At 65.7% G+C, this 54508-nt stretch carries 58 protein-coding genes and 1 tRNA gene (2 of these 59 cut by a window edge); 41 read left to right on the top strand and 18 right to left on the bottom strand.

Annotated features, from left to right (window positions below; genetic code table 11):
- Positions 1–193 carry the 3' portion of a squalene/phytoene synthase family protein gene (locus C0V75_RS07825; protein ID WP_254216403.1) on the top strand. Its footprint begins 599 nt before the window's first position, so 193 of the gene's 792 nt are visible here — the last part of the coding sequence; its start codon lies beyond the left edge, outside the window; it ends in the stop codon at positions 191–193.
- A gap of 184 nt (positions 194–377) precedes the next feature.
- The gene (locus C0V75_RS07820; RefSeq protein WP_101920335.1) at positions 378–914 is read left to right on the top strand and encodes a Hint domain-containing protein; all 537 of its coding nucleotides are present in this window, start codon (positions 378–380) and stop codon (positions 912–914) included.
- Between the two features lie 3 nt (positions 915–917).
- Here the strand turns inward: C0V75_RS07820 and C0V75_RS07815 are convergent, their stop codons facing one another.
- Positions 918–2135, bottom strand: a complete 1218-nt coding sequence (locus C0V75_RS07815) for an MFS transporter (protein ID WP_101920334.1) — start codon at positions 2133–2135, stop codon at positions 918–920.
- Between the two features lie 158 nt (positions 2136–2293).
- Here C0V75_RS07815 and C0V75_RS07810 point away from each other — a divergent pair, with 158 nt between their 5' ends.
- Positions 2294–2926, top strand: a complete 633-nt coding sequence (locus tag C0V75_RS07810) for a DNA-3-methyladenine glycosylase (protein WP_101920759.1) — start codon at positions 2294–2296, stop codon at positions 2924–2926.
- Entirely contained in the window at positions 2923–3582 is a 660-nt protein-coding gene (locus C0V75_RS07805; protein ID WP_254216402.1) for an alpha/beta hydrolase, read from the top strand. The genes C0V75_RS07810 and C0V75_RS07805 overlap by 4 nt, the downstream gene beginning before the upstream one ends.
- 129 nt (positions 3583–3711) lie before the next feature.
- Here the strand turns inward: C0V75_RS07805 and C0V75_RS07800 are convergent, their stop codons facing one another.
- Genes C0V75_RS07800 through C0V75_RS07790 form a run of 3 tightly spaced genes read right to left on the bottom strand, consistent with a single transcriptional unit; the run spans position 3712 to position 7053 of the window.
- Entirely contained in the window at positions 3712–4686 is a 975-nt protein-coding gene (locus tag C0V75_RS07800; RefSeq protein WP_101920333.1) for an ROK family protein, read from the bottom strand.
- 11 nt (positions 4687–4697) lie between these two features.
- Positions 4698–6017 (bottom strand): GH1 family beta-glucosidase, encoded by a 1320-nt coding sequence (locus C0V75_RS07795; RefSeq protein ID WP_101920332.1) that lies wholly within the window; start codon positions 6015–6017, stop codon positions 4698–4700.
- A gap of 4 nt (positions 6018–6021) precedes the next feature.
- Positions 6022–7053, bottom strand: coding sequence for a substrate-binding domain-containing protein (locus tag C0V75_RS07790; RefSeq protein WP_101920757.1), 1032 nt, complete (start codon positions 7051–7053; stop codon positions 6022–6024).
- A gap of 268 nt (positions 7054–7321) precedes the next feature.
- Between C0V75_RS07790 and C0V75_RS07785 the strand changes: the two genes are divergently transcribed.
- The 6 genes from C0V75_RS07785 (at position 7322) to C0V75_RS23935 (ending at position 13952) form a co-directional block, all read left to right on the top strand.
- Complete coding sequence (locus C0V75_RS07785; RefSeq protein WP_101920756.1) at positions 7322–8674, top strand: ABC transporter substrate-binding protein; 1353 nt, start codon at positions 7322–7324, stop codon at positions 8672–8674.
- A gap of 132 nt (positions 8675–8806) precedes the next feature.
- Positions 8807–9799: a carbohydrate ABC transporter permease gene (locus tag C0V75_RS07780; protein WP_101920331.1), complete on the top strand. Its 993-nt coding sequence runs from the start codon at positions 8807–8809 to the stop codon at positions 9797–9799.
- Complete coding sequence (locus tag C0V75_RS07775; RefSeq protein ID WP_101920330.1) at positions 9799–10932, top strand: carbohydrate ABC transporter permease; 1134 nt, start codon at positions 9799–9801, stop codon at positions 10930–10932. Before C0V75_RS07780 ends, C0V75_RS07775 begins: the two co-directional genes overlap by 1 nt.
- Before the next feature lie 13 nt (positions 10933–10945).
- Positions 10946–12571 (top strand): alpha-amylase family glycosyl hydrolase, encoded by a 1626-nt coding sequence (locus C0V75_RS07770; RefSeq protein WP_101920329.1) that lies wholly within the window; start codon positions 10946–10948, stop codon positions 12569–12571.
- A gap of 15 nt (positions 12572–12586) precedes the next feature.
- Positions 12587–13672 (top strand): ABC transporter ATP-binding protein, encoded by a 1086-nt coding sequence (locus C0V75_RS07765; protein WP_101920328.1) that lies wholly within the window; start codon positions 12587–12589, stop codon positions 13670–13672.
- Between the two features lie 148 nt (positions 13673–13820).
- Positions 13821–13952, top strand: a complete 132-nt coding sequence (locus tag C0V75_RS23935; RefSeq protein ID WP_256377156.1) for a hypothetical protein — start codon at positions 13821–13823, stop codon at positions 13950–13952.
- Between the two features lie 51 nt (positions 13953–14003).
- Here the strand turns inward: C0V75_RS23935 and speB are convergent, their stop codons facing one another.
- On the bottom strand, positions 14004–14966 hold the full coding sequence (speB, locus tag C0V75_RS07760) for an agmatinase (RefSeq protein WP_101920327.1): 963 nt from the start codon (positions 14964–14966) through the stop codon (positions 14004–14006).
- A 4-nt stretch (positions 14967–14970) separates the two neighbouring features.
- A complete protein-coding gene (locus C0V75_RS07755) occupies positions 14971–15888 on the bottom strand; it encodes a LysR family transcriptional regulator (protein ID WP_101920326.1) in 918 nt (305 codons plus the stop codon).
- A gap of 95 nt (positions 15889–15983) precedes the next feature.
- On the opposite strand from C0V75_RS07755, the gene C0V75_RS07750 reads away from it, so the two are divergent.
- Positions 15984–16781 (top strand): phytanoyl-CoA dioxygenase family protein, encoded by a 798-nt coding sequence (locus tag C0V75_RS07750; RefSeq protein ID WP_101920325.1) that lies wholly within the window; start codon positions 15984–15986, stop codon positions 16779–16781.
- Positions 16782–16923: 142 nt separating this feature from the next.
- Positions 16924–17916 (top strand): tellurium resistance protein, encoded by a 993-nt coding sequence (locus C0V75_RS07745; protein WP_101920324.1) that lies wholly within the window; start codon positions 16924–16926, stop codon positions 17914–17916.
- 114 nt (positions 17917–18030) lie between these two features.
- On the opposite strand, the gene C0V75_RS07740 is transcribed toward C0V75_RS07745, so the two are convergent.
- Positions 18031–18741, bottom strand: coding sequence for a type 1 glutamine amidotransferase (locus C0V75_RS07740; protein ID WP_101920323.1), 711 nt, complete (start codon positions 18739–18741; stop codon positions 18031–18033).
- A gap of 140 nt (positions 18742–18881) precedes the next feature.
- On the opposite strand from C0V75_RS07740, the gene guaB reads away from it, so the two are divergent.
- The 7 genes from guaB to C0V75_RS07705 all read left to right on the top strand — a co-directional run bounded on the left by guaB (position 18882) and on the right by C0V75_RS07705 (position 25251).
- Positions 18882–20330 (top strand): IMP dehydrogenase, encoded by a 1449-nt coding sequence (gene guaB / locus C0V75_RS07735; protein WP_101920755.1) that lies wholly within the window; start codon positions 18882–18884, stop codon positions 20328–20330.
- Between the two features lie 189 nt (positions 20331–20519).
- Positions 20520–20678, top strand: a complete 159-nt coding sequence (hemP, locus tag C0V75_RS07730) for a hemin uptake protein HemP (RefSeq protein ID WP_101920754.1) — start codon at positions 20520–20522, stop codon at positions 20676–20678.
- 7 nt (positions 20679–20685) lie between these two features.
- Complete coding sequence (locus C0V75_RS07725) at positions 20686–20982, top strand: bacterioferritin-associated ferredoxin (protein ID WP_101920322.1); 297 nt, start codon at positions 20686–20688, stop codon at positions 20980–20982.
- Positions 20957–21442: a bacterioferritin gene (bfr, locus tag C0V75_RS07720; RefSeq protein ID WP_101920321.1), complete on the top strand. Its 486-nt coding sequence runs from the start codon at positions 20957–20959 to the stop codon at positions 21440–21442. Before C0V75_RS07725 ends, bfr begins: the two co-directional genes overlap by 26 nt.
- Before the next feature lie 120 nt (positions 21443–21562).
- Positions 21563–22327, top strand: a complete 765-nt coding sequence (locus C0V75_RS07715) for an SDR family NAD(P)-dependent oxidoreductase (RefSeq protein WP_101920320.1) — start codon at positions 21563–21565, stop codon at positions 22325–22327.
- A complete protein-coding gene (locus tag C0V75_RS07710) occupies positions 22324–23472 on the top strand; it encodes an RsmB/NOP family class I SAM-dependent RNA methyltransferase (protein WP_101920319.1) in 1149 nt (382 codons plus the stop codon). Before C0V75_RS07715 ends, C0V75_RS07710 begins: the two co-directional genes overlap by 4 nt.
- A gap of 72 nt (positions 23473–23544) precedes the next feature.
- Positions 23545–25251, top strand: coding sequence for an ATP-binding protein (locus C0V75_RS07705; RefSeq protein WP_101920318.1), 1707 nt, complete (start codon positions 23545–23547; stop codon positions 25249–25251).
- A 13-nt stretch (positions 25252–25264) separates the two neighbouring features.
- Here C0V75_RS07705 and C0V75_RS07700 read toward each other — a convergent pair whose 3' ends face one another.
- Positions 25265–25867: a hypothetical protein gene (locus C0V75_RS07700; protein ID WP_101920317.1), complete on the bottom strand. Its 603-nt coding sequence runs from the start codon at positions 25865–25867 to the stop codon at positions 25265–25267.
- 208 nt (positions 25868–26075) lie between these two features.
- On the opposite strand from C0V75_RS07700, the gene recA reads away from it, so the two are divergent.
- From recA to C0V75_RS07675, 5 genes are all read left to right on the top strand, one after another.
- Entirely contained in the window at positions 26076–27149 is a 1074-nt protein-coding gene (gene recA, locus C0V75_RS07695; protein ID WP_101920316.1) for a recombinase RecA, read from the top strand.
- Positions 27150–27300: 151 nt separating this feature from the next.
- Positions 27301–29958, top strand: a complete 2658-nt coding sequence (gene alaS, locus C0V75_RS07690) for an alanine--tRNA ligase (protein WP_101920315.1) — start codon at positions 27301–27303, stop codon at positions 29956–29958.
- Position 29959: 1 nt separating this feature from the next.
- A complete protein-coding gene (locus tag C0V75_RS07685; RefSeq protein WP_101920314.1) occupies positions 29960–30250 on the top strand; it encodes a DUF1330 domain-containing protein in 291 nt (96 codons plus the stop codon).
- A gap of 130 nt (positions 30251–30380) precedes the next feature.
- Positions 30381–31175 carry a class II glutamine amidotransferase gene (locus C0V75_RS07680; RefSeq protein ID WP_101920753.1) on the top strand — a complete coding sequence of 265 codons (795 nt, stop codon included), beginning with the start codon at positions 30381–30383 and terminating at the stop codon, positions 31173–31175.
- 142 nt (positions 31176–31317) lie between these two features.
- The gene (locus C0V75_RS07675) at positions 31318–32199 is read left to right on the top strand and encodes a LysR family transcriptional regulator (protein ID WP_158241802.1); all 882 of its coding nucleotides are present in this window, start codon (positions 31318–31320) and stop codon (positions 32197–32199) included.
- Here the strand turns inward: C0V75_RS07675 and typA are convergent.
- The 3 genes from typA to C0V75_RS07660 all read right to left on the bottom strand — a co-directional run bounded on the left by typA (position 32196) and on the right by C0V75_RS07660 (position 35339).
- Positions 32196–34013, bottom strand: a complete 1818-nt coding sequence (gene typA, locus C0V75_RS07670; protein WP_101920312.1) for a translational GTPase TypA — start codon at positions 34011–34013, stop codon at positions 32196–32198. The genes C0V75_RS07675 and typA overlap by 4 nt on opposite strands.
- A gap of 79 nt (positions 34014–34092) precedes the next feature.
- A complete protein-coding gene (locus C0V75_RS07665; protein WP_101920311.1) occupies positions 34093–34695 on the bottom strand; it encodes a YitT family protein in 603 nt (200 codons plus the stop codon).
- A gap of 41 nt (positions 34696–34736) precedes the next feature.
- The gene (locus C0V75_RS07660; RefSeq protein WP_158241801.1) at positions 34737–35339 is read right to left on the bottom strand and encodes a YitT family protein; all 603 of its coding nucleotides are present in this window, start codon (positions 35337–35339) and stop codon (positions 34737–34739) included.
- Between the two features lie 436 nt (positions 35340–35775).
- Here C0V75_RS07660 and C0V75_RS07655 point away from each other — a divergent pair, with 436 nt between their 5' ends.
- Entirely contained in the window at positions 35776–36012 is a 237-nt protein-coding gene (locus C0V75_RS07655; RefSeq protein ID WP_101920309.1) for a hypothetical protein, read from the top strand.
- A gap of 101 nt (positions 36013–36113) precedes the next feature.
- Here C0V75_RS07655 and C0V75_RS07650 read toward each other — a convergent pair whose 3' ends face one another.
- Positions 36114–37328 carry an NADP-dependent isocitrate dehydrogenase gene (locus C0V75_RS07650; RefSeq protein WP_101920308.1) on the bottom strand — a complete coding sequence of 405 codons (1215 nt, stop codon included), beginning with the start codon at positions 37326–37328 and terminating at the stop codon, positions 36114–36116.
- Between the two features lie 103 nt (positions 37329–37431).
- Here C0V75_RS07650 and C0V75_RS07645 point away from each other — a divergent pair, with 103 nt between their 5' ends.
- On the top strand, positions 37432–38637 hold the full coding sequence (locus C0V75_RS07645; protein WP_158241800.1) for a DUF2235 domain-containing protein: 1206 nt from the start codon (positions 37432–37434) through the stop codon (positions 38635–38637).
- A gap of 7 nt (positions 38638–38644) precedes the next feature.
- Here the strand turns inward: C0V75_RS07645 and C0V75_RS07640 are convergent, their stop codons facing one another.
- Genes C0V75_RS07640 through C0V75_RS07630 form a run of 3 tightly spaced genes read right to left on the bottom strand, consistent with a single transcriptional unit; the run spans position 38645 to position 40167 of the window.
- The gene (locus C0V75_RS07640; protein WP_101920307.1) at positions 38645–39235 is read right to left on the bottom strand and encodes an HD family hydrolase; all 591 of its coding nucleotides are present in this window, start codon (positions 39233–39235) and stop codon (positions 38645–38647) included.
- 9 nt (positions 39236–39244) lie between these two features.
- On the bottom strand, positions 39245–39508 hold the full coding sequence (locus tag C0V75_RS07635; RefSeq protein WP_216821426.1) for a hypothetical protein: 264 nt from the start codon (positions 39506–39508) through the stop codon (positions 39245–39247).
- Complete coding sequence (locus C0V75_RS07630) at positions 39508–40167, bottom strand: alpha/beta hydrolase (protein WP_101920306.1); 660 nt, start codon at positions 40165–40167, stop codon at positions 39508–39510. Before C0V75_RS07630 ends, C0V75_RS07635 begins: the two co-directional genes overlap by 1 nt.
- Before the next feature lie 155 nt (positions 40168–40322).
- Between C0V75_RS07630 and C0V75_RS07625 the strand changes: the two genes are divergently transcribed.
- The 13 genes from C0V75_RS07625 (at position 40323) to rpe (ending at position 49798) form a co-directional block, all read left to right on the top strand.
- On the top strand, positions 40323–40787 hold the full coding sequence (locus C0V75_RS07625) for an Rrf2 family transcriptional regulator (protein WP_101920305.1): 465 nt from the start codon (positions 40323–40325) through the stop codon (positions 40785–40787).
- Positions 40788–40799: 12 nt separating this feature from the next.
- Positions 40800–41831: a cysteine desulfurase family protein gene (locus tag C0V75_RS07620; protein WP_101920304.1), complete on the top strand. Its 1032-nt coding sequence runs from the start codon at positions 40800–40802 to the stop codon at positions 41829–41831.
- Positions 41832–41877: 46 nt separating this feature from the next.
- Positions 41878–43395, top strand: a complete 1518-nt coding sequence (sufB, locus tag C0V75_RS07615) for a Fe-S cluster assembly protein SufB (protein ID WP_101920751.1) — start codon at positions 41878–41880, stop codon at positions 43393–43395.
- Positions 43396–43414: 19 nt separating this feature from the next.
- Positions 43415–43726 carry a YbjQ family protein gene (locus C0V75_RS07610; protein ID WP_101920750.1) on the top strand — a complete coding sequence of 104 codons (312 nt, stop codon included), beginning with the start codon at positions 43415–43417 and terminating at the stop codon, positions 43724–43726.
- 98 nt (positions 43727–43824) lie between these two features.
- A complete protein-coding gene (locus C0V75_RS07605) occupies positions 43825–44079 on the top strand; it encodes a hypothetical protein (protein ID WP_143710397.1) in 255 nt (84 codons plus the stop codon).
- Positions 44080–44184: 105 nt separating this feature from the next.
- Positions 44185–44940 (top strand): Fe-S cluster assembly ATPase SufC, encoded by a 756-nt coding sequence (gene sufC / locus C0V75_RS07600; RefSeq protein WP_101920302.1) that lies wholly within the window; start codon positions 44185–44187, stop codon positions 44938–44940.
- Positions 44940–46226 (top strand): Fe-S cluster assembly protein SufD, encoded by a 1287-nt coding sequence (gene sufD, locus C0V75_RS07595; RefSeq protein ID WP_101920301.1) that lies wholly within the window; start codon positions 44940–44942, stop codon positions 46224–46226. Before sufC ends, sufD begins: the two co-directional genes overlap by 1 nt.
- Positions 46226–46708 (top strand): YIP1 family protein, encoded by a 483-nt coding sequence (locus C0V75_RS07590; protein ID WP_101920300.1) that lies wholly within the window; start codon positions 46226–46228, stop codon positions 46706–46708. The genes sufD and C0V75_RS07590 overlap by 1 nt, the downstream gene beginning before the upstream one ends.
- Positions 46705–47289: a Yip1 family protein gene (locus C0V75_RS07585; protein WP_101920299.1), complete on the top strand. Its 585-nt coding sequence runs from the start codon at positions 46705–46707 to the stop codon at positions 47287–47289. Before C0V75_RS07590 ends, C0V75_RS07585 begins: the two co-directional genes overlap by 4 nt.
- Positions 47286–48509, top strand: a complete 1224-nt coding sequence (locus C0V75_RS07580) for a cysteine desulfurase (RefSeq protein WP_101920298.1) — start codon at positions 47286–47288, stop codon at positions 48507–48509. Before C0V75_RS07585 ends, C0V75_RS07580 begins: the two co-directional genes overlap by 4 nt.
- 58 nt (positions 48510–48567) lie before the next feature.
- A tRNA-Arg gene (locus C0V75_RS07575) sits at positions 48568–48644 on the top strand.
- Positions 48645–48717: 73 nt separating this feature from the next.
- On the top strand, positions 48718–48942 hold the full coding sequence (locus C0V75_RS07570; RefSeq protein ID WP_101920297.1) for a hypothetical protein: 225 nt from the start codon (positions 48718–48720) through the stop codon (positions 48940–48942).
- A gap of 166 nt (positions 48943–49108) precedes the next feature.
- Positions 49109–49798 carry a ribulose-phosphate 3-epimerase gene (gene rpe / locus C0V75_RS07565; protein WP_101920296.1) on the top strand — a complete coding sequence of 230 codons (690 nt, stop codon included), beginning with the start codon at positions 49109–49111 and terminating at the stop codon, positions 49796–49798.
- 10 nt (positions 49799–49808) lie between these two features.
- Here rpe and C0V75_RS07560 read toward each other — a convergent pair whose 3' ends face one another.
- On the bottom strand, positions 49809–50981 hold the full coding sequence (locus tag C0V75_RS07560; protein ID WP_101920295.1) for an FAD-binding oxidoreductase: 1173 nt from the start codon (positions 50979–50981) through the stop codon (positions 49809–49811).
- A gap of 129 nt (positions 50982–51110) precedes the next feature.
- Between C0V75_RS07560 and C0V75_RS07555 the strand changes: the two genes are divergently transcribed.
- Positions 51111–51905 carry a LuxR family transcriptional regulator gene (locus tag C0V75_RS07555; protein WP_158241798.1) on the top strand — a complete coding sequence of 265 codons (795 nt, stop codon included), beginning with the start codon at positions 51111–51113 and terminating at the stop codon, positions 51903–51905.
- 379 nt (positions 51906–52284) lie between these two features.
- Here the strand turns inward: C0V75_RS07555 and tsf are convergent, their stop codons facing one another.
- Together tsf and rpsB are read right to left on the bottom strand one after the other, a co-directional pair.
- A complete protein-coding gene (gene tsf / locus C0V75_RS07550) occupies positions 52285–53193 on the bottom strand; it encodes a translation elongation factor Ts (RefSeq protein WP_101920293.1) in 909 nt (302 codons plus the stop codon).
- Between the two features lie 69 nt (positions 53194–53262).
- Entirely contained in the window at positions 53263–54021 is a 759-nt protein-coding gene (gene rpsB / locus C0V75_RS07545; protein WP_101920292.1) for a 30S ribosomal protein S2, read from the bottom strand.
- 308 nt (positions 54022–54329) lie between these two features.
- On the opposite strand from rpsB, the gene C0V75_RS07540 reads away from it, so the two are divergent.
- Positions 54330–54508 carry the beginning of a PfkB family carbohydrate kinase gene (locus tag C0V75_RS07540; RefSeq protein ID WP_101920291.1) on the top strand. The gene runs 718 nt beyond the window's last position, so 179 of the gene's 897 nt are visible here — the first part of the coding sequence; the start codon lies at positions 54330–54332; its stop codon lies beyond the right edge, outside the window.

The following is a 54508-nucleotide window of genomic DNA, read 5'->3' as shown; positions in this document are numbered from 1 at the left end:
GCTGGAGGCGGCGCGGCAGGGGGTGCGGCGGATGGGGCCTGCGCGGGCGGCCACGATCGCCGCATGGCAGGCGGAAGCGATCCTGCGGCAGGCGGCGCGGGAGCCGGGGCGGGTGGCGGCGGGCGGTCTGGGCCAGTCGGAATTCGCGCGGCGCTGGGGGTTGCTGCGCGCGGGGCTGCGCGGGGGTCTGTGATGGCGGCTTCCCGCCGCTCTGCGCCATTCCGGGGGGATTCGTACAGATATCCTCAAATTGATGGGTGATGCCCTAGAAAATCCTGAATTGCGTCCGTTTGAGACCACGGATGGTTGTCACGGTAGGAGGAAGTTGCAGGTCATCCCGACCTGCCGCCGTGTGAACCGGAGCGGTCTGGACTGTAATGAGCATCGTATCGCCCATTGTTCCGGTAAATGTCGAAGTGGCGGCGTCGCCGCGCGGTTTTCTGCGCGGCTCCAGGTTGATGACGCCCGCGGGATGGCGCGCGGTGGAGACGCTGCGGGTTGGTGAGATCCTGTCCTGTTGCCGGGAAAGGCCGGTGGAGATTTCGGCCCTTCGCGCCGTGATGGTGGCGCGGGCCGGGGCCAAGGCTGTGTTCGTGTCCGGCGAGGCGCGGGGCGCGGGCCGGGGGTCGGAGCCGCTCTATCTCGCGCCCGAGCAGATGATCGTGGTGGCGGGCGACCGGCTGGCCGCCTATTTCGGCGTCGAGGAGGCGCTGGCGCCGGTGGGGGCCCTGGTCGATGGGCAGAACCTGCGTCTGGTCGAGGCCCCGGCGAGCGAGGTCTGGTTCGAGATCGAGACGGTGACGCCCTGCGCGCTGGTCGTCGAGGGGTTGCAGGTTGCGGTGGGAGATGCGGCCCGCGACAACCGCCCGGCCCTGAGCGCCGCCGAGGCGCGGCTTCTGGCGCTGGCGGGCTGATCTTCAGCGCGCCTCGCGCGGGCGGAGGGCGAGCCAGATCAGCGCCCCTCCGGCGAGAACGAGGAAGGGCAGCATGGCGAAATTGACCGCCTGCCAGCCCGACTGGACCGATCCGCCCGAGCAGTTCATCAAACCGCCCGAGGAGAAGGAGGCGAGCGTCACGCCGCCGAAGACCACGAGGTCGTTCAGGCCCTGGAGGCGGCCCTTCTCTTCCTGTGCCTGGGCGGCGGTGAGCATGGTGGTGGCGCCGATGAAGCCGAAATTCCAGCCGAGGCCGAGCAGGATGAGGGCGATGAAGAAATTCTCCAGCGCGACCCCGGCGATGGCGACGGCCCCGGCGCCGGCGAGGATGACAAGGCCGGTGGCGACGATCTTCTCGGCCCCGAAACGGGCGATGAGATGGCCGGTGAAGAAGCTGGGCGCATACATGGCAAGGACATGGGCCGTGACGACATCCGCCGCGTTGCCCTTGGTGAAGCCGCAGCCCACCACGGCAAGGGGGGAGGAGGTCATCACGAGGTTCATCAGCGCATAGGAGACGGTGGCGCAGATCATCGCCACGGCGATGACGGGGGTGCGGATCATCTCGGCCCGGCTGCGGCCGGTGGCGGCGCCAGCGACGGGGGGGCGGGGTTTCGGGATATCGAGCAGGGTGAAGAGGAAGACGCCGACCGCATTGAGCGCGATGATGGCGAGATAGGTGCCGAGGAAGGGGATGACCATCGCCTCGGCGGTGAGCTTGACCAGTTGCGGGCCAAGGACGGCGGAGAGCAGGCCGCCCGCCATGACGAGCGAGATGGCCTTGGGGCGGTAGGAGTCGGAGGCGGTGTCGGCGGCGGCGAAACGGTAGAAGCCCTGGGCGGACATATAGATGCCGGTGAAGAGGGCGGCGATCACGAAGAGGGCGAAGTTGGAGGTCGAGAGCGCATAGGCGCCGAGCGCGCCGCCGATCCCGCCGCCCAGCGCGCCGATGGCGAAGCCTGCGCGGCGGCCGTATTTCTGCATGAAGGCCGAGATCGGCGTGGCGGTCAGCATGGAGCCGATGACGGCTGCGGTGATGGGCAGCGTGGCCCAGCAGACATTCGGGGCGAGCGATTGCCCGGCCAGCCCCGCCACGGTGAAGATCATCGGCATCTGGGCGCCAAGGATCGCCTGGGCGGCGACGAGGACGAGGACATTGCGTTTCGCGGTGGAGTCGGTGGGCGCGGTGCTGTCGGTCATGGATGCAGGGTTATCCTCTGGCGCGTCGGGGGCAAGGGACAAATGCGCGCGGGTGAATGTCTGGAGGGGGTGGGTCTTTCACTTTGGGCGGCTGCGCGGGGTGGCTGGTGTCGGCATGAGTATTTGGGCCAAGATGAAGCGGCATGGCGGGGGATGGCATCTTGGTCGGGCGGATCATTCGGACGGAGGCCTGCGTGGCCGAGGGGGCGGCCTGGCTGGCGGAGCGCGAGCCGCGCTTTGCGGCGGCGCTGGAGATGACGGGGCCCTTGCCGCTGCGGCGGCGGGAGGACGGGTTTCGGGCGCTGTTGTCGGCGATCGTGAGCCAGCAGGTTTCGGTTGCTTCGGCCAATGCGATCTGGGCGCGGCTGGAGGCGGCGGGGTTGTGTGATCCGGGGGTGATGGCGGCGGCGTCGGACGAGGCGCTGCGGGCGGCGGGCCTGTCGCGGCAGAAGGCGCGCTATGGGCAGGCGCTGGCGCAGGCGGGGATCGACTTCGCCGCGCTGCGGGACATGCCCGACGAGGAGGTGGTGGCGGGTCTGGTGGCGGTGCCGGGGATCGGGCGCTGGACGGCGGAGATCTATGCGATGTTCGCACTGGGGCGGGCGGATGTCTTTGCGCCGGCGGACCTGGCCTTGCAGGAGGCGGCGCGAATGCTGTTCGGGCTGGAGGCGCGGCCCGGGGAAAAGGCGCTGCGGGCCATGGCTGAGGCCTGGTCGCCCTGGCGGGCGGTTGCGGCGCGGCTGCTCTGGGCCTACTACCGGGTGGCAAAGGAACGGGAGGGCATCCGGTGAGCGGTTTGACATTCGGGCGCAAGGCGGCGCGGAGCGGGCGGGCGCGGTCTTTGGTGGTGTTCGTGCATGGCTATGGGGCGGATGGGGCGGACCTTCTGGGTCTGGGGGATGCGCTGGCGCCGCATCTGCCGGATACGGTCTTTGTCGCGCCGGATGCGCCGCAGCGCTGTGTGGGAAGCCCCTTCGGTTTCCAGTGGTTTCCGATCCCCTGGCTGGACGGGTCTTCGGAAGAGGCGGCGCGGGAGGGGATGGCGGCGTCGGTCGATCTGCTGAACGCCTTTCTGGATGCGCGGCTGGCGGAAGAGGGGCTGGGGCCGGAGGCGCTGGCGCTGGTCGGGTTTTCGCAAGGGGCGATGATGTCGTTGCATGTGGCGCCGCGGCGGGCGGCGGCGGTGGCCGGGGTGGTGGCGATTTCCGGGCGGTTGCTGGTGCCGGAGCTGCTGGCGGCGGAGGCGGTGGTGAAGCCGCCGGTGCTGCTTGTCCATGGGGATCAGGATCCGGTCGTGCCCTTTGCGGATATGGGCAAGGCAGGGGAGGCGCTGGTGGCGGCGGGGTTCGAGACCTTTGGCCATGTGATGGAGGGGACCGGGCACGGGATCGCGCCGGACGGGTTGGGGGTTGCCTTGCAGTTCCTGCGGGAGCGGCTGCCGGGGTGAGGGATGGCGGGCGTTGCAGGGGGGCTGTCTGCCCCCCTCGGCGCGTGCCGCGCCTCACCCCCCGAGGATATTTTTCGACAGAAAGTGAGGGCGGGGGGGCGCGTTAACCTTAATGCGGGGTGAACCGGGTCAGGTGGTGGCGTCCAGATAGGCGGCGCAGCCGGTGAGGGCGGCGAAATCATCCTCGACCACGGTGACGGAGAAATCCTTTTGCAGCAGGTCCACGCGGCGGGCTTCGCGGAAGCTGTCGGTCAGGCCGAAGCGGGCGAAATGCGGGGTCATGGCGCGGGACATGCCGCCGATCAGGTAGATGCCGCCATAGGGCAGGTGGATCAGGGCGAGATCGGCGAGGACCTGCGCCAGGATGCGGGTATAGAGCCGCGCGGCATGGGTGGCGGTGGCATCGCCCGCGGCGAGGGCGGTGAGCACTTCGGCAGAGGTCTTTTCGGCGGGATGGCCGACTTCGGCGGCGGCGAAGGCGTGGAGATTGGCAAGGCCGCGGCCTGCAAGCACTTCCTCGACGCCGCAATGGGCGACCTCGCCCTGTGCGGCGAGGCGGGTTTCGATGAAGCGCATCAGGCGGAGGTCTTCTTCGGACCGGACGGGCATGTTGACATGGCCGCATTCGGAGGGCGGCACGACGCGGGCCGCGCCCTGGCCATGGACCGGGGCGGCGTTGACGCCGGTGCCGAGGCCGACGACGAGCAGGGAGGCGCCGGGATGGGCCGGGCCGGGGATGAGTGCGCGCAGATGGGCGGGCGCGATATGGCCGAGCGCATGGCCCTGTGCCTGAAGGTCGTTGAGGAGGGCGACTCGGCGCGCGCCGGTGGCGGTGGCGAGCTTGGCGGCGTCCATGACCCAGTCGAGATTGGTCATGCTGGCCACGCCATCCTGCACCGGGCCTGCGGCGGCGACGCAGACACCATCGGGGCGGGCGCCGGTGGTGGCGAGGTAGTCGCGCAGGATATGGGCGATGTCCTGGCCGCGCGCCTTGTATTCGGCATTGGAAAAGCGGGCGACGCTGCCGTCGCGGATGGCGGTGCCATCGGCAAGGGCGACCCTTGTATTCGTGCCGCCGATATCGGCGAGGATGGCGAGGGTCATGGAACGCTCCGTCAGTCGTTCCGCGCCAATGCGCGGGCGAGGGCGTGATAGGAGGTTTTGGGGGTCCGCTTCAAGCTGTCGAAATCGACATGGACGAGGCCGAAGCGGCGTTCATATCCGAAGGCCCATTCGTAATTGTCCAGAAGCGACCAGTAGAAGAAGCCCCGGACATTGGCGCCATCGGCGATGGCCTGTTTCGTGGCGGCGAGATGGGCGAAGAGGAAATCTTCGCGCATCGTGTCGGGGAGGTCTGGCTGATCGGCATTGGCCATGCCGTTTTCGGTGACATAGATCGGCAGGTCGCCCACGTAATCGCGCGCCATGCGGGTGAGGAAACCGTGCAGGCCATCGGGATAGATCTCCCAGCCCATCTGGGTTTTCGCCAGGGGGCCCGGCACTTCGCGCAGATGCGGCCAGGGCGCGGCGGGATCATGGGCCTGAAGGTGGCGGGTGTAGTAGTTGACGCCGAGCCAGTCGAGCGGCTGGCCGATGGTGGCCATGTCCTCCTGCCAGCGGTCGGGCATATGGGGGGCGAGGCCTTCCAGCACGATCTCGGGATAGGTCTGGCGGGTGATGGCCTCGATGAACCAGCGGTTGAATATGCCATCGGCGCGGGCGGCGGCGGTCTGATCCTCGGCGCTGGCGGAGGCGGGGGTGGCATGGTCGAAGTTCAGCACGATGCCGAGATCGGGCTGGCCCATGCCGCGCAGCCGTTCCACGGCGAGGCCATGGGCGAGCAGGATGTGGTGCATGGCGCGGGCGGCGGCGCGGATGTCGCGCACGCCGGGCGCGTGATGGCCGAGGAAGTGGGAGAGCCAGGCCACGCACCAGGGTTCGTTGATCGTGGCGATGGAGGCGACGCGGTCGCCCAGGCTGCGGGTGATGGTTTCGGCGAAATCGGCGAAGCGGAGGCAGGTGTCGCGATTGGCCCAGCCGCCCTTGTCGGCCAGAGCCGAGGGCAGTTCCCAGTGATAGAGGGTCTGGAAGGGGCGCAGGCCGCGTTCGAGCATCCCGTCCACCAGACGGTCGTAGAAGGCGAGACCTTCGGGATTGACGGTGACGCCATCCGGCATGACGCGCGCCCAGGAGGTGGAGAAGCGGTAGGCATCCATATTGGCCTGACGCAGCAGGTCGAGATCGGCGGGCCAGTTGTGGTAATGGTCGCAGGCGGTGGCGCCGTCCTCGGCGCGCAGGACATTGCCGGGGGTGGCGGCGAAGCTGTCCCAGTGGCAGGGGCCGCAGCCGCCGAAGCGTGATCCTTCGATCTGGTAGGCGGCGGTGGCGGCCCCGAAGAGGAAACCTTCGGGAAAGTCGAAACGGGAAAGCGTCATGGGGTCAGGCCCGGCGGGGGGCCGGTCCGGTGGACTGGCCGATGATGAGTTCGGCTTCGAGAAGCCGGTTCTGCGGTTCGCTGCCGTGCTGGGTGATGATGGCAAGCAGCATTTCGGCGGCGATGCGCCCCGCCTCGCGCACGGAGGAGCGGGTGGCGGTGAAGATCGGCACGTCATCGCCATTCTTCAGATAGGAGAGGTCATCGTCATGGATGATGACCGAGATGTCGCGCCCCATGGTCAGGCCGCGCCCCTCGATCGCGCGGCGGACGCCCATGCCCGAGATCATGGAGGCGACGAGGAAGGCCGTCGGCGGATCGGGCAGGTCAAGCATGGCGGAGGCGGCGCGGAAGCCGGAGATTTCGGTCATCTCGTCGGAGGACATCAGCGCGGGGTCGAGGGGCAGGCCGCGGGCGGCATGGGCATCGGCATAGCCGGTGCGGCGGCGGATGGCGAAATCCATGAATTCGAGGCCGTTCACCAGGCCGATGCGGGCATGGCCCAGATCGAGAAGGAATTCGGTGGCGCGCTGGAAGGCGCGGCGGTTGTTCACATCCACCCAGGAATAGGGGAGGGCGGTGTCGGTGGCGCGGCCATGGACGACGAAGGGAATGCCGATTTCATGCATCAGGGGGATGCGGGGATCGTTCATCCGGGGGGCGTGCAGGATCACGCCATCGGCGCTGCCGCGCGACTTGAGGTCGCGATAGGCCTGTTCCTCTTCCTCGTCGGGGACGACGGAGAGGAGCATGTCATAGCCGTTGCGGGAATAGGTTTCGCCCGCGCCGGCGATGAAATCGGCGAAGATGGGGTTCATGATCTCGTGCCGCGTGGCGAGGGGGATCACATGGCCGATGGCCAGCGCGCGGCCGGTGGCAAGGCGGATGGCGCGGGTGTTGGGGCGGTAATTGTGCCGCTTGGCCGCGGCCATGACGCGTTCGCGCGTGGCTTCGTTCACCTCGGGATAGCCATTCAGCGCGCGGCTGACGGTCGTGGGCGAGAGGCCCAGCTTGGTGGCCAGTTCCTTGAGGTTCATGGTGGGTTGCGGTTCCAAACCGATTTCAATTTCGGGGGGAGGTTAGAGATTCGATCTGTCAAGGTCAAAGGTTAAGCGCGGCGGTCGGGAAACGTTTTCGCGGCGCAGTCGCCAATATCGCAGGCGTCTGGCGGCTTTGCCGCCGCGCTTTTGATTGACTTGGCGGGAGGGATCGGCAAGGGTGCGGCATCCAAAGCGGTTTGAGTATGATTCTGGCCGGAGTTGGGATGTGCCCCGTCAAGAGGGCGGGGGAATCGGGAGGATGACCATGAAAGCGAAGTTTCTCGCAGGCGCGGCGGCGCTTGCGTTGCTGTCCGGTACCGCGTCCGCGCAGGACCTGAAGTTTCCCATCGGCGAGGGTGCCTTCAACTGGGACAGCTACAAGGCTTTTGACGAGAAGTACAATCTGGACGGCCAGAAGATCACCGTGCTGGGGCCGTGGCTGAGCGTGGACCAGGCGCTGTTCGAAAGCGTGATCGCCTATTTCGAGGCGGCCACGGGTGCGGATGTGGAGTATATCGGGGCGGAAGGCTTTGAGCAGCAGGTGGTGATCGACGCCGAGGCAGGGTCGCCGCCGGATGTGGCGGTGTTTCCGCAGCCGGGCCTGATGCGCGGCATGGCGGCGAAGGGGCAGGTCCTGCCGATGGCGCCGGAAATCGTGCAATGGACGAAGGACAATTACGCGGCGGGCCAGTCCTGGGTGGATCTGGTGACCTTCCCCGGCACCGATGGGGCGGCGAATACCTTCGGCTTTTTCTACAAGGTCGATGTGAAGTCGCTGGTCTGGTATGTGCCGGAGAATTTCGAGGATGCAGGCTATGAAGTTCCGACCACGATGGAGGAACTCAAGGCGCTGACGGATCAGATCGTGGCCGATGGCGGCACGCCCTGGTGCATCGGCCTGGGGTCGGGCGGTGCGACGGGCTGGCCCGCGACCGACTGGGTCGAGGACATGATGCTGCGCACGACCACCCCTGAGAACTATGACAAGTGGGTGTCGAACGAGCTGAAGTTCAATGACCCGATCGTCGTGAACGCCATCGACCAGTTCGGCGCCTTTGCCAAGAACGATGCCTATGTGTCGGGTGGCGCGGGTTCGGTCGCATCGACCGATTTCCGGGACAGCCCCAAGGGGCTCTTTGCCTCGCCGCCGCAGTGCTACATGCACCGTCAGGCGTCGTTCATCCCGTCCTTCTTCCCGGAAGGCACGGTGATCGGCGAGGATGCGGATTTCTTCTACTTCCCGGCCTTTGCCGAGCAGGATCTGGGTCAGCCGGTGCTGGGCGCGGGCACGACCATGGGTCTGATGAAGGAATCGGAAGCGGGCCGGGCCTTCATCGACTTCCTGACCACGCCCATCGCGCATGAGGTGTGGATGAACCAGACCGGGTTCCTGACGCCGCATAAGGGCGTGAATACCGATCTCTACGGCGACCCGACGCTGAAGAAGATGGGCGACATCCTGCTGAATGCGACGACCTTCCGCTTTGACGGGTCGGACCTGATGCCGGGCGGCGTGGGCGCGGGCGTGTTCTGGACCGGGATGGTGGACTATGTCGGCGGCAAGTCGGCACAGGAAGTGGCCGACTCGATCCAGGCGACCTGGGATTCGTTGCAGTAAACGGCGCGAGACATGGCCCGTCGCCTGAGGGCGGCGGGCCATCCTTTTTCCCCCAACCGGAGGGCGCGGGCCAGATGCGGGCCGGCGGGCGGTGCGGGAAAGACATCAGACGTTTGGGAGGGGGTCTGAGCGGTGGAACAGTTCTTCGGTGCGGCGACGACCATCGTGATCGGGGTGGGGGGCTGCCTTCTCTACTTCTTTCTGACCAACCTTCTCCTGGACCGGATTTTCCCGGCCTCGGGTCCGGATATCAGCCGCAATATCAACCGGGCGAATGCGATCCGGCCCTGGCTGTTCCTGTTTCCGGCGCTGGTTCTGCTGGCGCTCTATCTGGTCTATCCGCTGTTCTGGTCGGTCTATCTTTCGGTGATGGATGCGAACGGGCGGGAATTCGTGGGGCTTTACAACTATCAGTGGATGGTGAGCGACCCGAAATTCCTTGAATCCATGCGCAACAACATCCTTTGGCTGATTGTTGTGCCGGCCTTTTCCACCTTTTTCGGGCTGGTGGCGGCTGCGCTGACGGACCGCATCCGCTGGGGCAATTTCGCCAAGGCGATGATCTTCATGCCGATGGCGATTTCCTTCGTCGGCGCGTCGGTGATCTGGAAATTCGTCTATGACTTCCGCCCCGAGGGGCAGAACCAGATCGGCCTGCTGAATGCCATCGTGGAGGCCTTTGGCGGCACGCCCGAGACATGGCTGACGCATGAGATCGTGAACAGCTTTCTTCTGATGGTGGTGCTGATCTGGATCCAGACCGGATTCGCCATGGTGATCCTGTCGGCGGCGCTGCGCGGGATTCCGGAGGAGACGGTGGAGGCGGCGATCCTGGATGGCGCTTCGCCCTTGCAACTGTTCTTCAAGATCAAGGTGCCGCAGATCTGGGGGACGATCCTTGTCGTCTGGACGACGATCACCATCACCGTGCTGAAGGTGTTCGACATCGTGCTGGCGATGACCAACGGGCAATGGGGGACGCAGGTCCTTGGGAATTACATGTATGACTGGCTGGTGCGAGGGCAGGATAGCGGCCGCGCCTCGGCCATTGCCATCGTGATCATGCTCTTGGTGCTGCCGATCATGATCTGGAACATCCGGAACGCCCGCAGGGAGATGCGCTGATGGACAATATCGTCGGTCAGAAATCCAGCCTGACCTGGCTGGTCAATCTTGCGGCGGCGGCGCTGGTTCTGCTGTGGACGATCCCGACCTTCGGTTTGCTTGTGTCGTCCTTCCGGGACCGCGACCAGATCCTGACAAGCGGGTGGTGGCAGTCGCTGTTTCCGCAGGAGGCTTCGGTCCAGTATCGCGCCGGGGCGCCGGATACGGCGGTGCAGGAGGGCGGGCTTTACGTCATTTCCGGCAATGTCTTTGACGGGGTGGCGGCGGGCGAGGTGAGCGCCTTCGGCATCAATTCGCGCGATCCGGCCGCCTATCCGGTGGGCGAGACGGTGACGACGAATGACGGCTATGAGCTTACGGTGAACGGGGATGGCAGCTATCGCCTGACCTCGGCCACGCCTTTCGAGGGGACGCGGGGCGAGCGCATCTTCGTGACCTCGACGCAGGCGCCGAGTTTCACGACGGAGAATTTCGTCAGGGTGCTGAATGCCGAAGGATTGGGGCGCGGGTTCCTGAACACGCTGACCGTGTCGATCCCGGCGACGGTGATCCCGATCCTGATCGCGGCCTTTGCGGCCTATGCGCTTGCCTGGATGGATTTTCCGGGGCGGGCGCTTTTGGTGGCGGCGGTGGTGGGGCTGCTGGTGGTGCCGCTGCAACTGGCGCTGATCCCGCTGTTGCAACTGCATCTGAAGGCGGGGATCGGGAAGAGCTATCTGGGCATCTGGCTGGCGCATACGGCCTTTGGCCTGCCCTTGGCGATCTATCTGCTGCGGAATTACATGGCCGGGTTGCCGCGTGACATCATCGAGAGCGCGCGGGTGGACGGGGCGACGGATTTCCAGATCTTTCTGCGGATCATCCTGCCCCTGAGTTTTCCTGCGCTGGCGTCATTCGCCATCTTCCAGTTCCTGTGGACCTGGAATGATCTGCTGGTGGCGCTGGTCTTCCTGGGATCGACGCAGGATCAGCTTGTGATGACCGGGCAGTTGAAGGAGCTGATGGGGTCGCGCGGCGGGGATTGGGAAATTCTGGCGGCTTCGGCCTTCATCAGTATCGCGGTGCCGCTGGCGGTGTTCTTCGCCATGCAGAAATACCTGGTCCGGGGCCTGCTGGCCGGATCGGTGAAGTGAGAAAGACGGACGGATGACGGAAGTGATCGGCCAGGATGCCGACTGGTGGCGCGGGGCGGTGATCTATCAGATCTATCCCCGCAGCTTTCAGGACAGCAATGGCGACGGGGTGGGCGATCTGGGCGGCATCGTGGAGCGGCTGCCGCATATCGCGGGGCTGGGGGCGGATGCGATCTGGATCAGCCCCTTCTTCACCAGCCCGATGAAGGATTTCGGCTATGACGTGAGCGATTACTGCGACGTCGATCCGATGTTCGGAAGCCTTGCCGATTTCGACCGGGTGGTGGCGCGGGCGCATGAGCTGGGCCTGAAGGTGATGATCGACCTGGTGCTGTCGCATACATCCGACCAGCATCCGTGGTTCAAGGAAAGCCGGAAGGACCGGAGCAATGCCAAGGCCGACTGGTATGTCTGGGCGGAGCCGAAGCCGGACGGGACGGCGCCCAACAACTGGCTGTCGGTCTTTGGCGGGAGCGCCTGGCAATGGGACGGGCGGCGGCAGCAATACTATCTGCACAACTTCCTGACCAGCCAGCCGGACCTGAACCTGCATCATGCGCCGGTGCAGGAGGCGCTTTTGGATGTGGCGCGGTTCTGGCTGGAGCGGGGGGTGAACGGGTTCCGGCTGGACACGATCAACTTCTATTTCGCGGACCGCTATCTGCGCGACAACCCGTCGCTGCCGCCTGAACTGCGCAATGACAGCATCGCGCCTTCGGTCAACCCTTATAACCATCAGTTGCACCTGTTTTCGAAGAACCAGCCCGAAAATCTTGAATTCCTGCGGAAATTCCGCGCGGTGCTGACCCCCTATGGCGCGGCGGCGGTGGGCGAGGTGGGCGATGCCCAGCGGGGGCTGGAGATCATGGCCGAATACACCTCGGGCGGGGATAAGGTGCAGATGTGCTATCCGTTCGAGATGCTGCAACCGGCGCGGTTGACGGCGCGGTCGGCGGCGGCGGTGTTCGATCGGCTGGCGGCGGCGGCCCCGGATGCCTGGCCCTGCTGGGCCTATTCCAACCATGACACCGTGCGGCATGTGACGCGCTGGGGGCTTTCCGACGCGGGTGCAAGGGTTTACGCGACGATGCTGATGTGTCTGCGCGGGTCGGTCTGCCTCTATCAGGGCGAGGAACTGGCGTTGCCGGAAGCCGAGATCGCGTTCGAGGAGTTGCAGGACCCTTACGGGATCGAATTCTGGCCGGAGTTCAAGGGGCGGGACGGATGCCGGACCCCGATGCCCTGGGTCACGGATAACGGGCTCTGCGGCTTTTCCAGTGCCGAACGCGCCTGGTTGCCGGTGACGGCGCCGCATCGCCCGCTGGCCGTGGCGGCGCAGGAGGCGGAGCAGGGGTCGATGCTGCATCATTATCGCAGCGTGCTGGCCTTCCGGAAGGGTCATCCGACCTTTGCGCAGGGCCGCATGTCGGGATGGAAGGCGGAGGGGGACGTGTTCTCCTTCACGCGCAGCGGGGGGATCGAGATCTTCTGCGCCTTCAATCTGGGCGAGGCGGCGGCGGAGGTTGCGCTTCCGACGGGGCATTGGGAACGGATCGGCGAAAGCGTGGGCAGCGTCGCGCCCGCGGGTGGCAAGGTGCAACTGCCCGGCTGGGGCTGCTGCATCGCGCGCAGGGTTTAAGGGGAGGGTGGACGGATGGCGGACCTGAAACTGGTCAATGTCGAGAAGGCCTATGGCGAGGTGAAGGTTCTGCGGAACATCAACCTTGACATCAAGACGGGGGAATTGATCGTCTTCGTCGGTCCTTCGGGCTGCGGGAAATCCACCCTGCTGCGGATGATCGCGGGGCTGGAGCGGATCACGGGCGGGGAATTCACCATCGACGGGGTGAAGATGAACGATGTGCCGCCGGCCCAGCGGGGCATCGCGATGGTGTTCCAGTCCTATGCGCTTTATCCGCATATGACGGTGCGGGACAACATGGCCTTTGCCCTGAAGATCGCCAAGAAGAGCGCGGCAGAGATTTCGGCGGCGGTGGACAAGGCGGCGAAGATCCTGCAACTGACGCCCTATCTGGACCGTCTGCCGAAGGCGCTGTCGGGCGGGCAGCGGCAGCGGGTGGCGATCGGGCGGGCCATCGTGCGGGACCCGAAGGTCTATCTCTTTGACGAGCCGCTGTCGAACCTTGACGCCGCCCTGCGGGTGGCGACGCGGATCGAGATTGCGCAACTGAAGGAACAGATGCCCAATTCCACCATGATCTATGTGACGCATGATCAGGTTGAAGCGATGACGCTGGCCTCGCGCATCGTCGTGCTGGCGGGGGGCGGGATCAGCCAAGTGGGCACGCCGCTGGACCTTTATGAACGGCCGGAGAACGAGTTCGTGGCGCAGTTCATCGGCAGCCCTGCGATGAACCTCTTGCCGGGCGAGGTGGTGGAGACGGGCGAGACGACTGTTGTCCGGCTGGAGAATGGCGGGGTGGCGCGGTCGCGGGTGCCGACGATGGCGACGGACAAGGGGATGAAGGTCAATATCGGGGTCAGGCCGGAAGACCTGGTGGCGGCCACGGGCGAGGCGATCTTTACCGGCGAGGTGGAGATCACCGAGGCATTGGGAGAGGTGACGCTGCTTTACTTCAAGCGGCAGGGCGAGGCGGCGCAGGTGGTGGCCAAGCTGCCGGGCATCCATGCCGGGCTGCGCCACAAGTCTGTGTCGCTGACGGCGGCGCCGGAAAAGGTGCATGTCTTCGCGAATGGACGGTCGCTCTTGTATCGCTGAGCATCACGCCGGTTGACAGCGGCGGCTGCGGGGCGCAGAGCAGGGCATGGGACGGCGGCGGGTGCAGATCATTGCCCCCGCGATCTGGCGCGCCCCCTTGCCGATCTGGTCACGGGACCATCCCGGCCGAGCCGGAGAGGATGGGCCAATGGCCAAAGGACAGATGCGCTCCAACAAGGAAATCAAGAAGCCGAAGAAGGAAAAGCCGAAGGCTGCCGTCGTCTTGGTGGCCAATTCGGCCTCGCGGATCACCGCATTCCAGGACAAGAAGAAGGGCTGACCGCCCTTCCTCCACTCGTGAAAACGCCGGTGCGCGCCGTGGCGATCCGGGTCAGCCCCGCCCCTTGCGGGCGTGGAAGATGAAGCCGAGGAAATTGAGCAGCACCTGCGCGGCGAGGATGGCGGTGGTGCCGTCGCGGTCATAGTCGGGGGCGACTTCGACGAGGTCGATGCCGACAATGTCATGCCGGTTGGCGACGTTCTGGAGGATTTCCAGCACCTCGTAATAGAGGAAGCCGCCATGGCTGGGCGTTCCGGTGCCGGGCGCGATGGAGGGGCAGAACCCGTCAATGTCGATGGTGACATAGACACGCGCGCCTGCGGGGATACGGGCGGCGGTGGCCTCTGGCCCAAGTTTGCGGACCTGGCGGACGGAGAGGATATCGTCGCCCATGGCGCGGGCAGCATCGTAGCCTTCCTTCGTTGTGGAGGAGACGTTGCGGATGCCGAGCGCGGTGATCCCCGTCACATAGTCCTTTTCCGCTGCGCGGCGCATCGGGTTGCCATGGCCGTGGCGCACGCCGTGGCGGATATCGACGAAATCGAGATGGGCGTCGATCTGGAGGATGTGGATGGGGCCTTGCCCGTCAAAGGCGCGGATGCAGGGGATGTTGATGGAATGATCGCCCCCGATGGTGACGGGCAGGGCGCCGGCCTTGAGGATGGCGCGGACGCCTTTTTCGATGTTCGCGTGGCTGGTTTCGGTATCGGTATGGACGATGTCGGCATCGCCGATATCCACCATGCGGATATCCGGGCCGAGATAGGTGACGTCATCCTCATGGTCATAGGCCCCGGCATGGCCGAAGGAGAAGAGGGTGGAGGCCTCGCGCACTGCCCTTGGTCCGAAGCGGGCGCCGGCGCGGAACTGGGTGCCGAAATCGAAGGGCGCGCCGAGGATGGCGATATCGGCCTCGATCGCCTCCCAATCGGCGATATAGGGGCGTTTGCCGAAGGTCGAGATGCCGACGAAGGGCAGGTTGAGGCGGCCGGTATCGTAGGAATTTGCGGTCATCTTGTCAGGCGTCTCCGTCCTGGTCGCTGTCGGGGCTGGGGGTGAAGAAATCGGGGATGAGGCGGGCGATGCGATCTGCCGGGGGCGGGAGCGGATTGCCTGCGGTGCGGGCGAGGATGATGGGTTCGGTGCCGGCGTCGAGGAGGGGCAGGGTGACGAGGCGCGCGCCGTCATGGCTGCGGCGGCCGGCGGGGCGGGTATAGCTGAGGCCGATGCCGAAGCCATTCGCGGCAAAGCTGCGCATCAGATCGAGCGTGGCGGTGCGATGGGCGACGGTGAAGGGCAGGTCGCGGGCGGTGAAGAGGGCGCGCATATGGGCGAGCGACGGCCCCTGATCGGCGAGGATGAGCGGATGGGCGGAGAGCGCGGCGAGGGTGATCCCGCGCCGTGCCTGGGCAGCCAGCGGATGATTGGCGGCGGCAACGGCATGGGGGGCCACCTGTTGCAGCACGCTGCGTTCGGCGCTGGCATCAAGGCCGAGATCCCAGGTGATGGCGAGGTCGATCCGGGCCTGGCGGAGGCCGTCGCTGATCGCCTCGAAGGGCAGGATTTCGGGGGCGATCGCGATATCGGGGGCTTTTTCCTGAAGGCTGCGGAGAAGGGGGGCAAGATGGGTGGCGGCGAGGTCTTCGAAACAGGCCAGCCGCACGGGGGCGGCTGGCGTTTCTCCGGACATGAGCCGGGTGAGCGCGTCGAGTTGATCCTGCGCTTCGGCCAGCCAGCCGCGCCCGAAGGCGGTAGGGGTGATGCGCCCGCCGGGGCGGCGCAGGAAGAGCGGCTGGCCAAGCGTCTGTTCAAGCTGCGCCAGTGCGACGGACAGGGCGGGCTGCGAGATGTTGAGCGCCTCGGCCGCGGCGGTGACGCCGCCGAAGCGGGCGGTGGCGGTGGCATATTCGATCTGGCGGAGGGTGACGTTCAACATGCGACTATGACCGTTATTGCGACATATTATTGGAAGCTATGCCCAGGTCATGCGAACTGTCGACTCCGGGGCTACGAAAAGCGACAGGAGGCGAGATGGCTGTGGCAGAAGTGACCGTTTCGGAGGCGATGGTGGAGGATTTCCAGCGCGACGGGGTGGTGCTGGTAAAGGGCCTCTTCCGCGACTGGGTGGAGGTGTTGCGCGCGGGGGTGGAGAAGAACATGGCCGATCCGTCGCCGCAGTTGATGGCGACGCTGAAGCCGGGTGAGAAGGGGCGGTTCTTCGACGATTACTGCAACTGGTCGCGCATCCCGGAATTCGAACAGGCGATCCGGCAGTCCGGCGTGTCGCAGGTGGCGGCGGCGTTGATGGAGTCGGAGCGGGTGCAACTCTTCCATGACCATGTGCTGGTGAAGGAGCCGGGGACCAACAAGCCGACGCCCTGGCATACGGATGGGCCTTACTATTTCGTCGAGGGGCGGCAGACGGTTTCCTTCTGGGTGCCGCTCGATCCGGTGCGGGAGGCGAGCCTGCGCTGCGTGGCGGGGAGCCATCTGTGGCCGAAGGACGTTTTGCCCACGCGCTGGATGGCGGAGACGAATTTCTATCCGGGCGAGCATGATTACATGGCCGTGCCGGACCCGGAGGCGGAGGGGATGCGGATTCTGGAATGGGAGATGGAGCCGGGCGATGCGGTGGCCTTCCATTACCGGACGCTGCATGGCACCCGGGGCAATACGACGACCGCGCGGCGGCGGGCCTTTTCTCTGCGCCTTGTGGGGGATGATGCGCGCTATGTGGAGCGGCCGGGGCCGACTTCGCCGCCCTTTCCGGGGCATGGGATGGTGCCGGGGCAGCGGCTGCGGGAGGACTGGTTTCCCGTTCTGGCGTGAGGGGGAGACGGAGCATGGCGGGGAGACCCCCGCCCTACGGGCAACGTCGGCCAGAACCTGCGGTGATCTGGCGCGGGGCGCGGGCTTTGCCTGCGCCTTTCGCATTCGCTAGGCTGAATGGGTCATCAAGGGGGCCATCGGCATGGCGACGTCTGCGCATCCGCGACCGAAGATCTACCCGCCGCCGGAATTTCCGCCGCGGCGGCCGGGGCGGTTCGACCGGGTTCCGCCAGCGGTGTTTCCGGCGATCCTGGGCCTGTTCGGGCTGGGCCTGGCCTTGCGGCGGGGGCTGGAGGCGGCTGGGTTGCCGATCGGGCTGGCCGATCTGGTGCTGGGGGCGGTGGCGGTCTTGTGGTCCTATGCCGCCTTTGCCTATGCCGTGAAGATGGCGAAGCGGCCTTCGGTGATCCTTGACGATCTGAAGGTCCTGCCGGGGCGGACGGGGCTGGCGGCGGCGACGATGGGCGGGATGGCGCTGGCGGCGGCGGTCGCGCCGTTTTCCGCGGGGCTTGGCAAGGTGCTGCTGGCGGCGGCCCTGGCGGGGCATCTGCTGGTGATGCTGCTGACGGTGCGGGTTCTGCTGCGCCTGCCGCCCGAGGCGCGGGATGTGAACCCCGGCTGGCATCTGACCTTCGTGGGCTTTGTCGTGGGCGGGCTGGCCGCGCCGATGGTAGGGTGGGAGCCGCTGGCGCGGGGGCTGGTCTGGGGCACGGGCATCGTGGCGCTGCTGATCTGGGGTCTGAGCCTTTGGCAACTGGTCCGCCGGGTGCCGCCCGCGCCGTTGCGGCCGCTGCTGGCGATCCATCTGGCGCCGGCGAGTTTCTTTGCGATGGTGGGGATGTCGGTCGGAATGCCGGTGCTGCCGGAGGTGGCGCTGGCCGTGGCGACGGGAATTTTCGTCGCGCTGCTGGCCGGGGGGCGGTGGATCACCGAGTCCGGCTTCAGCGCGATGTGGGCGGCCTTCACCTTTCCGCTGTCGGCCTATGCCGGGGCGCTGCTGGCGCTGGGATGGGAGGTTGCGGGGATGGTGGTTCTGGTGGCGGCGCTGGGGATTGTGCCGGTCATCGCCTATCGGGTTGTCACGCTTTGGGGCAGCGGACGGCTGGCCGCCGTGACGAATGCGGCAGAGGTGTAGGGGCGGCGAATTCAGGCGCGGAATTCGCGGCGGAATTTGACGCGAATTCCGTCTTCTGGCGTCAGGCCACGGAAGGGGCCGATTTCTGCGTCGGAAATCGGTGCGGAACCTGCGTCAGGTTCCGGTTTCGATGAGGGTGACCCAGGCGCGGGCGATGGCAAGTCCATGGGCATCGGCCTGCGCGCCTTCGCGCGCCGCGCTTTCGGGGTGATGCCTGTCAAGCCAGCCGGGCAGGTTGCGTTCCACCGCTTCGGGGAAGCTGCGGTTCCAGTCGGCCACCACGGCACGGGATGCCTCGAAATGGAACTGCATCCCATAGGTGGCGCGGTTCAGGCGAAAGCACTGGTTCTGCGCGATGCCCGATCCGGCGAGCCGGGTCGTGCCAGCGGGCAGGGTGAAGGTGTCGGAATGCCACTGGAAGATGGGGAAGCTGGCGGGAAGCTGCGACAGCACGGGGTCGGCGCGGCCGGCATCGGTGAGCGCGACCTCGCACCAGCCGAATTCGGGGGCGGTGCCGAGGTGGTTCTCGGCGCCAAGGCCACGGGCGAGGAGTTGCGAGCCGAGGCAGATGCCCAGCACGGCCTTGCCCTCTTCGCCCGAGGCGCGCATCAGGCGGGCCAGATCGGGCAGATAGGGGTGGCTGTGGTCGTCGCGGGCGGATTGTTCGCCGCCGAAGACCACGAGGGCATCGAAGCTGCCGGGATCGGGGAGGCGGCGGTCGGACCAGGGCTTGTAGAGGTCGATCTTCGCCGCCGCCTCATGCAGGGCGACGCCGACCTGTCCGTGATGGGTGATGCGGGTGTTTTCGACGATGGCGACGCGCATGGTGGCTCCGGTCCGGGACGGGCGGCAGGATGCACGGGGGCGGCGCGGGCGCAAGGGGTGGCGGGCGGGATTTGCGCTTGCATCCCCCGGACGGCCATGAAATGGGGAACCGCCAAACGAAGCCTTCCACGGAGACGGTGATGGAGATTCGCGAGGCCCTTACCTTTGATGATGTCCTGCTGGTTCCGGCCGCGTCCAGCGTGCTGCCGAGCGAGGCGGATACGTCCACCTTCGTCACGAAATCCATCCGCATGAACATCCCGCTTTTGTCGAGCGCGATGGATACGGTGACCGAGGCGCGGATGGCGATTGCCATGGCGCAGGCGGGGGGGATCGGGGTGATCCACCGCAATCTGGACATCGAGGCGCAGGCGACCGAGGTGCGGCGGGTGAAGCGGTTCGAATCGGGGGTGGTGTACAAGCCCATCACCCTGACGCCGGACCAGACTCTGGCCGATGCGAAGGCGCTGATGGAGCGGTATAACATCACCGGGTTTCCGGTGGTGGATGGCGGGGGCCGTGTGCTGGGGATCGTGACGAACCGCGACATGCGCTTTGCCAGCGACGACAAGACGCCGGTTTCGGTGATGATGACCTCGGAGAATCTGGCCGTGCTGCGAGAGCCGGTGGACCGGGAACAGGCGATCTCTCTGATGAAGGCGCGGCGGATCGAGAAGCTGCTGGTGACCGACGGCAAGGGGAAGCTGACCGGCCTTCTGACGCTGAAGGATACCGAAAAGGCCGTGCTGAACCCGCAGGCCTGCAAGGATGAGCTGGGGCGGCTGCGGGTCGCGGCTGCCTCGACCGTGGGGGATGCGGGGTTCGAGCGGAGCCAGGCCCTGATCGACGCGGGCGTGGATATGGTGGTGATCGACACGGCGCATGGCCATAGCGAGGGTGTGGCCAAGGCGGTGGAGCGGATCAAGGCGTTGTCCAATGCGGTGCAGGTCGTGGCCGGGAATGTGGCGACGGGCGAGGCGACGCGGGCCCTGATCGGGGCGGGGGCGGATGCGGTGAAGGTGGGGATCGGGCCGGGGTCCATCTGCACCACGCGGATCGTGGCGGGCGTGGGCGTGCCGCAACTGACCGCGATCATGGATTCGGCGCGGGCGGCGGGGGATATCCCGGTGATCGCCGATGGCGGGATCAAGTATTCCGGCGATTTCGCCAAGGCCATTGCGGCGGGGGCCTCTTGCGCGATGGTCGGTTCGGCCATTGCCGGGACCGATGAATCCCCCGGCGAGGTGATCCTGTGGCAGGGGCGGTCTTTCAAGGCCTATCGCGGGATGGGGTCGCTTGGCGCGATGGCACGGGGGTCGGCGGATCGCTATTTCCAGAAGGATGCCGCGTCGGACAAGCTGGTTCCCGAGGGGATCGAGGGGCAGGTTCCCTACAAGGGCAGCGCGGCGGCCGTGATTCACCAGATGGTGGGCGGTCTGCGGGCGGCCATGGGCTATACCGGCAATGCGACCGTGGCCGAGATGCGGACGCGGTGCCAGTTCGTGCGGATCACCGGGGCGGGGCTGAAGGAAAGCCATGTCCATGATGTGCAGATCACGCGGGAAAGCCCGAATTACCGGATCGGCTGAGCCTTGGTTCAGGTGCAGTGCAAGGCCCGGGTGCGGCATCGCCCCGGGCCTATTGCTTTTTCGGGGGTGGCGGTGAAGGTTGAGTGATTTTGTCGGCTTTACATGACCGACAAAATCACTAAGGTAATCGGGGTGGCGGGAGACTTCGTCCCGCGCGCCCATGACCGCCCGCCCCAGACCGCCCTGCCGATGACCGTGATGCCGATGACCGAAAAGCCCGAGGCCGAACCGCCGATCCATGATGTCCTGACCCTGACCGAGGGCGGCAGCCTTGCGCGGCTGGTGCATCGCGGCGAAGTCTATGTCCTGCGCATCACGCGGCTGGGCAAGCTGATCCTGACGAAGTGAGGGGCGCATGATCGTCTGCCAGTGCACGGGGATTTCGGATCAGGACATTCGCGCGGCGGCGGACTGGATGCGGCGGGCGGACCCAGAGACGATCATCACGCCGGGAAAGATCTATCACGCGCTGGGAAAGCGCGCCGATTGCGGGGGGTGCATGCCTCTCTTTCTTGACACCATGCGTCATTGTGCCAGCCTTGAGGTACCCACGACCCCCGCCATCGCGGCGCGGTCCAGGCATCCCATACCCAATCTCAGGCCCCGGAACGGGGAAGGACGGCACAATGAAGGGCGATCCCAAGGTTATTGATTATCTCAATGCGGCGCTGCGGTCGGAACTGACGGCGGTCAGCCAGTATTGGCTGCATTTCCGCTTGCAGGAGGATTGGGGTTACGGCCATCTGGCGGCGAAGTCGCGGGCGGAGAGCATCGAGGAGATGCATCATGCCGACAAGCTGATCGCGCGGATCATCTTTCTGGAAGGGCATCCGAACCTTCAGAAGCTGGACCCGCTGCGGATCGGCCAGACATTGCGCGAAACGCTGGAGGCCGATCTGGCGGCGGAGCATGAGGCCCGCAGCCTGTATATCGAGGCGCGTCGGCATTGCGACGGGGTGGGCGATTTCGTGACCCGCGCGCTGTTTGACGAGCTGATCGCGGATGAGGAGGGGCATATTGATTTTCTCGAAACCCAGCTTGGCCTGTTCGACAGGCTGGGCGAGGAGAAATACGGCATGCTGAACGCCAAGCCTGCGGATCAGGCGGAGTAGTCAATCAAGAATCTTCGAAGATTTTTACAAATTTCTTCGAAGAAACTTGGTCCAAGAGGGCGGGCGCTGGTCAAGGCGGCCGCCTTTTCCTATGGTCCGGCCCGAAGAACGGGGGGCAGCATGGCGGCACAGCAGCGGGTTCTGCGGCGGGTTCTGGTGACAGGGGCGGGTGCGCCGGGCGGGATCGGTTTTGCCACGGCGCGCGCCTTGGCGCGGGCGGGCGATCGGGTGGCGATCTGCGCCACGACGGGGCGCATCCATGCGCGGGCGGCGGAACTGATTGCCGAGGGGTTGGACGTGACGGCACATGTGGCCGACCTTACGGAACCCGATCAGGTGGCGCGTCTGTTCGATGCGGTGGGGCCGGTGGATGTGCTGGTGAACAATGCCGGCATGGGATCGGTGGGCGCCCCGGCAGAGCAGGTGTCCTTCCTCGACCTTGACCCGGATCAGTGGCGGCGGGCGATGGATGTGTCGCTGACAACGGCGGTTCTGGTGACGCGGGCCTTTCTGCCGGCGATGGTGGCGCAGGGCCGGGGCCGGGTGGTGATGATGGCCTCGGTGACAGGGCCCTACGTCTCGAACCCCGGAGAGGCGGCCTATTCGGCGGCCAAGGCCGGGATGGTGGGGTTGACCCATGCGCTGGCGCTGGAGGTGGCGGCGCAGGGCGTGACGGTGAATGCGGTGGCGCCGGGATGGGTGGCGACCGAAGCCTCGACCCCCGAGGAGGTTCTGGCAGCGCGGGCGACGCCGCCGGGGCGGGCAGGGACGCCCGACGAGGTGGCGGCGGTGGTGGCCTTCCTTGCCTCGGACGCGGCCTCTTACGTGAACGGGGCGGTGGTGGTGGTGGATGGCGGCAACATCCTTCAGGAACGCAAGGCATGACGCCGGGCGCGCGGGCGGCGGCGGCGATCGCGGTGCTGGAGGCTGTGCTGGCCGGACGGCCCGCAGAGGTGGCGCTGACGAATTGGGGGCGGGCCAACCGCTATGCCGGGTCGGGGGATCGGGCGGCCGTGCGCGACATCGTCTTTGACGTGCTGCGCTGTCGGCGGTCCTGCGCGGCGCTTGGCGGGGGGCAGACGGCGCGGGCCCTGGTTCTGGGCTGGGCGCGGCGGATGGGGCAGGAGGGGCTGTTTGACGGCCAGGGCCATGCACCCGCCCCGCCAATGGCGGCAGAGGCGGGGCGGAGCCCGGCCGGGGCGGAGGCGCTGGATTGCCCCGACTGGCTGGAGGGGCCGTTGCGGGACGCGTTGGGTGCGCGGTTCGAGGCGGTGATGGCGGCGATGCAGCGGCGGGCGCCGGTCTTTCTGCGGGTGAACCTTGCGAAGTGCACGCGCGCGGCTGCGGTGGTTGCGCTGGCCGAGGAGGGGATCGTGGCCCTGCCGCATGGATTGGCCACCTCGGCGCTTGAGGTGGTGGAGGGGGCGCGGAAGGTGCAGGCGTCGCGCTCCTATGCCGAGGGGGTGGTGGAGTTGCAGGATGCCGCCAGCCAGGCGGTGGTGGAGCTCCTGCCCCTGGCGGAGGGGATGGCGGTGCTGGACCTCTGCGCCGGTGGCGGGGGCAAGACCCTGGCGATGGCGGCGCGGGCGCGGCTGCGGCTGTTCGCGCATGATGCCGAGGCGCGGCGGATGGCCGATCTGCCCGCCCGTGCCGCCCGCGCCGGCGTGCGGGTGAAACTGACGGAAAAGCCAGAAGCAACAGGACCTTACGACCTTGTTCTGACGGATGTTCCCTGTTCCGGCTCGGGCAGTTGGCGGCGCGATCCGGAGGGGAAATGGGCGCTGACCTCCGGGCGGTTGGCGGAACTGTTGGCGGTGCAGGCGGAGATCTTGGACCGGGCCGCGCGGATGGTGCGGGGGGGCGGGGCGCTGGCCTATGCGACCTGTTCGATGATCGCGGCGGAGAATACGGCACAGGTGGCGGCCTTTCTGGCGCGGCATCCGGACTGGCGGCTGGAGGCGGAGCGGCATTTCACCCCGCTGGAGGGCGGCGACGGATTCTATGCCGCCGTGCTGCGCCGGGGGGAGTGACCCGGGATGGCGACGCGCCTCCGGTGCGGGCGTTAGGAGTTTCTTAAGACCTTCCGCCGCATTCTGGGCCGGATGCATGAGATGACCGCCCGCCTGCTTTGCCTGACTGCGCCGCGCGCCCTGCGTGCGCTGCTGCTGTTTGGTCTTGTGACAGGCGGGATCGGCCTCGCGCTGTTGTGGGAGGGATGGCCGGGCGTGGCCTGGGTGTTGGCGGCGGGATTGGTTCTGGCGGGGGGGCTGCTAATCACGGGCGCGGCGCGGCGCGACGAGGCCGAGCGGCGCGGGCAGGGGGCCGGTGCGGAGGCCCTGATCGAAGGGCTGCCCCTGCCGATGCTGCGATTTGACGGCACTGGCGACCTGCGGCAGGTCAATGCGGCGGCGCGGCTGCTTCTGGATCTGGCGCCGGGGGAATTGCCGGAACCGGCGCGGGTCTTCGTCGATCTGGGGCGTCCGGTGCGGGACTGGATCGCCGATGTCGCCACAGGCCGCCAGCCGGGAGGGGCGGAGATGGTGGCGCTGCGCGGGCAGCGGGCGGAGGAGGGGGATCGCTTCGTTCAGGTCGCGCTCTGCCCGGATCAGGCGGGCGGGGCTCTGGCGGTGTTGCAGGATGCGACGGCGCTGAAACGGATCGAGGCGCAGGTCCTGCAAGGCCAGAAGATGCAGGCAATCGGGCAGCTTGCCGGGGGAATCGCGCATGATTTCAACAATCTGCTGACCGCGATCTCGGGTCATTGCGACCTTCTTCTGCTGCGCAAGACGGCGGATGATCCCGAACATGCCGATCTGGTGCAGATCCGGCAGAATGCCAATCGCGCGGCGGCGCTGGTGTCGCAACTGCTGGCCTTTTCGCGCAAGCAGACGCTGAAGCCGGAACGGATCGAGTTGCAGGATGCGCTGGCCGACCTGACCCATCTGCTGAGCCGACTGCTGGGCGAGCGGGTGGCGCTGGACCTGGTCCATGGGGCGGAGGGATTGGCCATCCGGGCGGATCGACGGCAATTCGATCAGGTGATCATGAACCTTGTGGTGAATGCGCGCGATGCCATGCCAGACGGCGGCGTGGTGCAGGTGCAGACCCGCCTTGTGACGCTGGCCGACGAGATGGCGCGCGACCGGGCCGTGGTGCCGCGCGGGCGGCATGTGGTGATCTCGGTCCAGGACACGGGGCATGGTATCCCGGCGGAGCGGATCGGGAAGATCTTTGATCCTTTCTTCACGACGAAGCGGCCGGGAGAGGGCACGGGGCTGGGCCTTTCGATGGTCTATGGGATCGTGAAGCAATCGGGCGGGTTCATCTTCGTGGAGTCGACGCCCGGCCTGGGGACGGAGTTCGAACTCTGGTTCCCCTATTGCGCGGAGCAGGTGCTGCCCGCGGGCGGTGCCATGGCGCGGCCGCGCGGGGGGCCGCGCAAGGGTGGGGTGGTGCTGCTGGTGGAGGATGAGGCCCCGGTGCGCACCTTTGCGGCGCGCGCGCTGCGGCTGCGCGGGCTGTCGGTGCTGGAGGCGGCCAGCGCGGAAGAGGCGCTGGCCGTGCTGGAGGATGCCGGGCTGCGGATAGATGTCTTCGTGACCGATGTGGTGATGCCGGGGCTGGACGGGCCGGGCTGGGTGCTGCGGGCGCTGAAACGGCGGCCGGGGACGCGGACCGTGTTCATGTCGGGCTATGCCGAAGAGGCGCTGGCCGATCTTCAGGCGCGCATTCCCGGATCGGTCTTTCTGCCGAAACCCTTTTCCCTGTCCGACCTGACCGAGACGGTGCAGGCGCAGCTTGCGGCCTGAGGGGCGGGTGCGGTCAAGCCTCGACGGGGCGCAGGGTTTCGTAAAGCGCGAAGTCGCGCGCCGCAGCCCTGCGCAGCATCGCCTCGGTCTGCGGCGCAAGGTCGAGCGCGGCATGGGGCGAGACGTTCAGGCGGGGCAGGATGATTTCGCAATCGAGGCGGTCTTCGAGGAAGGCGACGAACTGGTCGATCTCTTCATAGCGGAAGAGATGGTCGAGACCCTTCCCGCCCTTGGGCGCGAGGAAGCGGGCCTGCGAGCCGACGGCCGCATGGGGCGGCTGCGGATCGGCACACCAGTCGCGGACGAAGGCATCGAAGCTCATCCCCGTGGTGGCGCGGGCCTGATCGGGAATATCCTCGCGCTGGCGGTAGCGGAACCAGGACCCCAGCCAGTCACGCGGTTCGCGCATCAGGGCGACGACGGTGAAGGGCGCGCCGGACGCCGCCTCCAGATAGGGGCCCATGAAGCGGTGATAACGTGCGACGCTGGTGTGCTTGAGGACGGGGGGGCGCTGGACGGCCATGGTCGCCAGCGATTCGAGCGCGGCCTGAATCGCCGTCGATCCCGTCTTGGGCGTGGCGAGGATGACGAGTCTCTGATCCCAGAACACCAGCATGAACCACCTTTCCGCTGCGCCGCGCCCTTCTACACAAGGGGCAGGCGGGAGGGTAGGCCGTAAACCACGCCTTAACCTTTGGTTCCTATCCTGAGTCCCGTCGATTTTCATTGATTTGTTCTACTTTTGTGCTCATACACATGAGAACACTTGGGGAACATGCGCAGCAATTGCCGCCCGGTCGCGGCTGTGAAATAAGGAGACGGACATGGCGGTGGCGAACCTCCTCGACTTGAACGGGAAGCGCGAAATGGACAAGCAGAAGGCGCTGGAAAGCGCTCTGGCACAGATCGAACGGCAGTTCGGCAAGGGCTCGATCATGAAGCTGGGCAAGGATAGCCCGGTGCTTGAGATCGAGGCGACCTCGACCGGTTCGCTGGGCCTTGATATCGCGCTGGGGATCGGCGGGCTGCCGAAAGGCCGGATCATCGAGATTTTCGGACCGGAATCCTCGGGCAAGACGACGCTGACGCTGCATGTGGTGGCGGAAGAGCAGAAGAAGGGCGGGGTCTGCGCCTTCGTCGATGCGGAACATGCGCTGGACCCGCAATATGCAAAGAAGCTGGGCGTCAATCTGGATGAACTGCTGATCTCGCAGCCCGACACGGGCGAACAGGCGCTGGAGATCGTCGATACGCTGGTGCGGTCGGGCGCGGTGAGCCTGATCGTCGTCGATTCGGTGGCGGCGCTGACGCCGAAATCGGAGATCGAGGGCGACATGGGCGACATGCAGATGGGCAGCCAGGCCCGCCTGATGAGCCAGGCGATGCGGAAGCTGACGGCCTCTATCGGGCGGTCCAACTGCATGGTGATCTTCATCAACCAGATCCGGATGAAGATCGGGGTGATGTTCGGCAGCCCGGAAACGACGACGGGCGGCAATGCGCTGAAATTCTATGCCTCGGTCCGCCTTGATATCCGCCGCGTGGGGTCGATCAAGGACAAGGATGAGGTGGTGGGCAATTCGACCCGCGTGAAGGTAGTGAAGAACAAGGTCGCGCCGCCCTTCCGCGAGGTGGAATTCGACATCATGTATGGCGAGGGGATTTCCAAGCTGGGCGAGCTGATCGACATCGGCGTGAAGGCCGGGGTCGTGGAGAAATCGGGCGCCTGGTATTCCTATGGCGACGAGCGGATCGGGCAGGGGCGCGAGAATGCGAAACTGTTCCTGAAGCAGAACCCCGGCCTTGCGGCGGATATCGAGGACAAGATCCGCGCCGCCAATGGCCTTGACTTCACCGCGCCGGGTGGTGCGGCGGAGGATGATGTGCTCGACATGTGACCCTGCCGGTCACGGACGGATTGAAAGGGCCGGAACCGGTGGGTTCCGGCCTTTTTTCGCGGCCTGCGGCGCAGGCTGTGGACAGGGGCGGGTTGCAGGGCTAATTGGGGTGCCGAAACGGGTTTTCCGCCTTTGAAAGGGCCAATCCAGCATGGCGTCGCTGAACGATATCCGATCGACCTTCCTCGACTTCTTCCAGCGCAACGGGCATCGGGTGGTGGAGTCCTCTCCGCTTATCCCGCGCAACGATCCGACGCTGATGTTCGCCAATTCGGGGATGGTGCAGTTCAAGAATTGCTTCACCGGGGTCGAGACGCGGGATTACAAGCGGGCCACGACGGCGCAGAAATGCGTGCGCGCGGGTGGCAAGCACAATGACCTGGACAATGTGGGCTATACCGCACGGCATCATACCTTCTTTGAAATGCTGGGGAATTTCAGCTTTGGCGACTATTTCAAGGCCGAAGCGATTGCCTTTTCCTGGGAGCTGTTGACCAAGGATTTCGGGATCGACCCCAGGAAGCTCTGCGTCACGGTCTATCACACGGATGATGAGGCGGCGGGGATCTGGAAGAAGGTGGCGGGGCTGGAGGATCACCGGATCATCCGCATCGCGAGCGACGACAATTTCTGGCGGATGGGGCCGACGGGCCCCTGCGGCCCCTGCACCGAGATTTTCTACGATCACGGCGACCATATCTGGGGCGGCCCGCCCGGCAGTGCGGAAGAGGATGGCGACCGGTTCATCGAGATCTGGAACAACGTCTTCATGCAGAACGAGCAGTTCGCGGATGGCACGATGCGCCCGCTCGACATGCAGTCGATCGACACCGGCATGGGGCTGGAGCGGATCGGGGCGCTGTTGCAGGGCAAGCATGACAATTACGACACGGACCTGATGCGGTCGCTGATCGAAGCCAGCGCCCATGCCACGAGCCAGGATCCGGATGGGCCGGGCAAGACCAGCCATCGGGTGATCGCGGATCACCTGCGGTCGGTGTCCTTCCTGATCGCCGACGGGGTGATGCCGTCGAACGAAGGGCGTGGCTATGTGCTGCGGCGGATCATGCGGCGGGCGATGCGTCATGCCCATATGCTGGGCGCGCAGGACCCGGTGATGTTCAAGCTGGTGCCTGCGCTGGTGCGGCAGATGGGCGGGGCCTATCCGGAACTGGCCCGGGCGCAGGCGCTGATCGAGGAAACGCTGCGGCTTGAGGAGACGAAGTTCAAGCAGACGCTGGACCGCGGGTTGAAGCTGCTGGACGAGGAGTTGGGCCGGCTGCCGGAGGGGGCGGAATTGCCCGGCGGCGCGGCGTTCAAGCTCTATGATACTTACGGTTTCCCGCTGGACCTGACGCAGGATGCGCTGCGCGAGAAGGGCCGCGCGGTGGATGTGCAGGGGTTCGAGGCCGCGATGGCCGAACAGCGTGCCAAGGCGCGGGCGGCCTGGTCCGGGACGGGCGAGGCAAAGGATGCCAAGATCTGGTTCGAACTGGCCGAGGCGCATGGGGCGACCGAATTCCTGGGCTATGACACCGAAACCGCCGAGGGCGTGGTGCTGGCGCTGGTGAAGGACGGGGCAGGGATCGGCTCTGCCGAAACCGGGGCCATGGTGCAGATCGTGGTCAACCAGACGCCGTTTTATGGTGAATCCGGCGGTCAGGTCGGCGATGCGGGCTGGGTGCGGACGAATACGAGTCTGGCCCATGTGACCGACACCAAGAAGGCGGCAGGTGTCTTCATCCATGTGGCCGAGGTGGTGGAAGGCAGCATCCTGAAGGGTCAGCCTGCCAAGCTGGAGGTGGAGCACAAGCGGCGCTCGGCCATCCGGGCCAACCATTCGGCGACCCACCTTCTGCACGAGGCGCTGCGGCGCGCGCTGGGGGATCATGTGGCGCAGAAGGGCAGCCTGAACGCGCCCGACAGGCTGCGCTTTGACTTCAGCCATTCCACGGCCCTTTCGGGGGCGGAACTGGCGCAGGTCGAGGCGGAGGTGAACCAGTTCATCCGCCAGAACAGCGCGGTGGAGACCCGGATCATGACGCCCGATGATGCCCGCGCCATCGGGGCGCAGGCCTTGTTCGGCGAGAAATATGGGGATGAGGTGCGCGTCGTTTCCATGGGCGTGCTGGAGGGTTCGGCCAAGGGCGCGGATGGCAAGACCTATAGCCTGGAACTTTGCGGCGGGACGCATGTGGCGCGGACCGGGGATATCGGGGCCTTTGTTTTGTTGGGCGATTCCGCATCCTCGGCGGGCGTGCGGCGGATCGAGGCGCTGACGGGGGCGGCGGCGCTGGACCATCTGCGGATGCAGGATGCGCGGCTGGCGGAGATTGCGGCTTCCTTGAAGACCCCGGTCTTTGAGGTGGTGGATCGCGTGAAGGCGTTGGCCGAGGAACGGCGGGCGCTGATGAACGAAGTGGCGCAGTTGCGGCGTGAGCTGGCGATGGGCGGCGGCGCGAAGGGTGGGCCGGAGGCGAAGGATGTGGGGGGCGTGAAGTTCCTGGCACAGGTCTTGTCTGGCGTGTCGGGCAAGGACCTGCCGGCGCTGATCGACGAGATGAAGGCGCGGATCGGGTCGGGTGCGGTGCTGCTGATCGCGGATACGGGGGCGAAGCCTGCCGTTGCGGCGGGGGTGACGGCAGACCTTACGGGGCGGCTGTCGGCGGTGGCGCTGGTCAAGGCGGCGGCGGAGGCGATGGGCGGCAAGGGTGGCGGTGGCCGGCCGGACCTGGCACAGGCGGGCGGCGCCGATATCGCGCAGGCGGATGCGGCCATCAAGGCGGCGGAAGCCGTGATCGGGGGCTGAGATGCCGACCGCGCTCTGGATCGCCCATGTCCATGTGACGGATGCCGAGGCCTATGGCCGCTATGCCAAGGAGGCCGGGCCTGCGATTGCCGCGCATGGCGGCGTCTTTCTGGCGCGCGGCGGGCGCTATGTGCAGCTTGAGGGGAATGACCGCGCCCGCAATGTGGTGGCGCGGTTCCCGAGCCTGGAGAAGGCGGTGGAATGCTACAACTCGCCTGCCTATCAGGCGGCGCTGGCCCATGCGAAGGGGGCGAGTGTGCGCGACCTGATGGTCGTGGAAGAGATTGAGTGAGTTTTTGCCAATCCGTTCCGTCGCTTCGATAAATCGGCCCCTGCGGGGGCCGTTTTCATGTTAATGTCATGGAAAAGAAGAATCCGAGGCGGAGCATGTTTGATTTCCTGACCTTCCGGTGGTGCATCTGATGTGCCGCTGGGCTGCCTATGTGGGCGCGCCGATCTTTCTGGAAGAGATCGTGAGCCGCCCCGGCCATTCCCTGATCCATCAGAGCCATTGCGCCACGCAATGCCATACCGCGATCAATGCCGATGGTTTCGGTGTGGCCTGGTATGGCGAGCGGGCGGAGCCGGGGCTGTATCGCGACGTGATGCCGGCCTGGTCGGACCCGAACCTGAAAAGTCTGACGGCGCAGGTGAAATCGGGGCTGTTCCTGGCGCATGTGCGGGCCTCGACCGGGACGGCGACGAGCCGGAACAATTGCCATCCGTTCACCGTGGGGCGGTGGAGTTTCATGCATAACGGCCAGTTGGGCGGGTATGAGGCCTTTCGGCGGGATGCGGACATGATGATCCGCGACGATCTGTATCCGCATCGCAAGGGGGCGACGGATAGCGAGGCGCTGTTCCTGATCGCCCTGGCCGAGGGGCTTGAGGATGATCCGCAAGGCGCGCTGGAACGGGCGGCGGCGCGGCTGATTGCGCTGGCCCGCGAAAAGGGAACGACACCGCATCTGCGGCTGACGGCGGCGCTTTCGGATGGCGAGAGGTTGCACGCCGTGCGCTATGCGACGGATGACCATGCGCCGACGCTGTATCACCGCTGGTCGGACCGGCGACAGGGCCGGGCGGTGGTGTCGGAGCCGCTGGAACAGGATGAAGGCGACTGGATCGAGGTGCCGGCCGGCAGCTTCTGCACCTTCGAGGGGGCCGAGGTGCGGCTGCGTGCCTTCCATCCCTGCCCGCTGCGTCTGGCGGCCTGAGACCCACTTGCATGAAAGTCGTGTTGACGGCACCTTCGGGGGCGTTAAGGATTGTTGCCTTGACGCAGCCCGATTGGGGCTGCGGGAAGAGTGCCACGGGTTCCGAGTGCCAAATCGTATTGTGGTGAAGGGGGTTCTGGGCATGGCAGCGCCGTTTCCGGATTGGAATGACCTGAGGGATATTCTTCTGATCACCGATGCCGGGTCCCTTTCGGGGGCGGCACGGCTGGCCGGGATCAGCCAATCGACCATGTCGCGGCGGCTTGCAGCGATCGAGGCGCATGGGCAGCCGATCTTTCTGCGCGACGAGATGGGGCGGATGAGCCCGAATGCGCGGGGCGTGGAACTGGTGACGGCAGCGCGGGAGATGGCGGCGATCTATGACCGGGTGAAGGCGCGGCTGACGGATGCGCCACCGCCGCTGCGCATCGCGAGTTGCGAGATGCTGTCGCGGCTGTTCCTTGCGCCGCAGGTTCCGGCCTGGGCGATGCGGGCCGACAGTTCCGCCGATCTGTCGGTGCATGATGATGTCTATGGGCTGGACCCCGAAAGCTATGACGTGATGCTGGCCCCGATGGCCACGGCGCCGGAACGCAGCACGGGGCAATTGCTGGGGCGGCTGGCGATGGCGCTTTATGCCGCGCCGAGCTATGTGGCCGCGCATCGCATCCGGGGGCGGCTGGATACGCTGGACGGGCAGGGGGTTATCCGGGCCTCGCGGGCGCTGGCGGATGTGGAAAGCTATCGCTGGCTGGCGCGGCTGGGGGGCAATGTATCGCTGCTGTCGCCCAATGTGCCGACCATGCTGGAGGCCTGTGCGGCGGGGTTGGGCATAGCGCTTTTGCCGCAGGAACTGGCGGGGAACGATGCGCGGCTGCTGCCGCTGGATGGGCCGCAGGCGCCGGCCTGCGACATCTGGGCGGTGGCCGACAGCAAGACGGCCTCGGACCCGAGGATCGCGGGTTTCCTGAAATGGGCGCGCGGACAGTTCCGCGCCACCCATGCCGAGGCGCGGACGGCTTAGGCGCTTCTGGACTGCCGCTTGCGTTCGTGCGGATCGAGGATGCGCTTGCGCAGGCGGATGATTTTCGGCGTGACTTCAACGAGTTCGTCATCGTCGATATAGGCGATGGCCTCTTCGAGGCTGAAGCGGATATGGGGGGTCAGGCGGACGGCTTCATCCGTGCCGGAGGCGCGGACGTTGGTCAGCTTTTTCCCCTTGAGCGGGTTCACCTCGAGGTCATTGTCGCGGCTGTGTTCGCCGATGATCATGCCTTCATAGACGTTTTCCTGCGGGCCGATGAACATGCGGCCCCGGTCTTCGAGGTTCCAGAGCGCATAGGCGACGGAAACGCCGTTTTCCATCGAGATCAGCACGCCCTGGCGGCGGCCCTGGATCGGGCCCTTGTGCGGCACCCAGCCGTGGAAGATGCGGTTGAGGACGCCCGTGCCGCGGGTATCGGTCAGGAACTGGCCGTGATAGCCGATCAGGCCACGCGAGGGGACATGGGCGATGATGCGGGTCTTGCCTGCCCCTGCGGGCTTCATCTCGACCAGATCGCCCTTGCGTTCGCCGGTCAGCTTGTCGATCACCGCGCCGGAATATTCGTCATCGACATCGACGATGACCTCTTCCACCGGTTCCATCCGGACGCCGTTTTCTTCCTTGAAGATCACGCGGGGGCGGGAGATCGAGAGTTCGAACCCTTCGCGGCGCATGTTTTCGATCAGGACGCCCATCTGAAGTTCGCCACGACCCGAGACTTCGAAAGCCTCGCCGCCGGGGGTATCGGCGACCTTGATGGCGACGTTGGTTTCCGCCTCTTTCATCAGGCGGTCGCGGATAACGCGGGACTGGACCTTGTTCCCGTCGCGGCCGGCAAGGGGGCTGTCATTGATGCCGAAGGTGACGGTAATTGTTGGCGGATCAATGGGTTGCGCGGGAAGGGCGGTGTCCACCTCAAGCGCGCAAAGCGTATCGGCCACGGTGGCCTTGGTCATGCCGGCAAGGGTGACGATGTCACCGGCAAGCGCCTCTTCGATGGCGGTCTGGGTCAGGCCGCGGAAGGCGAGGACCTTGGTCACGCGGAACTGTTCGATCCGCTCACCCGTGCGGGAGAGCGCCTTTAGCGTTTCGCCAACCTTCAGGCGGCCGGATTCGACGCGGCCCGTGAGGATGCGGCCGATGAAGGGATCGGCCGAAAGGGTGGTGGCCAGCATCGAGAAGGGTTCGGACTGGCGGGCGATCTGTTTCGGCGCAGGCACGTGGCGGACGATGAGATCGAACAGCGCGGTAAGGTCCTTGCGCGGGCCGTCGAGGCTTTCATCCGCCCAGCCGGCGCGACCGGAGGCGTAGAGATAGGGGAAATCGAGCTGTTCGTCATTCGCCCCAAGATTGGCGAAAAGATCGAAGACTTCGTTAAGGGCCCGGTCGGGCTCGGCATCCGGCTTGTCAACCTTGTTCAGCACCACGATGGGGCGCAGGCCGAGGGCGAGCGCCTTGGAGGTGACGAATTTCGTCTGGGGCATGGGGCCTTCGGCGGCATCAACGAGGAGGACCACGCCATCGACCATGTTCAGGATACGCTCCACCTCGCCGCCGAAATCGGCGTGGCCGGGGGTATCGACGATGTTGATGCGGGTCTCGCCATGTTCGACGGACGTGCATTTCGCCAGGATCGTGATGCCACGTTCCCGTTCGATGTCGTTGGAATCCATCGCCCTTTCGGAAACGGCCTGATTGTCGCGGAAGGACCCGGACTGTTTCAGCAGTTCATCGACGAGGGTGGTCTTGCCATGGTCGACATGCGCGATGATGGCGATGTTGCGAAGCTCCATCGGGGAGATCTCTTTCAAGCTTTTCTGCGGTTGCGAGGGGCCATACAGGGTTTGCGGCCTGTTGGCTAGGGCCGTCCTGTCAGGTGGCGATGTAGCGGTCGCGGCGGTGGTTGATGGCGATGACGAGATTGACGACGGCCGCGCCGAGGAAGGACCAGGCGACGGTGGGCCAGGGCAGGAAGGTGAGGGCGACGGCGAAGAGGGCGGCGTCAAAGATCAGTTGCGTATGGCCGGCGCGGAAACCGGTGCGGTCCTGGATGTAGAGCGCGAGGATGCCGATGCCGCCGAGCGAGGCGCCGTGGCGGAAGATGGCAAGGAGTGCCGCGCCCGAGACGAAGCCGAAGAGGATGGCGCCGAAAGCGGGGGAGAGGGTGGCGAAATCCACCCAGCGGGGCATCAGAGCGGAGAGGAGGGAAAGGGTAGCAACGGCGAGGAAGGTCTTGATCGTGAAGGGCAATCCCATGCGACGGTAGCCGAACCAGTAGAAGGGGATGTTGAGGGCGAAGAAGACCGGGCCGAAGGGGAGGCCGCTGGCATAGGAGAGCAGGACGGCGAGGCCCGCCGTCTGGCCGGTGATCATGCCGAGATGGGTGAGCAGGACGATGCCGAAGGCGGCCATGGTGGCCCCGAAGGCGAGGCCCTGTGCATCTTCGATCAGGGAGTGGGATTTCGGGTCGGTCATGGCGCGGGGTCTATCCGGGCAGGGCAGGGCGCGCCAGAGGGTCAGGCGGCGATGTAGCGGTCGCGGCGGTGGTTGATGGCGAGGAAGAGCGAATAGGTGGCCGCGCCGAGGAAAGACCAGAGCAGGGTTTCGGGATCGAGGATCAGGGCGGCGGCGGAGAAAATGACAATGTCCACGGCCAGTTGCGTGTAGCCGGCCTGGATGCCGAAGCGGTTTTGCAGGATCAGGGCGGGGATGGAGAAGCCGCCGAAGCTGCCGCCGTGGCGGACGACGGCGAGGGCGGCGATGCCGAAGAGAATGCCGAAAAGGAGGGCGGCGAAGGCGGGTTCGATGGGGCCGAGGGTCATCCAGCGCGGCAGGATGTCGGTCAGGACGGAGAGGGCGGCGGTGGTGATGAGGGTTTTCAGCGCGAAACGACGGCCCAGATACCACCAGCCAAGCGCGAGGAAGGGCAGGTTGATCAGGAAATAGACCAAGGAAAACGGGAGGTTGCCGGTATAGGCGAGGAGGACGGCGAGGCCGGTCGTCTGGCCGGTGGCGAAGCCCATATGGGTGAGGATGTGGATGCCGAGGGCGGCCATGATGATGCCGAAGGCGATGCCCTGGATATCTTCGAGGACGGAGTGGCGGCGGGGATCGGTCATGGGCACCTCGCGGGGGGATGGATGGGTCATAGCATGTGACCCATTACAGGTCAATCCTGTTGACCTTGTTTCCGCTTGTGGCCCGGCTGCATCAGGGCCGGGGTCTTGGCGCGAGCGGGGATTTACGACAGGCGGCGAGTCGGGTTAGGCGTGGCTTCCCGCAACGCAACAGATGGAGGGCGTGATGGTGAACATTGCTGGATCGTCACGGCGTGGCGGGGAGAACGGCCTGGGTGGCGGCGCGCGATCGTATCGCGTCTGACCTGCCTTCGTTCCACCGGTGGCGCCTTGTGAAGCGCGCAAACCAACCCTCTGACATCGCAGGATAATCGACCGCTCCGCCCGGGGGTATTCCGGTCTGTCGCGGTGCCGTCCTGCCCCAACCAAACCCTCAACAGGAGCCGGTTCCGGTGCGCTGCACCTGCCGGGATTTGACATGGAAAAGACGCTGACCCAGGGGCGGGCGATGCCCCATACCATCCATCTGGCCATCACCGAGCATGGCGCCTGGCGCGTGCTGGCCGTGGCGGCAATGACGCTGCTGCGGACGGTCTTTGCGCCGGTCGAGGCCGATCCGACGGAGCGGCTGAGCGAGCATCTGCGGCGGGATATCGGGCTGCCGCCGCGCGGATCCCCACTGCCGGAAGCGCCCATGCTGCCGGTGCGGTGGTGATGGAAAAGGGGCCGGATCTGGCGATCCGGCCCCGTTTTCCTTGTGCCGCAGGCTGTGCCGCAAACTGTGCAGCAATCTGTGGCCACAGAGCGGGCGGTGGCTTAACCCGCCAGCGCCTTGTTCAGATATTCGTCCACCTTTTCCAGATAGCCCATGGTGGTGAGCCATTTCTGATCCGGGCCGACCAGGAGGGCGAGGTCCTTCGTCATCCAGCCGTCTTCGACAGTCTGCACCGTGACGCGTTCCAGCGTGGTGGCGAATTTCAGCAGCGCCTCGTTCCCGTCGAGCTTGGCGCGGTGCTTGAGGCCGCCGGTCCAGGCGAAGATGGAGGCGATGGAGTTGGTCGAGGTCTGCTTGCCCTTCTGATGTTCGCGGTAGTGGCGGGTGACGGTGCCATGGGCGGCCTCGGCCTCCACGATCTTGCCATCGGGGGTCATCAGGACGGAGGTCATCAGGCCCAGCGAGCCGAAGCCCTGCGCCACGGTATCGGACTGCACATCGCCATCGTAGTTCTTGCAGGCCCAGACATAGCCGCCCGACCATTTCAGCGCGGAGGCCACCATGTCGTCGATCAGGCGGTGTTCGTAATGGATGCCTGCCGCCTTGAACTTGTCCTCGAATTCCTCGGCATAGACCTTGGCGAAGAGGTCCTTGAAGCGGCCGTCATAGGCCTTGAGGATCGTGTTCTTGGTGGAGAGATAGACGGGCCAGCCCTTCATCAGACCGTAGTTCAGCGAAGAGCGGGCGAAGTCGATGATCGACTCGTCAAGGTTATACATCCCCATGACGACGCCGGCGCCGGGGGCGTTGAACACCTCACGTTCGATCACCTCGCCGTCTTCGCCGACGAATTTCAGCGTCAGCTTGCCCTTGCCGGGGAAGCGGAAATCGGTGGCGCGATACTGGTCGCCGAAGGCGTGGCGGCCGACAACGATGGGCTGGGTCCAGCCGGGGACGAGGCGGGGGACGTTCTTGCAGATGATCGGTTCGCGGAAGATCACGCCGCCGAGGATGTTGCGGATCGTCCCGTTGGGGGATTTCCACATCTGTTTCAGACCGAATTCCTCCACCCGCTGTTCATCGGGGGTGATGGTGGCGCATTTCACGCCCACGCCGTGTTCCTTGATCGCCAGCGCGGAGTCGATGGTGATCTGGTCATTGGTGCGGTCGCGTTCCTCGATCCCGAGGTCGTAATATTTCAGGTCGATGTCGAGATAGGGCAGGATCAGCTTTTTCTTGATGAAGTCCCAGATGATCCGGGTCATCTCGTCGCCGTCGAGTTCGACGACGGGGTTCGCCACCTTGATCTTGGTCATGCCCTTGGCCCTTTCGGAAATGGATTCGTCTGGGGCCGTCCATAGAGCAAAACGCGGGCTTTGGAAAGATTTGTATGCAACGGCATACCGAAATGTCGCGGACTTGACGGAACTCTCCCTTGGGTTGATCGTCAGGGGGGAGGCGGTGACGGGGTGCGTGATGAAGAACGTGGCGATTTTCTGCGACGGGACGTGGAACAGCGCGGATGGGACCAATCCGACGAATGTGGAATTGCTGCATGATGCGGTGCTGCCTGAAACGGCGGGGGGCGTGGTGCAGCGGGCCGTCTATATTCCGGGCGTGGGGACGGGGCGGGAGAAGGCGGGTCATATCGATTCCGCGATTTACAGGCTGGGCGGGGGGGCCTTTGGCTGGGGCCTGAACCGCAAGCTGCGCGAAGCCTATGAGGCGGTGGTGCGGGAATACCGGCATGGCGACCGGCTGTTCCTGTTCGGCTTTTCGCGCGGGGCCTATACGGCGCGGTCGCTGGCCGGGCTGCTGCGCAACAGCGGGTTGCCGCCGGAGGGGGATCTGACGCGGGTGGAGGATGCGATGGCGCTGTATCGCAAGCGCAAGGCATCGTCGCATCCCGATGCGCCGGAATCGCTGACCTTCCGCATGGCCTATTCGCCGGGCTGGGCAACCAGTCCGACAGAGCGTTTGGTGCGGGGCGGGGAGGTGCCGCTTCTGGAGGTGGATTATCTGGGGGTCTGGGACACGGTCGGGGCCCTGGGTGTGCCGAACCATCTGAAGATCGCGGGATGGGTCAACGGGCGCTATCAGTTCCATGACCTGCGCCTGTCCAGCATGGTGAAGGCCGCGCGTCATGCGGTGGCGATTGACGAGCGGCGGCGGACCTTTCCGCCGACCCTGTGGGAGAACCTGACCGATCTGAACGAGCGCGACCCGGGCGGGGATCAGCCCTATCGGCAGGAATGGTTTCCCGGCACGCATGGCGGGGTAGGGGGTGGCGGCCCCATCAAGGGCCTGTCCAATGCCGCGATGCTGTGGGTGGCGGAGGGGGCGGAACAGGCGGGCTTGCGCTTTTCGCCGCATTTCATGGCGATGGCACAGGCGGCGGTGCGGATCGGCGACCCGCTGGACAATCACGAGGGGCACAAGAGTTGGGTGACGCGGCTGATGGAGCGGAACCCGGTGGACCGGGCCGCGCCGGGTGGCATCCAAGCGGTGAATGCGGTGGCGAAGGAGCGGTGGAAGCGGTTCGACTATCGGCCGGTGCCGCTGCGCCCCTTTGCGCCCCGGCTGGACCCGCCGGTGATGCCGCAGGACTGGACGGAGGCGGAATAGCGCGGGGTCAGGCGAAGAAGGGGCGGACCTTTTCGCGGACCCAGGCCCAGAGGCGGGGTGCGCCCCGGGCGATCTTGGCCCCGACGCGGCTGTCGAGCTGGTCTAGCGTGACATTGTAGGTGATCCATGTCCCGCCGCCGGATTGCAGATTGGCCATGACCGGTTGCACGCGGTCGAGCGATTTGGCGAAGCGGGCATCGGGGGTTTCGGCGGCCTCGAATTCATCCCAGAGGGCGCGGAACTCAGCCGCGAGATCGGGGGGGAGGAGGCCGAAGATGCGGTCGGCGGCGCGCTGTTCCGCCGCTTGCGTTTCGGTCGAGGCATGGGCGGCGCCATTGGCGGAATGGATCGGAACGTCGCCCACGTCAATCTCCACCAGATCATGCAGGAGGAGCATCCGGATGACGCGGTTGATGTCCACCCCCGGTTCGGCCTGATCGGCGAGGGTGAGCGCGTAGAGGGCGAGGTGCCAGGAATGTTCGCCCGAGTTTTCGGGGCGGGAGCCATCGCAGAGCGTGGTGGCGCGCAGGACGGATTTCAGGCGGTCGGCTTCGTTCAGGAAGGCGAATTGGGCGGCGAGGCGGTCGTCTTGATGCATCGCCTGCGGTCAGTGCCCGCCATCGCCGCCGAGGGGGGCGGCGGGGGCTGTGCCACCCTCGCGCTTGGCCTTCAGCGTCTGTTCAAGGAACTTGCGCCCCTTGCGTTCGGCCAGGATCACGCGGATGGCGGTCATATAGGCCTCTTGCGTGGTGGGGGAGGAATCCAGCAGGATCTTGCCCACCTTTTCATGCAGGCGGTCGTCACCGGTTTCATCCATCGCCTCGACCACATCCTTGGCGAGCTTTTCGGTGAGGTCCTGAAGGATGCCCATCAGCGCGACCCTTCCGTCAGGCGGCGGCGGACATAGTCGGTGACCGTGTCGATCATGGGTTTCATATGCGCCTCTTCGTCCTTGAAGAAGTGATCGGCGCCCTCGATTTCCTTGTGGGTGATGGTGATGCCCTTCTGTTCGTGCAGCTTGCCGACCAGTTGCTTGGTGTCCTTGGGCGGCGCGACGCGATCGGCCGAGCCGTTGATGATGAGACCGGAGGAGGGGCAGGGGGCGAGGAAGGAGAAGTCGTAGAGGTTCGCGGGCGGGGCGACGGAGATGAAGCCGGTGATTTCGGGGCGGCGCATCAGAAGCTGCATCCCGATCCAGGCGCCGAAGGAGAAGCCCGCGACCCAGCAATGTTTCGCGTTCTGGTTCATCGACTGGAGGTAGTCGAGCGCGGAGGCGGCATCGGAAAGTTCGCCGATGCCCTGATCATATTCGCCCTGCGAGCGGCCCACGCCGCGGAAGTTGAAGCGCAGGACGGTGAAGCCCAGATTGTAGAAGGCGTAATGGAGGTTGTAGACCACCTTGTTGTTCATCGTGCCGCCATATTGCGGATGCGGATGAAGGACGATGGCGATCGGGGCGTCACGGTCTTTCTGGGGGTGGTAGCGGCCTTCGAGACGGCCTTCGGGGCCTGCGAAAATCACTTCGGGCATGCGTGTCGCGCCTGTCTTTCCTTGAGCGATTGTTGACGGCTTCGCTCGGACAATTTAGAACCATTCCAAACGCTGCCCGGAGGGCGCGGTTCGGGGTCGGTCTGGAGGTAATGGGCCGTAAACCCCGCGTCAATGATTTTGGAAGGTGTGCTGCCATGAAACTCTCGACCAAGGGACGCTATGCGATGGTGGCGCTGGCCGATCTGGCGCTGGCCAAGGGCGATGACCTGGTGTCGCTGGCCGAGGTGGCGAAGCGGCAGGATATCAGCCTGCCCTATCTGGAGCAGTTGTTCGTGAAGCTGCGCCGGGCGGGGCTGGTGGAGGCGGTGCGGGGCCCGGGGGGCGGCTATCGGCTTGCCAAGAGCCCCGATGCGATCCGCGTGTCGGATGTGCTGGAGGCGGTGGAGGAGACGGTCGATGCGCTGCATACCGGGGCGGGCGTGTCGGGCGGGCTGTCGGGGACCAAGGCGCAGAGCCTGACCAACCGGCTGTGGGAGGGGTTGAGCGCGCATGTCTATGTGTTCCTGCACCAGACCCGGCTGTCGGATGTGATCCGCAACCAGATGACGCCCTGTCCGGCGGTGCCGGCGCTGTTCCGGGTGGTGGATGAGGATGCGTGACGGGGTGGGGCGGTGAAGTCGCGCGTCTATCTGGATTGGAACGCGACGGCGCCTTTGCGGGACGAGGCGCGGGCGGCCATGGTCGCGGCGATGGATTTGGTGGGGAACCCGTCTTCGGTTCATGCCGAGGGGCGGGCGGCGCGGGCGCTGGTGGAGCGGGCGCGGGCGCAGGTGGCGGCGGCGGTGGGGTGCAAGCCGGCCGAGGTGATCTTTACCAGCGGGGCGACGGAGGCGGCGGCGGTGCTGGGCCGGTTGCCGGTGGCGCGGGTGGAGGTGGACCCCACGGCGCATGATTGCCTCTGGTCGCAGCGGCGGGATGGCGAGGGCAGCCGCGCCCTCGGCTGGGGCTATGCAAATAACGAGACGGGGGTGATTGCCGAGCCGCCCGCGCGGGAGGATGGCGCGCCCCTGATGCTCGATATCGTGCAGGCGGTGGGGAAGGTGCCTTTCTCCTTTGCCTGGAGCGGGGCGGAGATGGCCGTGGTTTCGGCGCACAAGTTTGGCGGGCCGAAGGGCATTGGCGCGCTGATCGTGAAGGACGGGGTGGAGGTGAGCCCCGTGCTGACCGGGGGTGGGCAGGAGATGGGGCGGCGGGCCGGGACGGAGAACATCATCGGCATCGCCGGGATTGGGGCTGCGGCCGAGGCGGCGCAGCGCGACCTGGCCAATGGCGTCTGGGACGAGGTCGCGGAACTTAGAAATATTCTAGAAAGCGGATTGTCCTCTGCGGCAAACAATACTATTTCCGTCGGGAATGATGTGCCGCGTCTTCCCAACACGCTGTGCCTGATCGCGCCGGGCTGGAAGGGCGAGACGCAGGTGATGGCGATGGACCTTGCCGGTTTTGCCATTTCGGCGGGTTCGGCCTGTTCCAGCGGAAAGGTGCGGCCGAGCCGGGTGCTGCTGGCGATGGGGTTCGATGAGGCGCAGGCGGCGCAGGCGATCCGTGTGTCGCTGGGGCCGGGGGTGACGAAGGAAGAGGTGCTGCGCTTTGCCGATGTCTGGTGCGCGCAGTATCGCAAGGCCCTGAGCCGGGCCGCGTGAGTTTGGAAGGATCGGGGCCTTGGCCCCTGCCGTGGAGATTGGGACGATGACCGAAGCCGCGCTGAAGGAAGCTGCCATCCGGGATGGCGTCGATCGGGAGACGATCGAGACCGTGCAGGCGATGGCCGGGAAATACAAATACGGCTGGGAAACCGAGATCGAGACGGAATATGCGCCGAAGGGCCTGTCGGAGGAGATCGTCCGGCTGATTTCCGAAAAGAACGGTGAACCCGACTGGATGCTGGACTGGCGTCTGGCGGCCTATCGGCGCTGGGTGAAGATGGAAGAGCCCCGCTGGGCGATGCTGCATTACCCGGAGATCGACTATCAGGACCAGTATTACTATGCCAAGCCGAAGAGCATGGCGGTGAAGCCCAAGAGCCTTGAGGAGGTGGACCCGAAGCTTTTGGCGACCTATGCCAAGCTGGGCATTCCGCTGAAGGAACAGGCGCTGCTGGCCGGGGTTGAGGCGCCGGAGGGCGAGCGGCGCGTGGCGGTGGATGCGGTGTTTGATTCCGTGTCCGTGGGCACGACGTTCAAGGCGGAACTGGCCAAGGCGGGGGTGATCTTCTGTTCCATCAGCGAGGCGGTGCGCGAGCATCCGGAACTGGTGAAGAAATACCTCGGTTCGGTCGTGCCGCAATCGGACAACTTCTTTGCAACGCTGAACAGCGCGGTGTTTTCGGACGGGTCCTTTGTCTATATCCCCGAGGGCGTGCGCTGCCCGATGGAGTTGAGCACCTATTTCCGCATCAATGCGGAAAACACGGGGCAGTTCGAGCGGACCCTGATCATCGCGGAAAAGGGCAGCTATGTGAGCTATCTTGAGGGCTGCACAGCGCCGAAGCGGGACACCCACCAGCTTCATGCGGCGGTGGTGGAGATTGTCATCCTCGACGATGCCGAGGTGAAATATTCCACGGTGCAGAACTGGTATCCGGGGGATGAAGAGGGCCGGGGCGGCATCTACAACTTTGTCACCAAGCGGGCCGACTGCCGGGGCGCGCGGTCCAAGGTAATGTGGACGCAAGTCGAAACCGGGTCGGCGATCACATGGAAATATCCGTCCTGCATCCTGCGGGGCGATGACAGCCAGGGCGAGTTCTATTCCATCGCCATCGCCAACAATGCCCAGCAGGCGGATACCGGCACCAAGATGGTGCATCTTGGGAAGAACACGAAGTCGCGGATCGTGTCGAAGGGGATTTCGGCGGGGCGGGCGCAGAACACCTATCGGGGGCTGGTGTCCATGCATCCGAAGGCCACGAATTCGCGCAACTACACGCAATGCGACAGCCTGCTGATCGGCGACAAATGCGGGGCGCATACGGTGCCCTACATCGAGGTGAAGAACAATTCCTCGCGCGTGGAGCATGAGGCGACCACGTCCAAGGTGGACGAGGATCAGCTTTTCTATTGCCGGTCGCGGGGGATGGACGAGGAAGAGGCGGTTGCCCTGGTGGTGAACGGGTTCTGCAAGGAAGTGCTTCAGGCGCTGCCGATGGAATTCGCGCTGGAAGCGCAGAGCCTGGTGGCGATTTCGCTGGAAGGGTCCGTTGGCTGAGATGTGGGGGGCGAAACCGATGATCGTGACGACGACGCCTTCGGTGGAGGGCTATCAGATCGCGGAATACCTGGGCATCGTGACGGGCGAGGCGATCATGGGCGCGAATATCGTGCGCGACCTGTTTGCCGGGATCACCGACATCATCGGGGGCCGGTCGGGCGCCTATGAGGCGAAGCTCGCCGATGCGCGCGAGACGGCGCTGAGCGAGATGCAGGAGGCGGCGCGGGCCAAGGGGGCCAATGCGGTGGTTGGCGTCGATCTGGATTACGAGGTCATCGGGCAGATGCTGATGGTGTCGGCCAGCGGCACGGCCGTACGGCTTGGCTGACGGGCGGACATCGGAAATGCATCCGAATGCCATGATCTTTTCCAACTCAGGACATGGTTCCCGGTCAGGTTGCATGGCATGTGCAATCTTCTCTGGTGATGTCCATGCCTCTCGACCGTACGATGAACTTCGATCCCAAGGCGGATTTCGCAAATCGCATCGCCCGCATCCAGGCGGGCGGGTTGAACACGAACCGCACCTTGTTCGTGGGCAACGAGGAGGCGCTGGCTTTGCCGCCGGGGGCCTTTCTGAAGAAGCGCAAGAAGTCGCGGCTGGGGCCGATCTTTGTGACGCTGGTCACCTGCTGCGCGACGGGGGTCGTTGCTCTGATGGCGGGGACCAATCTTTTCTGACGGGCGGCGCGCCCGTTTACCGACAGGGGCCGCCGCGGCGGCATGAGCTTAACCGGGGGCGTCGCGTGGCGGCGGCCCCCTTCGGCATTTGGAACGGGGCCTGCGATGCTTGAGATCAAGAACCTGCATGTGAAACTTGAGGAAGAGGACAAGCAGATCCTCAAGGGTGTGGACCTGACGGTGAAGGCCGGCGAGGTGCATGCCATCATGGGGCCGAACGGATCGGGGAAATCGACGCTGTCCTATGTGCTGGCCGGCCGTGAGGGCTATGAGGTGACGGAAGGCAGCGCCACGCTGGAAGGCGAGGAACTGCTGGAGATGGAACCCGAGGAGCGGGCGGCGGCGGGGCTGTTCCTGGCCTTCCAGTATCCGGTGGAGATTCCGGGTGTGGGCAACATGACCTTTCTGCGGACCGCGGTGAATGCGCAGCGAAAGGCGCGCGGCGAGGAGGAGATGTCGGCGGGCGATTTCCTGAAGGTCGTGCGCGAGAAGGCGAAGAAGCTCAAGATCGACGCGGAGATGTTGAAGCGGCCGGTGAATGTGGGCTTTTCGGGCGGCGAGAAGAAGCGCAACGAGATCCTGCAAATGGCGATGCTGGAGCCGAAGATGTGCATCCTGGACGAGACGGACTCCGGCCTCGATGTGGATGCGATGAAGCTGGTGTCGGACGGAGTGAACGCGCTGCGCGATGAAGGGCGGGCCTTCCTTGTGATCACCCATTATCAGCGGCTGCTGGACCATATCCGCCCGGATGTGGTGCATATCATGGCCAATGGCCGGATCATCAAGACGGGCGGGCCGGACCTGGCGCTGGAGGTGGAGAACAACGGCTATGCCGATATTCTGGCGGAGGTGCAGTGATGGCCTTGCCGCAGGCAAAGCAGGACGCGCTTGCCGCGCGGATCGCGGGGCTGACCTTCGCGCGTGAGGGGTGGCTGGGCGTGGCGCGAGCCGAGGCGCTGGCGCGGCTGTCGGCGATGGGCCTGCCCGCGAAGCGGGATGAATATTGGCGCTATACCGACCCGTCGAGTCTGACGGTGGTGGAGGCTCCGCCGGCCACGGTCTTTGCCGCGACGGATGAAAGCCCGGTCTTCGATGCGATTGACAGGGTCAAGATCGTCTTCCGTGACGGGGTTTTCGATGCAGCGGCGTCGGATGACCTGAAGCTGGCGGGGGTGGAGATCGAGCGTCTGTCCCGTGCGGGCGGGGCCGATATCCATTGGGCGCGCGAGGTTTACGGCGTGCTGGAGGCGCGGGGGCAGGTGCCGGTGCAGCGGCCCCTGGCGGCGCTGAATTCGGCCTTTGCCACGGATGGCGTGCTGATCCGGGTGACGGGACAGGCGGCGAAGCCTGTCTCTCTGATTTATCACCATGAATCAGAGGTTTCGGATGCGATCCTGCATCATTGCGTGAAGGTCGAATCCGGGGCCGAGATCACCATTCTGGAAAACGGCCCGGCGGCGGCGCGGTTTTCCAAGGTGATGGAGGTGGAGGTGGCCGAAGGGGGCCGGTTCCACCATGTCCGCGCGCAGGGGCGCGATCATGAACGCCGGGCGGTCACGCATATCTTCGCGCGGCTGGGGGCAGGGGCCCTGTTCAAGTCATTCACCCTGACCGCGAATGGCGTCTTGACGCGCAATGAGGCGGTGATCGAACTGGCGGGGGATGAGGCGGTGGCCCATGTCGCCGGTGCCGCCGTGGGTGACGGGGCCTTTCACCATGACGACACGGTCTTCGTGACCCACGCGGCGGAACGCTGCGAAAGCCGCCAGGTGTTCAAGAAGGTCTTGAAGAACGGGGCCGTGGGCGTGTTCCAGGGCAAGATCCTGGTGAAGCCCGGCGCGCAGAAGACGGATGGCTATCAGATTTCCCAATCGCTGCTGCTGGACGAGGACAGCCAGTTCCTGGCCAAGCCCGAGCTGGAAATCTATGCCGATGACGTGAAGTGCAGCCACGGGTCCACCAGCGGGGCCATTGACGAGGTGGCGCTGTTCTACCTGCGGTCGCGCGGCGTGCCGGAGCGGGTGGCGCAATCCCTTCTGGTGCTGGCCTTCCTTGCCGAGGCGATTGCCGAGATCGAGGATGAGGCGATTGCGGAGGATATCCGGTCGCGGCTGGAGGGGTGGCTGGCGCGCCACGAACACTGATGGCGGTGACGCTGGATATCGTGACGGGCTGGCGCAATCCGCGCGGCCTGATCCGGCAGAAGCTGGGGCAGGGGGTGCGCGAGGATCGCGCCCTGGCCGTTCTGATGGGTGCCTGCCTTCTGTTCTTCGTGGCGCAATGGCCGCGCCTGTCGCGCGAGGCCTTTCTGAACCCCGAAGTGCCGCTGGATGCGCGGATGGGCGGGGCGCTGATGGGATGGGTCTTCATCGCGCCCTTGTTCATGTATGCGCTGGCGGCGGTGGCGCATCTGGTGGCGCGGGCCTTTGGCGGCAAGGGGACGTGGTACGGGGCGCGGCTGGCGCTGTTCTGGGCGCTGATGGTGCTGTCGCCGCTGGTTCTGTTGAACGGGCTGGTTGGCGGGTTCATCGGGGCGGGCCCGGCTGCGACGGTTGTGGGTCTTCTGGTCCTGGCGGGTTTCCTGTACCTGTGGATCAGCATGACGATCGAGGCGGAGCGGGCATGACCCTGACCTTTGCGAATCTGGCCGCCCTGGTACGGCTGACCCTGACGCAGCCGCGTGCGGCGGCCGCGGCGGTGATGCGGCTGCCGTTGCCGATGGCGGGGCGGTGGTCGGCGCTTCTCCTGATGGCGACGCTGTCGGCGCTGCTGATGCAGGTTCTGACGATGGTCCTGCCGCCGGTCATCGGGCCGGACGGGCAGGTGCTGGAACCCGTGGGGCCGCTGGTCTGGGCGGGCATGGTGACGGTGGGGATGATGATCACGGCCGGCCTTGCGCATAGCGTGGGGCGGTGGCGCGGCGGCAAGGGCGAGTTTGCCGATGCGATCCTTCTGATCGCCTGGCTGCAATTCCTGCAACTGCTGCTGGTCGGGGTGCAGATCCTGCTGGTGCTGGTGCTGCCCATGCTGGTGCCGGTGATCGAGATCGGCGGGGTGCTGCTGTTCCTGTGGCTGCTGGTGAATTTCGTGGCCGAGATGCATGGCTTCCGGTCGCTGGGTCTGGTGTTTCTGGGGGTGATCCTGACCTTTGCGGCGACGGTCATCGCCCTGAGCATCGTGATGATGTCGCTGGGGGTGGGGCTGTGAGCTATGACGTGCATGCGGTGCGGGCGGAATTCCCGATCCTGTCGCGGCAGGTGAACGGCAAGCCGCTGGTCTATCTGGACAATGGCGCCAGCGCGCAGAAGCCGCGCGCGGTGATCGAGGCGGTGACGCAGGCCTATTCGATGGAATATGCCAATGTTCACCGGGGCTTGCATTACCTTTCGAACCTAGCGACCGAGAAGTACGAGGCGGTGCGAGGCATCGTGGGACGGTTCCTGAATGCCGATCCCGAGGAGATCGTCTTCAATTCCGGCACGACGGAGGGGATCAATCTTGTCTCTTACGGCTGGGCCGCGCCCCGGTTGCAGGCGGGGGACGAGATCGTGCTGTCGATCATGGAGCATCACGCCAATATAGTGCCCTGGCACTTCCTGCGCGAACGGCAGGGGGTGGTGCTGAAATGGGTGGAGTGCGACGCGAAGGGCGACCTTGACCCGCAAGCCGTGATTGATGCGATCGGGCCGCGGACGAAGCTGGTGGCGGTGACGCATATGTCCAATGTCCTGGGGACAGTGGTGGATGTGGCGGCGATCTGCGCGGGGGCGCGTGAGAAGGGCGTGCCGGTGCTGGTGGACGGGTCGCAGGCGGCGGTGCATATGCCGGTGGATGTGCGGGCCATCGGCTGTGACTTCTATGCGGTGACGGGGCATAAGCTTTACGGGCCAAGCGGTTCTGGTGCGATCTTCATCCGGCGGGAGCGGATGGAGGAGATGCGGCCCTTCCTCGGGGGCGGGGACATGATCCGCGAGGTCGGGCGCGATGCGGTGACGTATAATGATCCGCCGATGAAGTTCGAGGCGGGGACGCCGTCGATCGTGTCGCAGATCGGGCTGGGCGTGGCGCTGGAGTTCATGATGGGGCTGGGGATGGCGAATATCGCCGCCCATGAGCGCAGCCTTCGGGACTATGCGCGGGCGCGGCTGGCGGGGTTGAACTGGCTGAACGTGCAGGGAAATTCCGACACGAAGGGGGCGATCTTCTCCTTCACCATGGCCGGGGCGGCGCATGCCCATGACATATCCACCATCCTCGACAAGCGGGGCGTGGCGGTGCGGGCAGGGACGCATTGCGCCATGCCGTTGATGGAACATATGGGCGTGGGTGCGACCTGCCGGGCCTCTTTTGGCCTCTATAACACCGTCGAGGAAGTGGATGCGCTGGTGTCGGCGCTGGAACTGGCGAACGAGCTGTTCAACGGCTGAGCCGCGCGGGATTGCGGTTGCATGTGCCGCGCGGTTTCGGTAAGGCAGGCCCAAGCGCGCACCCGTAGCTCAGCTGGATAGAGTGCTGCCCTCCGAAGGCAGAGGTCACAGGTTCGAATCCTGTCGGGTGCGCCAGTTTCCCGTGTAATCCTGATGCACGTTGCTGGCTGTTGCTGGCGGCGGCGAGGCGTGGTCTGCTTCTCCTGCAATGATCGAGGCCGAGGGGCCTGTGCGGGAGGTGGACATGCCCAAGGTGGAAATCCGCGCGGAGTTGTTGCGGCAGATTGCGCAGGATATCGGACGCTTGGCAGAGGCATTTCCCGTGGGGAGCATGGAGCGGCGCGATATCGAGCTGCTTATGCGGAATGACACAGTGATGGTCGAAGCCTTCATCCAGATGCATCTGGGCAGAGTCAAAGCCGAGGACGGGTGAGGGGCTTTTGTCGCTGGAGTGGTTCGGTTTTGCGGTGGTTCCGGCTAGATGCGAATATCGTATAATCAATATTATGTCATATACCGGATATGGCGGTAACGCGCTGGCATGATACGAAGCCTTGCGCTAGAAGGCCCGCGAGCCCTTTTCGCATTGGAGCACGGTCATGGAGTTTTCGCGCGCGATCAAGATTGCACCGTCGATCCTGTCGGCGGATTTCGCGAATTTCGGGGCCGAGTGCCGGGCCATCGAAGCGCAAGGCGCGGATTGGGTGCATGTGGATGTGATGGACGGGCATTTCGTGCCGAACCTGACCTTCGGGCCTGCGACTTGTGCGGCGATCCGGCCGCATATCAAGGGCGTGATGGATGTGCATCTGATGATCGCGCCGGTGGACCCGTTTATCGACGCCTATGCGGCGGCGGGCGCGGATGTGATCACCGCGCATCTGGAAGCCGGGCCGCATATTCACCGCACGCTGCAAGCCATTCGGAATACTGGGAAAAAGGCGGGTCTGGCGCTGAACCCCGGGACGGGGATCGACGCGGTGACGCATCTTCTGGACATGGTGGACCTGGTCTGCGTGATGACGGTCAATCCCGGGTTCGGCGGGCAGAAATTCATTCATTCCCAAGTGGATAAGGTGCGTTCCTTGCGTGCCATCATCGGTGACAGGCCGATCCATATCGAGATCGACGGCGGCGTGACCGTGGAAACGGCGCCGCTGGTCGCGGCAGCAGGCGCGGATGTGCTGGTTGCGGGATCGGCGGTGTTCAAGGGGGGATCGGTGAGCGATCCGGCCCCCTATGGGGCGAATATCCGGGCGATCCGGGCGGCGGCGGAAGCGGCGGTCTAAGCGCCCTGCCCTAGACGATGGCGCGTTCGGCGAAGGGCCGACCCTCCAGCATCCGGGTGACGGAAAGGTCTGACAGATCAAGGCTTTGCCAGCCACCTGTCAGGATGTGTTCAGCCACCCCCCGGCCCGCTGCCGGGGCCTGTTGCAGGCCGTGGCCGGAGAAGCCGTTGATCAGATGCAGGTTGGCCATCTCGGGATGCGGGCCGAGGACGGCGTTCTGATCCAGCACGTTGTATTCGTAATGGCCGGTCCAGTGGCGGATGACCTTGACCGCGTCGAAGCCGGGCGCGCGGTGCCAGAGCGCGGGCCAGATCACATCATCCCAGAGATGCAGGTCGGGGTCGAAATCCTCGGGGTCGCAGGGTCCGTCTTCTGCGGGCACGGTGGCGGTGATCCACTGGCGGTGTTCGGGGCGGATCCAGTAGTCGCGGTCGATCATCAGGGGCGCGTCCGGGTGGCGGGCATTGGGCGCGTCGATCACGAAGACGGTGCGCTTGCGGGGTTCGATGGCGATGTCGAGCCCGGCCATCCGCATGATCTGCGCGGCGCGGGGACCGGCGGCATTGACGGCAGCGGCGCAGGGGATATGCCCCCCCTGCCCCAGCGTGACGCCGGTCACGCGGCCGGCGGATGTGGTGATCCCCGTCACCTCATCCGTCAGGAAGCGCGCGCCCTGCGCGCGGGCGGCGGCGCGGAAGCCGTTGAGCAGACCCATATTGTCGAAGAAGCCCTCGTCGCGCGGGCCGAAACTGGCACCGACGAGATCGGTTGTGTTGAGCCAGGGATAGCGCGCGGCGGTCTGGGCCGGGGTCCAGAGTTCGGTGGCGGCACCATGGGCGCGCTGCATGGCGGCGACCTCGGTCAGGGTGGCCATGCCATCGGGGGTGGAGGCGAGGAAGAGATAGCCGTTCTCGCGCAGGCCGAGATCGGGGATGCCGACATCCTGCCCCAGATGGGTCTGGAACTCCTTGATGAAGCGGATCCCGAAACGGGAGAGTTCGACATTCACCGGATTGGTGAATTGCTGCCGGATGCCAGCGGCGGCGAGGGCGGTGGAGGAGCGGGCATAGGTCGGGTCACGTTCCACGACGAGGACGGCAAGGCCGGGCTGCATCCGGGTCAGCCAGAAGGCGACGGAAGCCCCCATGACGCCCCCGCCGATGACGACCACATCCGCCTGCATGCCGGCCCCCTGCCCCTTTGCGACTCGGCGCCTCGGTCTTTGACAGGGGCGCGGTTGCGTGGTTAGACAGGAACGGGGGCAAGAACAACCCGCGCGGTTCTGGGGATGGCGCGGCGAGGGGATGGTAAGGTGAGCGAGGTACTTCCGCTTTTGGCGCGGATTGCCGAGGCGGTGGCTGTCGGGCCGGTTTGGCAGACGGCAACCGGCTATTTCGCGGGGCTCGGCTTTGGCCGGGTCAATTACGGCTATACGCGCTTTTTGAACGACAAGACGATCGGGAACCCCGAGGATGCGGTCTTTCTGACCACGGGCGATGCGGATTATGCGCGGCGCTATTTCTCGGGCGGGCTTTATGCGCGGACACCGGTTTTTCGCTGGGCGCAGCAGAATGCCGGGTCCTGCACCTGGGCCTGGGTCGGCGAGGCGATGGCGCGGGGCGAGCTGAGCCCCGACGAGGTGGCGGCGGTGAAGCAGAACCTTGCCATGGGGATCACGGCCGGGATCACGGTGAGCTTTCCCGAGACATCGACACGGGCCAAGGGCGCGCTGGGGATGATCGCCGATCCGGGGATGGACCATGCGGCGGTGGAGCAGGTCTGGGCGGCGAAGCGGGAAGAGATCCTTGCCGTGGCCAACATGATGCATCTGAAGATCGTGAACATGCCGGGGGCGAATCGTCGCCGCCCGCTGACCCAGCGGCAGCGCGAGGCGCTGGAATGGGTGGCGGATGGCAAGACGACGCAGGATGTGGCGCTGTTGATGAATGTCTCGCCCGCGATGGTGGAAAAGCATCTGCGGCTGGCGCGCGAGGCGCTGGATGTGGAGACGACGGCGCAGGCGGTGGCGAAGGCGGCGCTGCTGAACATGATCTTCCAGAAGGAGGAGGTCGCGCCGCCGCTGCCCCCGGTGGCCGCCGCTAGGTAGGGAATCCCTGACTGGCCTGACGCAGGGTAAAGTGGTGATATCGTGATATGTTCCGGCAGACATGGCCATGAGTGGTGGCCTGCCGGGACAGGCCTTCCGGGTGATCGGCGTGATTGTCACCGCATCCGGGGGGTTGGTCACCCCCCCTCCCCAGGGAAAGGGGACTGTCTGTCGCGAGGGCGGAAATTTCCCGCCGCCCGGACGACCCCCAGTAAGCGTGCCCTCTGCCTAATCCCCAAGGCATGGCGCGACGTGACACGGTGCAGCCGCGAGGCTGCACCGTTTTTTCATGGACGATGCTGTGCAGGGATGGCGGGCGGCGGCCAGGCAAAAGGCCCGCCCCCTGCGGGACGGGCCTTTGCATGGCGATGGGATAGGATCAGCCCTGAAGCGCCTTGGCGACTTCGGCGGCGAAATCTTCCTGCTTCTTTTCGATGCCTTCGCCGACGGCGACACGGGCATAGCCGGTGATTTCAACGCCGGCTTCCTTGGCGGCCTGTTCGACCGTCAGGTCGGGGTTGATGACGAAGGCCTGGCCGAGAAGGGTGTTCTCGGAGAGGAACTTCTTCATCCGGCCCGGGATGATGTTGTTGTGGATCACCTGTTCGGGCTTCGGCTTGGCGGAGGAGGCGTTCTCTTCCAGTGCCTTGGCCGTCTGCACGGCCAGTTCACGCTCCACCACCGACGGGTCGAGGGTCGCTTCGGAGAGCGAGAGCGGGTTGGTGGCCGCGATATGCATCGCGAACTGGCGCCCGATCTCTTCGGCCTTGGCGGCATCGCCCTTCAGCGCGACCAGCACGCCGATCTTGCCCATGCCCGCGGTTGCCGCGTTATGGACGTAGGAGACGACGGTATCGCCTTCCAGGACATGCAGGCGGCGGAAGGTCATGTTTTCGCCGATGCGGGCGATGGCTTCCTGGATCACGGTATCGACGGTCTTGCCGTTCAGCGCGGCGGCTTTCACCACTTCGACCGACTCGCCCACGGTCAGGGCGACGTTGGCGACGTCACGGACCAGGGCCTGGAAATCCTCGTTCTTGGCGACGAAGTCGGTTTCCGAGTTGATTTCGACCGCGACGCCCTTGCCCGTCGTCACGGCGACGCCGACCAGGCCTTCCGCGGCGACGCGATCGGCCTTCTTGGCGGCCTTGGCGAGGCCCTTGGTGCGCAGCCAGTCAACGGCGGCTTCCATGTCGCCGTTGGTTTCGGTGAGCGCCTTCTTGGCGTCCATCATCCCCGCGCCGGTCGAATCGCGCAGTTCCTTCACCATGCTTGCGGTGATCGTCATGTCAGACTCCTGAAATTCGAGAGTGACCCGGCAGGTATCCCTGCCGGGTAAATGCCGCGTGACAGAGGATCAGGCCTCGGCGATGGCTTCTTCCTCGGGCGCGGTTTCCAGCGCGCCGAGGTCGATGCCGGCGGCGCCGAGCTGGGCCGACATGCCGTCGAGCGCTGCGCGGGCGACGAGGTCGCAATAGAGCGCGATGGCGCGGGCGGCGTCGTCATTGCCGGGGATCACGTAATCCACGCCCTTGGGCGAGCAGTTGGTATCGACCACGGCCACGACCGGGATGCCGAGCTTCTGCGCCTCGAGGATGGCGAGGTCTTCCTTGCCCACGTCGATGATGAAGATCAGGTCCGGGGTGCCGCCCATTTCACGGATGCCGCCAAGCGAGGCCTGAAGCTTGGCCTGCTCGCGCTCCATATTCAGACGTTCTTTCTTGGTCAGGCCTTCGGCGCCGTTGGCCATCAGCTCGTCGATCTGCTTCAGGCGCTGGATCGACTGCGAGACGGTCTTCCAGTTGGTCAGCGTGCCACCGAGCCAGCGGTGGTTCATGTAGAACTGGGCGCATTTTTCGGCGGCTTCGGCGATCGGCTTCTGGGCCTGACGCTTGGTGCCGACGAAGAGGATGCGGCCGTTCTTGGCGACGGTGTCGCGCACGACCTTCAGCGCCTGTTCCAGCATGGGAACGGTCTGGGTCAGGTCGATGATATGGATGCCGTTGCGGTCACCATAGATGTACTGGCCCATCTTGGGGTTCCAGCGTGCGGTCTGGTGGCCGTAGTGAACGCCAGCTTCAAGAAGCTGACGCATGGAGAACTCGGGAAGAGCCATGTCCTATTCCTTTCCGGTTTAGCCCTTGGCATCGCTGTCTTACCCCTGTCGGGGCAACCGGCGGACATGACGGGATTTCTCCCCGCCAGGCCCAAGCGAAGCCTGTGAAGTGCGCGTGCCTTTAGGGGGTTTCGCCGTGGGATGCAAGCGTTGTTGGGGATTTCCGGGCCGGATTGGCGGACGGAGACCAAAAATCTTCGAAGATTTTTGCAAATTTCTTCGAAGAAATTTGGGGGGGATGGGAGGCGCGGCGGCGGGCCGTGGCGGCACGGGTTGAAAGCCCCTGCCCTTCGCGCCTAGATGGCGGCATGAGCGCGCATCCCGACATACTCTGCATTGGTTCGGTCCTGTGGGACATCATCGGGCGGTCGTCGCTTGCCATGCGGCAGGGGTCGGATGTGCCGGGGCGGATCACGCGGCTGCCGGGGGGCGTGGCGATGAACATCGCCATGACACTCGCGCGCTTCGGGCTGCGGCCTGCGGTGCT

The organism is Tabrizicola sp. TH137 (genome assembly GCF_002855575.1).
Classification (GTDB): Bacteria; Pseudomonadota; Alphaproteobacteria; order Rhodobacterales; family Rhodobacteraceae; genus Paragemmobacter.
This window is presented reverse-complemented; position numbering and strand designations above follow the sequence as displayed.

What these genes read in the sequence shown, in the direction of transcription:
- alaS (WP_101920315.1), top strand. Translation starts at nt 27,301, where the DNA reads ATGGCGTCGCTGAACGATATCCGATCGACCTTCCTCGACTTCTTCCAG.
- C0V75_RS07770 (WP_101920329.1), top strand. Translation starts at nt 10,946, where the DNA reads ATGACGGAAGTGATCGGCCAGGATGCCGACTGGTGGCGCGGGGCGGTG.
- C0V75_RS07740 (WP_101920323.1), bottom strand. Translation starts at nt 18,741, where the DNA reads ATGCGCGTCGCCATCGTCGAAAACACCCGCATCACCCATCACGGACAG.
- recA (WP_101920316.1), top strand. Translation starts at nt 26,076, where the DNA reads ATGGCGGTGGCGAACCTCCTCGACTTGAACGGGAAGCGCGAAATGGAC.
- C0V75_RS07725 (WP_101920322.1), top strand. Translation starts at nt 20,686, where the DNA reads ATGATCGTCTGCCAGTGCACGGGGATTTCGGATCAGGACATTCGCGCG.
- C0V75_RS07750 (WP_101920325.1), top strand. Translation starts at nt 15,984, where the DNA reads ATGGCTGTGGCAGAAGTGACCGTTTCGGAGGCGATGGTGGAGGATTTC.
- C0V75_RS07570 (WP_101920297.1), top strand. Translation starts at nt 48,718, where the DNA reads ATGATCGAGGCCGAGGGGCCTGTGCGGGAGGTGGACATGCCCAAGGTG.
- C0V75_RS07800 (WP_101920333.1), bottom strand. Translation starts at nt 4,686, where the DNA reads ATGACCCTCGCCATCCTCGCCGATATCGGCGGCACGAATACAAGGGTC.
- C0V75_RS23935 (WP_256377156.1), top strand. Translation starts at nt 13,821, where the DNA reads ATGGCCAAAGGACAGATGCGCTCCAACAAGGAAATCAAGAAGCCGAAG.
- C0V75_RS07820 (WP_101920335.1), top strand. Translation starts at nt 378, where the DNA reads ATGAGCATCGTATCGCCCATTGTTCCGGTAAATGTCGAAGTGGCGGCG.
- sufD (WP_101920301.1), top strand. Translation starts at nt 44,940, where the DNA reads ATGGCCTTGCCGCAGGCAAAGCAGGACGCGCTTGCCGCGCGGATCGCG.
- tsf (WP_101920293.1), bottom strand. Translation starts at nt 53,193, where the DNA reads ATGACGATCACCGCAAGCATGGTGAAGGAACTGCGCGATTCGACCGGC.
- C0V75_RS07585 (WP_101920299.1), top strand. Translation starts at nt 46,705, where the DNA reads ATGACCCTGACCTTTGCGAATCTGGCCGCCCTGGTACGGCTGACCCTG.
- C0V75_RS07655 (WP_101920309.1), top strand. Translation starts at nt 35,776, where the DNA reads ATGGAAAAGACGCTGACCCAGGGGCGGGCGATGCCCCATACCATCCAT.
- C0V75_RS07640 (WP_101920307.1), bottom strand. Translation starts at nt 39,235, where the DNA reads ATGCATCAAGACGACCGCCTCGCCGCCCAATTCGCCTTCCTGAACGAA.
- C0V75_RS07775 (WP_101920330.1), top strand. Translation starts at nt 9,799, where the DNA reads ATGGACAATATCGTCGGTCAGAAATCCAGCCTGACCTGGCTGGTCAAT.
- C0V75_RS07685 (WP_101920314.1), top strand. Translation starts at nt 29,960, where the DNA reads ATGCCGACCGCGCTCTGGATCGCCCATGTCCATGTGACGGATGCCGAG.
- C0V75_RS07675 (WP_158241802.1), top strand. Translation starts at nt 31,318, where the DNA reads ATGGCAGCGCCGTTTCCGGATTGGAATGACCTGAGGGATATTCTTCTG.
- C0V75_RS07680 (WP_101920753.1), top strand. Translation starts at nt 30,381, where the DNA reads ATGTGCCGCTGGGCTGCCTATGTGGGCGCGCCGATCTTTCTGGAAGAG.
- C0V75_RS07710 (WP_101920319.1), top strand. Translation starts at nt 22,324, where the DNA reads ATGACGCCGGGCGCGCGGGCGGCGGCGGCGATCGCGGTGCTGGAGGCT.
- C0V75_RS07745 (WP_101920324.1), top strand. Translation starts at nt 16,924, where the DNA reads ATGGCGACGTCTGCGCATCCGCGACCGAAGATCTACCCGCCGCCGGAA.
- C0V75_RS07605 (WP_143710397.1), top strand. Translation starts at nt 43,825, where the DNA reads ATGTCCATGCCTCTCGACCGTACGATGAACTTCGATCCCAAGGCGGAT.
- typA (WP_101920312.1), bottom strand. Translation starts at nt 34,013, where the DNA reads ATGGAGCTTCGCAACATCGCCATCATCGCGCATGTCGACCATGGCAAG.
- C0V75_RS07630 (WP_101920306.1), bottom strand. Translation starts at nt 40,167, where the DNA reads ATGCCCGAAGTGATTTTCGCAGGCCCCGAAGGCCGTCTCGAAGGCCGC.
- rpe (WP_101920296.1), top strand. Translation starts at nt 49,109, where the DNA reads ATGGAGTTTTCGCGCGCGATCAAGATTGCACCGTCGATCCTGTCGGCG.
- C0V75_RS07625 (WP_101920305.1), top strand. Translation starts at nt 40,323, where the DNA reads ATGAAACTCTCGACCAAGGGACGCTATGCGATGGTGGCGCTGGCCGAT.
- C0V75_RS07815 (WP_101920334.1), bottom strand. Translation starts at nt 2,135, where the DNA reads ATGACCGACAGCACCGCGCCCACCGACTCCACCGCGAAACGCAATGTC.
- rpsB (WP_101920292.1), bottom strand. Translation starts at nt 54,021, where the DNA reads ATGGCTCTTCCCGAGTTCTCCATGCGTCAGCTTCTTGAAGCTGGCGTT.
- C0V75_RS07635 (WP_216821426.1), bottom strand. Translation starts at nt 39,508, where the DNA reads ATGGGCATCCTTCAGGACCTCACCGAAAAGCTCGCCAAGGATGTGGTC.
- bfr (WP_101920321.1), top strand. Translation starts at nt 20,957, where the DNA reads ATGAAGGGCGATCCCAAGGTTATTGATTATCTCAATGCGGCGCTGCGG.
- C0V75_RS07560 (WP_101920295.1), bottom strand. Translation starts at nt 50,981, where the DNA reads ATGCAGGCGGATGTGGTCGTCATCGGCGGGGGCGTCATGGGGGCTTCC.
- sufB (WP_101920751.1), top strand. Translation starts at nt 41,878, where the DNA reads ATGACCGAAGCCGCGCTGAAGGAAGCTGCCATCCGGGATGGCGTCGAT.
- C0V75_RS07715 (WP_101920320.1), top strand. Translation starts at nt 21,563, where the DNA reads ATGGCGGCACAGCAGCGGGTTCTGCGGCGGGTTCTGGTGACAGGGGCG.
- C0V75_RS07755 (WP_101920326.1), bottom strand. Translation starts at nt 15,888, where the DNA reads ATGTTGAACGTCACCCTCCGCCAGATCGAATATGCCACCGCCACCGCC.
- guaB (WP_101920755.1), top strand. Translation starts at nt 18,882, where the DNA reads ATGGAGATTCGCGAGGCCCTTACCTTTGATGATGTCCTGCTGGTTCCG.
- C0V75_RS07795 (WP_101920332.1), bottom strand. Translation starts at nt 6,017, where the DNA reads ATGACGCTTTCCCGTTTCGACTTTCCCGAAGGTTTCCTCTTCGGGGCC.
- C0V75_RS07665 (WP_101920311.1), bottom strand. Translation starts at nt 34,695, where the DNA reads ATGACCGACCCGAAATCCCACTCCCTGATCGAAGATGCACAGGGCCTC.
- C0V75_RS07790 (WP_101920757.1), bottom strand. Translation starts at nt 7,053, where the DNA reads ATGAACCTCAAGGAACTGGCCACCAAGCTGGGCCTCTCGCCCACGACC.
- C0V75_RS07765 (WP_101920328.1), top strand. Translation starts at nt 12,587, where the DNA reads ATGGCGGACCTGAAACTGGTCAATGTCGAGAAGGCCTATGGCGAGGTG.
- C0V75_RS07705 (WP_101920318.1), top strand. Translation starts at nt 23,545, where the DNA reads ATGCATGAGATGACCGCCCGCCTGCTTTGCCTGACTGCGCCGCGCGCC.
- C0V75_RS07785 (WP_101920756.1), top strand. Translation starts at nt 7,322, where the DNA reads ATGAAAGCGAAGTTTCTCGCAGGCGCGGCGGCGCTTGCGTTGCTGTCC.
- C0V75_RS07590 (WP_101920300.1), top strand. Translation starts at nt 46,226, where the DNA reads ATGGCGGTGACGCTGGATATCGTGACGGGCTGGCGCAATCCGCGCGGC.
- sufC (WP_101920302.1), top strand. Translation starts at nt 44,185, where the DNA reads ATGCTTGAGATCAAGAACCTGCATGTGAAACTTGAGGAAGAGGACAAG.
- speB (WP_101920327.1), bottom strand. Translation starts at nt 14,966, where the DNA reads ATGACCGCAAATTCCTACGATACCGGCCGCCTCAACCTGCCCTTCGTC.
- C0V75_RS07610 (WP_101920750.1), top strand. Translation starts at nt 43,415, where the DNA reads ATGATCGTGACGACGACGCCTTCGGTGGAGGGCTATCAGATCGCGGAA.
- C0V75_RS07700 (WP_101920317.1), bottom strand. Translation starts at nt 25,867, where the DNA reads ATGCTGGTGTTCTGGGATCAGAGACTCGTCATCCTCGCCACGCCCAAG.
- hemP (WP_101920754.1), top strand. Translation starts at nt 20,520, where the DNA reads ATGACCGTGATGCCGATGACCGAAAAGCCCGAGGCCGAACCGCCGATC.
- C0V75_RS07660 (WP_158241801.1), bottom strand. Translation starts at nt 35,339, where the DNA reads ATGACCGATCCCCGCCGCCACTCCGTCCTCGAAGATATCCAGGGCATC.
- C0V75_RS07650 (WP_101920308.1), bottom strand. Translation starts at nt 37,328, where the DNA reads ATGACCAAGATCAAGGTGGCGAACCCCGTCGTCGAACTCGACGGCGAC.